At 63.7% G+C, this 56,870-nt stretch carries 52 protein-coding genes (2 of these 52 cut by a window edge); 19 read left to right on the top strand and 33 right to left on the bottom strand.

Annotation, left to right across the window (positions count from 1 at the left end; genetic code table 11):
• Together trxA and PQR32_RS15255 are read right to left on the bottom strand one after the other, a co-directional pair.
• On the bottom strand, window positions 1–13 hold the beginning of the coding sequence (gene trxA / locus PQR32_RS15260) for a thioredoxin (RefSeq protein WP_408228010.1). 836 nt of this gene lie to the left of the window's left edge; 13 of the gene's 849 nt are visible here — the first part of the coding sequence; it begins with the start codon at window positions 11–13; the stop codon falls past the left edge of the window.
• 81 nt (window positions 14–94) lie between these two features.
• Window positions 95–970, bottom strand: a complete 876-nt coding sequence (locus PQR32_RS15255) for a pirin family protein (protein ID WP_408228007.1) — start codon at window positions 968–970, stop codon at window positions 95–97.
• 178 nt (window positions 971–1,148) lie between these two features.
• Between PQR32_RS15255 and PQR32_RS15250 the strand changes: the two genes are divergently transcribed.
• The gene (locus PQR32_RS15250) at window positions 1,149–2,030 is read left to right on the top strand and encodes an EamA family transporter (RefSeq protein WP_408228004.1); all 882 of its coding nucleotides are present in this window, start codon (window positions 1,149–1,151) and stop codon (window positions 2,028–2,030) included.
• A 104-nt stretch (window positions 2,031–2,134) separates the two neighbouring features.
• Here the strand turns inward: PQR32_RS15250 and PQR32_RS15245 are convergent, their stop codons facing one another.
• Window positions 2,135–3,715 carry an N-acetylmuramoyl-L-alanine amidase gene (locus tag PQR32_RS15245; RefSeq protein WP_408228001.1) on the bottom strand — a complete coding sequence of 527 codons (1,581 nt, stop codon included), beginning with the start codon at window positions 3,713–3,715 and terminating at the stop codon, window positions 2,135–2,137.
• Window positions 3,697–4,275: a tRNA (adenosine(37)-N6)-threonylcarbamoyltransferase complex ATPase subunit type 1 TsaE gene (gene tsaE / locus PQR32_RS15240; protein ID WP_408227998.1), complete on the bottom strand. Its 579-nt coding sequence runs from the start codon at window positions 4,273–4,275 to the stop codon at window positions 3,697–3,699. The genes PQR32_RS15245 and tsaE overlap by 19 nt, the downstream gene beginning before the upstream one ends.
• A gap of 17 nt (window positions 4,276–4,292) precedes the next feature.
• Here tsaE and queG point away from each other — a divergent pair, with 17 nt between their 5' ends.
• Genes queG through xerD form a run of 3 tightly spaced genes read left to right on the top strand, consistent with a single transcriptional unit; the run spans window position 4,293 to window position 6,991 of the window.
• Window positions 4,293–5,531, top strand: a complete 1,239-nt coding sequence (queG, locus tag PQR32_RS15235; RefSeq protein WP_408227995.1) for a tRNA epoxyqueuosine(34) reductase QueG — start codon at window positions 4,293–4,295, stop codon at window positions 5,529–5,531.
• Between the two features lie 57 nt (window positions 5,532–5,588).
• Window positions 5,589–6,059, top strand: coding sequence for a methylated-DNA--[protein]-cysteine S-methyltransferase (locus PQR32_RS15230; RefSeq protein WP_408227992.1), 471 nt, complete (start codon window positions 5,589–5,591; stop codon window positions 6,057–6,059).
• Entirely contained in the window at window positions 6,056–6,991 is a 936-nt protein-coding gene (xerD, locus tag PQR32_RS15225) for a site-specific tyrosine recombinase XerD (protein WP_408227989.1), read from the top strand. Before PQR32_RS15230 ends, xerD begins: the two co-directional genes overlap by 4 nt.
• A gap of 26 nt (window positions 6,992–7,017) precedes the next feature.
• Here xerD and PQR32_RS15220 read toward each other — a convergent pair whose 3' ends face one another.
• Window positions 7,018–8,580, bottom strand: a complete 1,563-nt coding sequence (locus PQR32_RS15220) for a class I adenylate-forming enzyme family protein (RefSeq protein WP_408227986.1) — start codon at window positions 8,578–8,580, stop codon at window positions 7,018–7,020.
• 194 nt (window positions 8,581–8,774) lie between these two features.
• On the opposite strand from PQR32_RS15220, the gene ybaK reads away from it, so the two are divergent.
• On the top strand, window positions 8,775–9,266 hold the full coding sequence (ybaK, locus tag PQR32_RS15215; protein ID WP_408227983.1) for a Cys-tRNA(Pro) deacylase: 492 nt from the start codon (window positions 8,775–8,777) through the stop codon (window positions 9,264–9,266).
• Window positions 9,267–9,391: 125 nt separating this feature from the next.
• On the top strand, window positions 9,392–10,036 hold the full coding sequence (plsY, locus tag PQR32_RS15210; RefSeq protein ID WP_408227980.1) for a glycerol-3-phosphate 1-O-acyltransferase PlsY: 645 nt from the start codon (window positions 9,392–9,394) through the stop codon (window positions 10,034–10,036).
• Between the two features lie 320 nt (window positions 10,037–10,356).
• Here the strand turns inward: plsY and PQR32_RS15205 are convergent, their stop codons facing one another.
• A complete protein-coding gene (locus tag PQR32_RS15205; RefSeq protein WP_007180572.1) occupies window positions 10,357–10,842 on the bottom strand; it encodes a YajQ family cyclic di-GMP-binding protein in 486 nt (161 codons plus the stop codon).
• Between the two features lie 197 nt (window positions 10,843–11,039).
• Between PQR32_RS15205 and murB the strand changes: the two genes are divergently transcribed.
• On the top strand, window positions 11,040–12,080 hold the full coding sequence (gene murB, locus PQR32_RS15200) for a UDP-N-acetylmuramate dehydrogenase (protein ID WP_408227977.1): 1,041 nt from the start codon (window positions 11,040–11,042) through the stop codon (window positions 12,078–12,080).
• A gap of 129 nt (window positions 12,081–12,209) precedes the next feature.
• Here the strand turns inward: murB and PQR32_RS15195 are convergent, their stop codons facing one another.
• A complete protein-coding gene (locus tag PQR32_RS15195) occupies window positions 12,210–13,436 on the bottom strand; it encodes an argininosuccinate synthase (protein ID WP_408227974.1) in 1,227 nt (408 codons plus the stop codon).
• A 249-nt stretch (window positions 13,437–13,685) separates the two neighbouring features.
• Complete coding sequence (gene argF, locus PQR32_RS15190; protein ID WP_007180575.1) at window positions 13,686–14,615, bottom strand: ornithine carbamoyltransferase; 930 nt, start codon at window positions 14,613–14,615, stop codon at window positions 13,686–13,688.
• Between the two features lie 438 nt (window positions 14,616–15,053).
• On the opposite strand from argF, the gene PQR32_RS15185 reads away from it, so the two are divergent.
• Window positions 15,054–15,398: a DUF3579 domain-containing protein gene (locus PQR32_RS15185; protein ID WP_408220670.1), complete on the top strand. Its 345-nt coding sequence runs from the start codon at window positions 15,054–15,056 to the stop codon at window positions 15,396–15,398.
• Between the two features lie 200 nt (window positions 15,399–15,598).
• On the opposite strand, the gene rpsT is transcribed toward PQR32_RS15185, so the two are convergent.
• Window positions 15,599–15,877, bottom strand: coding sequence for a 30S ribosomal protein S20 (rpsT, locus tag PQR32_RS15180; protein WP_012434165.1), 279 nt, complete (start codon window positions 15,875–15,877; stop codon window positions 15,599–15,601).
• A gap of 512 nt (window positions 15,878–16,389) precedes the next feature.
• Between rpsT and murJ the strand changes: the two genes are divergently transcribed.
• Together murJ and PQR32_RS15170 are read left to right on the top strand one after the other, a co-directional pair.
• Window positions 16,390–17,940 (top strand): murein biosynthesis integral membrane protein MurJ, encoded by a 1,551-nt coding sequence (gene murJ, locus PQR32_RS15175; protein WP_408220672.1) that lies wholly within the window; start codon window positions 16,390–16,392, stop codon window positions 17,938–17,940.
• Between the two features lie 5 nt (window positions 17,941–17,945).
• Window positions 17,946–18,788: a SirB1 family protein gene (locus tag PQR32_RS15170; protein ID WP_408227969.1), complete on the top strand. Its 843-nt coding sequence runs from the start codon at window positions 17,946–17,948 to the stop codon at window positions 18,786–18,788.
• Window positions 18,789–18,907: 119 nt separating this feature from the next.
• Here PQR32_RS15170 and PQR32_RS15165 read toward each other — a convergent pair whose 3' ends face one another.
• The 5 genes from PQR32_RS15165 to lpxK form a co-directional block, all read right to left on the bottom strand.
• A complete protein-coding gene (locus PQR32_RS15165) occupies window positions 18,908–19,666 on the bottom strand; it encodes a 3-hydroxyacyl-CoA dehydrogenase (protein ID WP_408227966.1) in 759 nt (252 codons plus the stop codon).
• A 273-nt stretch (window positions 19,667–19,939) separates the two neighbouring features.
• Complete coding sequence (gene adk / locus PQR32_RS15160) at window positions 19,940–20,605, bottom strand: adenylate kinase (RefSeq protein WP_408227963.1); 666 nt, start codon at window positions 20,603–20,605, stop codon at window positions 19,940–19,942.
• Between the two features lie 214 nt (window positions 20,606–20,819).
• On the bottom strand, window positions 20,820–21,620 hold the full coding sequence (kdsB, locus tag PQR32_RS15155; protein ID WP_408227960.1) for a 3-deoxy-manno-octulosonate cytidylyltransferase: 801 nt from the start codon (window positions 21,618–21,620) through the stop codon (window positions 20,820–20,822).
• 148 nt (window positions 21,621–21,768) lie between these two features.
• On the bottom strand, window positions 21,769–21,972 hold the full coding sequence (locus PQR32_RS15150; protein ID WP_007180583.1) for a Trm112 family protein: 204 nt from the start codon (window positions 21,970–21,972) through the stop codon (window positions 21,769–21,771).
• On the bottom strand, window positions 21,953–22,969 hold the full coding sequence (gene lpxK, locus PQR32_RS15145; protein WP_408227957.1) for a tetraacyldisaccharide 4'-kinase: 1,017 nt from the start codon (window positions 22,967–22,969) through the stop codon (window positions 21,953–21,955). Before lpxK ends, PQR32_RS15150 begins: the two co-directional genes overlap by 20 nt.
• A gap of 567 nt (window positions 22,970–23,536) precedes the next feature.
• On the opposite strand from lpxK, the gene xseA reads away from it, so the two are divergent.
• The 4 genes from xseA (at window position 23,537) to PQR32_RS15125 (ending at window position 28,695) form a co-directional block, all read left to right on the top strand.
• Window positions 23,537–24,916: an exodeoxyribonuclease VII large subunit gene (xseA, locus tag PQR32_RS15140; RefSeq protein WP_408227954.1), complete on the top strand. Its 1,380-nt coding sequence runs from the start codon at window positions 23,537–23,539 to the stop codon at window positions 24,914–24,916.
• Between the two features lie 219 nt (window positions 24,917–25,135).
• Entirely contained in the window at window positions 25,136–25,714 is a 579-nt protein-coding gene (sodB, locus tag PQR32_RS15135) for a superoxide dismutase [Fe] (RefSeq protein WP_106314205.1), read from the top strand.
• A gap of 375 nt (window positions 25,715–26,089) precedes the next feature.
• Window positions 26,090–26,665: a glycine zipper family protein gene (locus tag PQR32_RS15130; protein ID WP_408227950.1), complete on the top strand. Its 576-nt coding sequence runs from the start codon at window positions 26,090–26,092 to the stop codon at window positions 26,663–26,665.
• Between the two features lie 260 nt (window positions 26,666–26,925).
• Window positions 26,926–28,695, top strand: coding sequence for a pyrrolo-quinoline quinone (locus PQR32_RS15125; RefSeq protein ID WP_408227947.1), 1,770 nt, complete (start codon window positions 26,926–26,928; stop codon window positions 28,693–28,695).
• Between the two features lie 199 nt (window positions 28,696–28,894).
• On the opposite strand, the gene PQR32_RS15120 is transcribed toward PQR32_RS15125, so the two are convergent.
• Window positions 28,895–30,337 (bottom strand): NYN domain-containing protein, encoded by a 1,443-nt coding sequence (locus PQR32_RS15120; protein ID WP_408227944.1) that lies wholly within the window; start codon window positions 30,335–30,337, stop codon window positions 28,895–28,897.
• 246 nt (window positions 30,338–30,583) lie between these two features.
• A complete protein-coding gene (gene clpP, locus PQR32_RS15115) occupies window positions 30,584–31,231 on the bottom strand; it encodes an ATP-dependent Clp endopeptidase proteolytic subunit ClpP (protein WP_408227941.1) in 648 nt (215 codons plus the stop codon).
• A gap of 300 nt (window positions 31,232–31,531) precedes the next feature.
• On the opposite strand from clpP, the gene PQR32_RS15110 reads away from it, so the two are divergent.
• Window positions 31,532–32,518: a sigma-70 family RNA polymerase sigma factor gene (locus PQR32_RS15110; RefSeq protein ID WP_408227938.1), complete on the top strand. Its 987-nt coding sequence runs from the start codon at window positions 31,532–31,534 to the stop codon at window positions 32,516–32,518.
• Here the strand turns inward: PQR32_RS15110 and PQR32_RS15105 are convergent.
• The 3 genes from PQR32_RS15105 to PQR32_RS15095 form a co-directional block, all read right to left on the bottom strand.
• Window positions 32,474–33,748: an EAL domain-containing protein gene (locus tag PQR32_RS15105; RefSeq protein WP_408228243.1), complete on the bottom strand. Its 1,275-nt coding sequence runs from the start codon at window positions 33,746–33,748 to the stop codon at window positions 32,474–32,476. The genes PQR32_RS15110 and PQR32_RS15105 overlap by 45 nt on opposite strands.
• Window positions 33,749–34,000: 252 nt before the next feature.
• Complete coding sequence (mdtD, locus tag PQR32_RS15100; protein ID WP_132373367.1) at window positions 34,001–35,458, bottom strand: multidrug transporter subunit MdtD; 1,458 nt, start codon at window positions 35,456–35,458, stop codon at window positions 34,001–34,003.
• Window positions 35,459–35,769: 311 nt separating this feature from the next.
• A complete protein-coding gene (locus tag PQR32_RS15095; RefSeq protein WP_408227935.1) occupies window positions 35,770–37,188 on the bottom strand; it encodes an aminotransferase-like domain-containing protein in 1,419 nt (472 codons plus the stop codon).
• Between the two features lie 189 nt (window positions 37,189–37,377).
• On the opposite strand from PQR32_RS15095, the gene PQR32_RS15090 reads away from it, so the two are divergent.
• Entirely contained in the window at window positions 37,378–37,683 is a 306-nt protein-coding gene (locus PQR32_RS15090) for a DUF2917 domain-containing protein (protein ID WP_408227933.1), read from the top strand.
• A gap of 36 nt (window positions 37,684–37,719) precedes the next feature.
• On the opposite strand, the gene PQR32_RS15085 is transcribed toward PQR32_RS15090, so the two are convergent.
• Complete coding sequence (locus PQR32_RS15085; protein WP_408227930.1) at window positions 37,720–38,961, bottom strand: citrate/2-methylcitrate synthase; 1,242 nt, start codon at window positions 38,959–38,961, stop codon at window positions 37,720–37,722.
• Between the two features lie 116 nt (window positions 38,962–39,077).
• On the opposite strand from PQR32_RS15085, the gene PQR32_RS15080 reads away from it, so the two are divergent.
• Entirely contained in the window at window positions 39,078–40,469 is a 1,392-nt protein-coding gene (locus PQR32_RS15080; RefSeq protein WP_408227927.1) for a CoA transferase, read from the top strand.
• A gap of 84 nt (window positions 40,470–40,553) precedes the next feature.
• Here PQR32_RS15080 and PQR32_RS15075 read toward each other — a convergent pair whose 3' ends face one another.
• The gene (locus PQR32_RS15075; RefSeq protein ID WP_012434145.1) at window positions 40,554–41,300 is read right to left on the bottom strand and encodes a GntR family transcriptional regulator; all 747 of its coding nucleotides are present in this window, start codon (window positions 41,298–41,300) and stop codon (window positions 40,554–40,556) included.
• 190 nt (window positions 41,301–41,490) lie between these two features.
• Between PQR32_RS15075 and PQR32_RS15070 the strand changes: the two genes are divergently transcribed.
• Window positions 41,491–42,336, top strand: coding sequence for an aldo/keto reductase (locus PQR32_RS15070; protein WP_408227924.1), 846 nt, complete (start codon window positions 41,491–41,493; stop codon window positions 42,334–42,336).
• Between the two features lie 27 nt (window positions 42,337–42,363).
• On the opposite strand, the gene PQR32_RS15065 is transcribed toward PQR32_RS15070, so the two are convergent.
• The 12 genes from PQR32_RS15065 to PQR32_RS15010 form a co-directional block, all read right to left on the bottom strand.
• Window positions 42,364–42,855 carry a hypothetical protein gene (locus tag PQR32_RS15065; protein WP_408227921.1) on the bottom strand — a complete coding sequence of 164 codons (492 nt, stop codon included), beginning with the start codon at window positions 42,853–42,855 and terminating at the stop codon, window positions 42,364–42,366.
• A 334-nt stretch (window positions 42,856–43,189) separates the two neighbouring features.
• Complete coding sequence (locus PQR32_RS15060) at window positions 43,190–43,804, bottom strand: hypothetical protein (protein ID WP_408227918.1); 615 nt, start codon at window positions 43,802–43,804, stop codon at window positions 43,190–43,192.
• Window positions 43,805–44,163: 359 nt separating this feature from the next.
• The gene (locus PQR32_RS15055; protein WP_408227915.1) at window positions 44,164–46,347 is read right to left on the bottom strand and encodes an ABC transporter ATP-binding protein; all 2,184 of its coding nucleotides are present in this window, start codon (window positions 46,345–46,347) and stop codon (window positions 44,164–44,166) included.
• Window positions 46,344–47,210 (bottom strand): ABC transporter permease, encoded by an 867-nt coding sequence (locus PQR32_RS15050; protein ID WP_408227913.1) that lies wholly within the window; start codon window positions 47,208–47,210, stop codon window positions 46,344–46,346. Before PQR32_RS15050 ends, PQR32_RS15055 begins: the two co-directional genes overlap by 4 nt.
• Window positions 47,207–48,217, bottom strand: a complete 1,011-nt coding sequence (locus PQR32_RS15045) for an ABC transporter permease (protein ID WP_408227910.1) — start codon at window positions 48,215–48,217, stop codon at window positions 47,207–47,209. The genes PQR32_RS15050 and PQR32_RS15045 overlap by 4 nt, the downstream gene beginning before the upstream one ends.
• Before the next feature lie 41 nt (window positions 48,218–48,258).
• Window positions 48,259–49,923, bottom strand: coding sequence for an ABC transporter substrate-binding protein (locus PQR32_RS15040; RefSeq protein ID WP_408227907.1), 1,665 nt, complete (start codon window positions 49,921–49,923; stop codon window positions 48,259–48,261).
• A 314-nt stretch (window positions 49,924–50,237) separates the two neighbouring features.
• A complete protein-coding gene (locus PQR32_RS15035; RefSeq protein ID WP_408227904.1) occupies window positions 50,238–51,260 on the bottom strand; it encodes a HoxN/HupN/NixA family nickel/cobalt transporter in 1,023 nt (340 codons plus the stop codon).
• Window positions 51,261–51,282: 22 nt separating this feature from the next.
• The gene (locus PQR32_RS15030) at window positions 51,283–51,798 is read right to left on the bottom strand and encodes a cupin domain-containing protein (RefSeq protein WP_408227901.1); all 516 of its coding nucleotides are present in this window, start codon (window positions 51,796–51,798) and stop codon (window positions 51,283–51,285) included.
• Between the two features lie 177 nt (window positions 51,799–51,975).
• Complete coding sequence (gene fusA / locus PQR32_RS15025; protein WP_408227898.1) at window positions 51,976–54,081, bottom strand: elongation factor G; 2,106 nt, start codon at window positions 54,079–54,081, stop codon at window positions 51,976–51,978.
• A gap of 324 nt (window positions 54,082–54,405) precedes the next feature.
• The gene (locus PQR32_RS15020) at window positions 54,406–54,912 is read right to left on the bottom strand and encodes a DUF192 domain-containing protein (protein ID WP_408227895.1); all 507 of its coding nucleotides are present in this window, start codon (window positions 54,910–54,912) and stop codon (window positions 54,406–54,408) included.
• A gap of 145 nt (window positions 54,913–55,057) precedes the next feature.
• On the bottom strand, window positions 55,058–55,252 hold the full coding sequence (locus tag PQR32_RS15015) for a hypothetical protein (protein WP_011489640.1): 195 nt from the start codon (window positions 55,250–55,252) through the stop codon (window positions 55,058–55,060).
• A 457-nt stretch (window positions 55,253–55,709) separates the two neighbouring features.
• Window positions 55,710–56,279, bottom strand: a complete 570-nt coding sequence (locus PQR32_RS15010) for a pseudouridine synthase (RefSeq protein WP_408227892.1) — start codon at window positions 56,277–56,279, stop codon at window positions 55,710–55,712.
• A gap of 332 nt (window positions 56,280–56,611) precedes the next feature.
• Between PQR32_RS15010 and icd the strand changes: the two genes are divergently transcribed.
• A protein-coding gene (gene icd / locus PQR32_RS15005; RefSeq protein ID WP_012434132.1) for an NADP-dependent isocitrate dehydrogenase crosses the window boundary here: on the top strand, window positions 56,612–56,870 show its beginning. Its footprint extends 998 nt past the window's final position; the window shows 259 of its 1,257 coding nt (coding positions 1–259); it begins with the start codon at window positions 56,612–56,614; its stop codon lies beyond the right edge, outside the window.

Here is a 56,870-nt window from a genome sequence, read left to right as displayed (position 1 = left end):
GAGTGGTGTCCATTGCGTCCTCGTCGATAAAACGGTCTGTTGACTATTTGGGGCCGAACGCCGCGGGTTCAATGCTGCCCGATCCGACTTGCGCCTATTTGCGCTGGGGCAGCGGAATCCATTCGGTTTCGCCCGGCACCTTGCCCATTTCCTGATTGGTCCACGCGAGTTTCGCGGCTTCGATCTTCTCGCGCGAACTGGCGACGAAATTCCACTCGATAAAGCGCTCGCCGTCCAGTTTTTCGCCGCCGAGCAGCATGACGCGCGCGCCGTGGGTGCTCGCCAGCGTCACGGTTTCGTCGAGCGCGAGCACGGCCATCTGGCCGACTTCGAGCGGCGTGCCGTCGATCTCCAGATCGCCGTCCACCAGATAGACGCCGCGTTCCTCGTGCTCCGGTTCGAGCGCGAAGGCGCCGCCCGGCGCGAATTCGCCGGCCACGTACAGCGTGCCGGAAAACGTCGCGACCGGCGAGGTTTCGCCGAACGCCGTGCCCGCGATCACCCGCAGCGTGACGCCGTTGCGCTCGACCACCGGCAGCGTCTCGGCGGCGTGATGCGCGAACGACGGCTCGATCTCTTCGTCGTCGAGCGGAAGCGCGACCCACGTTTGAATGCCGTGCATGGCCTGGCCGCTCGCGCGGTCCTCGTCCGGCGTGCGTTCGGAGTGGACGATGCCGCGCCCGGCCGTCATCCAGTTGACGTCGCCGGGGACGATTTTCTGCGCCGAGCCGAGGCTGTCGCGATGCATGATCGCGCCTTCGAACAGATAGGTCACCGTGGCGAGGCCGATATGCGGATGCGGCCGCACGTCGAGGCCGACGCCGGGTTCGAGGGTGGCCGGGCCCATGTGATCGAAGAAGATGAACGGGCCGATCAGGCGCGCCGCCATGGCCGGCAGCACACGCCGCACGGTCAGGCTGCCGACGTCGCGCAGGTGCGGTTTGAGGACGGCTTTGATCGAGGAGGACATGGGCAGGCTCGGCTGGAAAGGTGGGGGGATTTTTGCTTAATGGACGATTCTACTGCGGTGGGCGCAATGACGACGGCTGGGCGACAGGTCAACGCTCCGGGAATCCGTAGAGCGAGCCATCACCGCGCGAGACTGGCTCCGCTAAACTGCCGGATCGAATAATCGATTGGAGACTCGGATGTCGCCCAGGGATTTGCTGCTCGCGCTGGTCGTCGTCGTGGCGTGGGGCGTCAACTTCGTCGTGATCAAGGTGGGCCTGCACGGCGTGCCGCCGATGCTGCTCGGCGCGCTGCGCTTCGCGCTCGCCGCCGTGCCGGCGGTGTTTTTCATCAAACGGCCCAACCTGCCGTGGCGCTGGCTGATCGCGTACGGCGCGACGATTTCGTTCGGGCAGTTCGCGTTTCTGTTCTCAGCCATGTATGTCGGCATGCCGGCCGGACTCGCGTCGCTGGTGTTGCAGGCGCAGGCGTTTTTCACGCTGATCTTCGCGGCCGCGTTCCTGCATGAGCGCTTCCGCTTGCCGAATGTCGTCGGCTTGCTGATCGCGGCGGGCGGTCTTGCCGTGATCGGCATGCAGGGCGGCCACGCCATGACGCTGGCCGGTTTCGTGCTGACCTTGTGCGCCGCGTGTTCGTGGGCGCTCGGCAACATCGTCACGAAGAAAGTGGGCAAGGTTGATCTCGTCGGACTGGTGGTGTGGGGCAGCCTGATCCCGCCGCTGCCGTTTTTCGCGCTGTCGTACGCGTTCGAGGGGCCGCAGCGAATCGTCGCTGCGCTCTCCGGCATCAGCGCGACGTCGATCTTCGCCATCGTGTATCTCGCGTTTATCGCCACGCTGATCGGCTATGGGTTGTGGAGCCGCCTGCTGTCGCGCTATCCGGCGAGCCAGGTCGCGCCGTTTTCGCTGCTGGTGCCGATCGTCGGCCTTGCGTCGGCGTCGCTGTTTCTCGACGAGCAATTGTCCGCGGCGCAGATCGCGGGCGCTTTGCTGGTGATGGCGGGCTTGGCCGTGAATGTGTTCGGTGGCCGGGTCGTGGGGCGATTTTCACCCGCGCGCTGAGCGGCTGGCACGTCTGCACGAAGACGAAAACGAGCGCAAAAAAACGGCCGCATCGTCATTCGAGCGGCCGTTTCCATCGCATCATTGCGTTGCATACGCGAGCATCACGTCATGCGATTCTTCGCGAGCGGTGGATTCGCCGCGAAATAGCGCTTGATGCCGGTCATGATCGCATCGGCCATCTTCTCGCGATACGCGTCGTCGTTCAGGCGGCGCTCTTCGTCCGGGTTGCTGATGAAGGCGGTTTCCACGAGGATCGATGGAATATCCGGCGCCTTCAGCACTGCGAACCCCGCCTGTTCGACCGAGCCCTTGTGCAGCTTGTTGATGCCGCCGATTTCCTTCAGCACGAAGTTGCCATAACGCATCGAGTCGCGAATCTGCGCGGTGGTTGACATATCGAACAGCGCGCGGTTTACGGTAGCGTCGGCGGACTTGATGTTGATGCCGCCGATCTGATCCGACGAGTTCTCCTTGTTCGCCATCCAGCGCGCCGCGGCGCTCGTGGCACCATGCTCCGACAGCGCGAACACCGAGGAGCCCTTCGCGTCGGGCGTGGTGAACGCATCCGCATGGATCGACACGAACAGGTCCGCGCCGACGCGCCGCGCCTTTTGCACGCGCACGTTCAGCGGCACGAAGAAGTCGGCGTCGCGCGTCATCATGGCGCGCATGTTCGGTTGCGCGTCGATCTTCGCGCGCAGCTTCTTCGCGATGTCGAGCGCAACGTGCTTCTCGTACGTGCCCGAGCCGCCAATCGCGCCCGGATCTTCGCCGCCGTGGCCCGGATCGATCGCGACGGTCAACAGACGCACCGTGTTGCTCTTGCCGGACTTGGGATTGGTGAAGGCGTAGGTATCGTCGCTGTCGGCGTCGTCAGCGCCCAGCGTGCTGGCGCCGCTGCCCTTGTTGCGGGCGATGGCGGTGGGCGGCGCCACCGGCGCGGCAGGCGCGGCGGGCTTGCCGAGGATCGGCGGAACAGGCGTCGGTGCAACATGCACCGGCGGACGCGGCACGCTCGGCGCGGACCCGCTGCCGCCGTTTTGCGCGTAGCGCTCGAAGAACGCCTCGCTGTTGTCGGCGGTGGGCGGCGTGGTGCCGGGACCGCTCAGCGTGGCGGGCGGCGGCGCGGCGTTCTCTTCGTTCAGCGTCTGCTGCTTGTGTTCCGTCTGCGCGAGCAGATCCATCAGCGGATCAGGCGCGACGGCGGGATACAGGTCGAACACCAGCCGGTACTTGTACGCGCCGACCGGCGGCAGCGTGAACACCTGTGGCTTCACCGAGCCCTTCAGGTCGAACACCATGCGCACCACATGCGGCTGATATTGCCCGACGCGCACCGACTGGATCTGCGGATCGTTCGGCGTGATCTTCGACACGAGGTCCTTCAACGCCTGATCCAGATCGAGGCCGCTCAGATCGACCACCAGCCGGTCCGGTCCCTGCAGCAGCTGCTGGGCGTTCTGCAGCGGCTGATCGGATTCGATCGTCACGCGCGTGTAGTCGCGCGCCGGCCAGACCCGCACGCCGAGCACCGAGCTCGCCCACGCGAGCCGCGGCGCGACGAGGCCGAGCACGAGCGTGGACGCACCCGCGCGCAGAATCTGCCGGCGCCGCCAGTTATGCGTTGCGGTAGCCGCCGATTCGATCGAGCGGAACGGTTTGATCAACATCTTTCGAGACATGCCTTTCCTGATTCGCTGTATGCCCGTGCGACGAGGACACGGCCGTCGCCTTCGTTCTCATTATCGAGGTCGAGCGAGAAGACAAGATCCGGCACGCCTAAGAGACGCCCCGCGCGTTGCGGCCATTCGACGAGGCAGATGGCGCCACTGTCGAAGTACTCGCGAAAGCCCGCGTCGGCCCATTCGGCCGGATCGGTGAATCTATACAGATCGAAGTGATAGAGCGCGAGTTCCCCGGCGGGCCGCTCGAGCACGTAGGGTTCGACGAGTGTGTAAGTGGGACTGCGCACCCGGCCGGTGTGGCCGAGGCCGCGCAAGGTCGCGCGCACGAGGGTGGTTTTGCCGGCGCCGAGGTCGCCAACGAGTTGGACCTGCAGTCCGTAGAACGCCTTGTCGCTGTCTGCGCCAGGCGCGTGTTGCGCGGCTTCGCGCACGCTCTCGATCGCCTGCGCGAAGCGCTCGCCGAATGCCATGGTGGCGGCTTCGTCCGCGAGCGCGAAGGTGCGTTCGAGCAGGACGTTGGCGGGCGGTTGGATCGCGAGATCAGGATTGACAGGCATTCTCGTAAAATGGCGTGATGAACCGAAGTCCGGAGTCCCCTGTTTCCTGCACGCCTGCGTCTACCGACGATGCGCGTGCCGAGCGTCATTTCGATGAAGCGGCGCTGAAGGCGCTCGCGCTGAACATCAAAACGTGGGGCCGTGAACTGGGTTTCGGAGCGGTCGGCATTAGCGACACCGATCTCTCCGCCGCCGAAGCGCCGCTTGCAGCCTGGCTGGAAGCGGGTTGCCACGGCGAGATGGATTATATGGCGAAACACGGCATGAAACGCGCGCGGCCCGCTGAGCTTGTGGCCGGCACGCGACGTGTGATTACGGCGCGCATCGCTTATTTGCCCGCGCGGACATTGAGCGGAAAGGCGTACGAAAGCGCTTTGCAGGACGGCCCGCTCTCGCAGGACTGGCGCGCAGCCGAGCATGCGCGGCTCGCGGACCCGTCGGCGGCGGTCGTGTCGATCTATGCGCGCGGCCGCGATTATCACAAGGTGATGCGTAACCGTTTGCAACATCTGGCCGAGAAAATCGAGGCCGAGATCGGTGCCTTCGGCTACCGCGTATTTACCGATTCGGCGCCGGTGCTGGAAGTAGAACTTGCGCAGAAGGCCGGCATCGGCTGGCGCGGCAAGCATACGCTGCTGCTGCAACGTGACGCGGGCTCGTTGTTTTTCCTCGGCGAGATTTATGTCGATGTGCCGTTGCCGACCGACGCCGAGACTTTGCCCGAAGTCGCGCCTGAAACGCCGGGCTCGCATTGCGGGAGTTGCACGCGCTGTATCGGCGCCTGTCCGACCGGTGCGATCGTCGCGCCTTACAAGGTCGATGCGCGCCTCTGTATTTCCTATCTCACGATCGAATTGAAGGGCAGTATTCCCCTGGAAATGCGGCCGCTAATCGGCAATCGTGTGTATGGCTGCGACGATTGCCAGCTCGTGTGTCCATGGAACAAGTTTGCGCAGGCCGCGCCGGTCGCCGACTTCGACGTGCGGCACGGGCTCGATCGCGCGTCGCTCGTCGAGCTCTTTGCGTGGAGCGCGGACGAGTTCGATACGCGGATGCAGGGCAGTGCGATTCGGCGCATCGGCTACGAGAGCTGGCTGCGCAATCTCGCGGTGGGCATGGGCAACGCGCTGCGTGCGTCGTCCGACAGTTTGAGCGCGCCGGTGCGCGAGGCGATCGTGCAGGCGCTGAGAATGCGTGTCGATGACGCTTCCGCCGTCGTGCGCGAGCATGTGGAATGGGCGTTGGAAGCGGCGTAGAGTAGCGGCAAACCGGGCGGTGCGTTGCAACGCGGCGCCAGTGAGGAGCAGGCAAGCATGTTCAATGCAGTGATCGATGCGCCGTTCGGCAAGGTCGGCATTCGCCTCGAAGGCGAGGCCGTGCGCGAAATCGTCTATCTGCCGGATTCGATGCAAAACGTCGCGCCCGACACGCCTTTGGCAAAGCAGGCGGCCGAACAGATCGAACGATATTTCGAGCGTGCGTCGGCGAAATTCGAGTTGCCGCTGGCCTCGGTCGGCACCGCGTTTCAGAAGCGCGTGTGGCAGGCCATCAGCGACATTCCGCCGGGCGTCGTGCTGACCTACGGTCAACTGGCAAGGCAACTCGGCAGCGCGCCGCGCGCGGTCGGTCAGGCGTGCGGCGCCAATTACTTTCCGATTGTGATTCCCTGTCATCGGGTGGTGAGTTCGAGCGGCATCGGCGGTTTCGCGAATCACGCCGAAGACGGTTTCTTCCGCAACATCAAGCGCTGGCTGCTGGCGCATGAAGGCATTCCCTACGCATGAGCGATACGTTGATCGACGACGCGGCCGCCGCGTCACCTCTGTTCGTCGCCAGCTCGGCGTCGATCGATGCATTCTGCGACGCGCTGTGGCTCGAACACGGCCTGTCGCGCAACACGCTCGACGCGTACCGCCGCGATCTGCGGCTCTTTTGCGAATGGCTCGCGCAGAGCCGCAACGCTTCACTGGACACCGCGAACGAAGCCGATCTGAACGCGTATAGCGCGGCACGCCAGAAAGACAAATCGACTTCGGCGAACCGGCGGCTCTCGGTGTTTCGCCGCTATTACGGCTGGGCGGTGCGCGAGCATCGCGCGAAGGTCGATCCGACGGTGCGCATCCGCTCGGCAAAACAGCCGCCGCGTTTTCCGTCGACGCTCAGCGAGGCGCAAGTCGAAGCGCTGCTCGGCGCGCCGGACGTGGCGACGTCTTTGGGCCTGCGTGATCGCACGATGCTGGAGTTGATGTACGCGAGCGGTTTGCGCGTGACCGAACTCGTCACGTTGAAGACAGTGGAAGTGGGCCTGAACGAAGGCGTGGTGCGTGTCATGGGCAAGGGCTCGAAGGAGCGGCTGATTCCGTTCGGCGAGGAAGCGCACGGCTGGATCGAGCGCTATCTGCGCGAGGCGCGGCCCGCGTTGCTCGGCGCGCGCGCGACCGACGCGCTGTTCGTGACGAGCCGCGCCGAAGGCATGACGCGCCAGCAGTTCTGGAACATCATCAAGCGTCACGCGGCGGCGGCCGGCGTGCATGCGCCGCTCTCGCCGCATACCTTGCGGCATGCGTTCGCGACGCATCTACTGAATCACGGCGCCGACCTGCGTGTCGTGCAACTGCTGCTCGGCCACACGGATATTTCGACCACGCAGATCTACACGCACGTGGCGCGCGAACGGTTGAAGTCGCTGCATGCGCAGCATCATCCGCGAGGTTGATGCCGGGTTCGCGGTAGCGCTTCGTTTTAAAGAAATTCGCGCAGCCGATGCTTGAGAATCTTGCCGGTCGATGCAGCCGGCAACGCGGCGAGCACTTTGACTTCGGCTGGCCGCTTGTACGGCGCGAGACGCTCGCCGCACCAGTCGATCAATTCGGCGGGCGTCACCGTCGCACCTGCAGTCAACTCGACGAACGCGACCACTTCCTCGTTGCCTTCCACCGCGCGTCCGATCACCGCCGATTGCACGACTTGCGGATGCGCATTCAACACATGCTCGACCTCGGCCGGATACACGTTGAAGCCCGAGCGGATGATCAACTCCTTACTGCGGCCGACGATATGCAACGCGCCGTCCTCGTCCTGTCGCGCAAGGTCGCCGGTTTTGAGCCAGCCGTCTTCGGTCACGACCGTGCGTGTCTGTTCCGGGCTGCGGTAGTAGCCGAGCATCACGTTAGGCCCGCGCACCCATAGCTCGCCGATCTCGCCCTTCGCCGCGTCGACGCCGTCGAGTCCGACGAAACGCACTTCGACGCCCGGAATGACCTCGCCGACGGAACAGTCGCTGCGCGGCGCATCGAGCATGGTGTGCGACACGGTCGGGCTGCTCTCGGTCATGCCGTAGCCGTTGTGCAGCGGCAGACCGTAGACGCTTTCCACCTGCGCTTTCAAGGCGGCGTCGAGCGGCGAGCCGCCTGAATACGCGAAGCGCAATTGCGGCGCGGACCACGGGTGAGCGTGCGTTTGCAGATGTTCGAGCAGTTTGGCGTGCATGGCCGGCACGCCCTGGAAAATCGACACGCGCTCTTCGGCGAGGGCGCGGCGCACGGCTTCTGGCGCGAAGCGCGGCACGAGCCGCAAGGTCGCGCCCGCGTGGAGGCTGCCCAGGCACACCGACGCAAAGCCGTACACGTGCGAGATCGGCAGCACGGCATAGACGACGTCGTCCGGGCCGACTTTGCGCAAGCGGCTCGACGTCGCGGCGATGAAGAGCAGATTGCGATGCGACAGCATCACGCCCTTCGGTGCGCCGGTCGTGCCGGTGGTGTAAATCAACGCCGCGCATTGGCGGTCGCTTGCGGCTTCGACTGGCTCGGCGATCGCCGCGTTGTCCACAGCGTACGACCAGGCGCCGATGTCCGGCGTGATAGTTGGTGCTTTGACCGCTTGATGGCGCTGTGCGTGCTTTTCGGCATCGGCCGAGCTTTCCGTGGCATAGGCGACCAGGCGAGGCCGCGCGTGCGTGCGGATCGAGTCGAGTTCGCCCGCGGACAGGCGCGCGTTCGACACCAGCGCCCACGCGTCGAGTCGGGCGGTCGCGAACAGCAGGACGATCTGCACGATGCTGTTCTCCGCGACGATCATCACGCGATCGCCGCCGCGCACGCCGAATTCGCGCAGCAGGGCGGTGGCGGCGTAGACGGCCTCGAGCAGTTGCGCGCTGGTCAGGCGGCGCGCATCCTCGATCAAGGCGACGTGCTGCGGATCGCGCGCGGCTGCAAGCGCCGGGATGTCGGCGATGCGCGTGGGCAGCGCGGCCAGCAGCGCGGGGATGTCGATCGTGGGACGGGTAGATGAATGAAAGCTCAACGCTGTCTCCTTTGTCGACCGGAGTTGACGCTTTAGCGTCCTACTCCGGTCCCATGCAAGTTTGCAAAAACAATACGGTGCCCGGCGTACGTTGCGCCGGAATATTTTCGAACGATCGTGCCACAACCGCCGGACCCGCACAATTGGCCATTCGGCAAATAGCCGTTGTGCAAAGTCGCCATTACAATGCGCCGATGAGCAAATCCAGACACGTCTCCGAAACGCCGGCCACGCAGTTTCTGCGCCGCCACGGCGTCACTTTCGGCGAACATCCTTATGATTATGTCGAGCACGGCGGCACCGGCGAATCGGCGCGCCAGCTCGGTGTGGACGAACATCACGTCGTGAAGACGCTGGTGATGGAAGACGAGCACGCCAAGCCGCTGATCGTGCTGATGCACGGCGACCGTACCGTCAGCACCAAGAACCTCGCGCGGCAGATCGGCGCGAAGCGCGTCGAGCCGTGCAAGCCCGAAGTGGCGAACCGGCACTCCGGCTACCTGATCGGCGGCACCTCGCCGTTCGGCACGAAGAAGCCGATGCCGGTGTACGTCGAGTCGAGCATTCTCGAGATGGACAAGATCTGGCTGAATGGCGGAAGGCGCGGTTTTCTGGTCAGCATCGACCCCAAGGTGCTGACTGAGTTGCTGGCGGCGAAGGCGGTTCAGTGCGCGAGCGTCGATTGACGTTTGCCTGAATGTTTTCCGGGCGCGCGGGTTCGGTAGAATGTGCGCCGCTTCGTTCCGAGTTGCGCACCCTGTTGCGGTTGGGGTATCGAGTTTCAGACCGCCGATCTTTATAAGAGTCCCAGATGCAAAACCTGATCGTTGCTGTCGTTGCCTACCTGATCGGTTCGGTGTCGTTCGCCGTGATCGTGAGCGCCGCGATGGGCCTCGACGACCCGCGCTCGTACGGCTCCGGCAACCCGGGCGCCACCAACGTGCTGCGCAGCGGCAGCAAGAAGGCCGCGATTCTCACGCTGATCGGCGACGCATTCAAGGGCTGGCTGCCGGTGTGGTTCGTCGTGCACTACGGCGCGCGCTATGGGCTCGACGAGACGTCGGTGGCGATTGCGTCGGTGGCCGTGTTTCTCGGCCACCTGTATCCGGTTTTCTTCCGCTTCAAGGGTGGCAAGGGCGTGGCGACCGCGGCCGGCGTGCTGCTCGCGATCAATCCGATACTGGGCGTCGCGACTTTGCTGACCTGGCTGATCGTGGCGTTCTTCACACGCTATTCGTCGCTGGCGGCGCTGGCCGCGGCGGTGTTCGCGCCGATCTTCGATGGCTTCCTGTTCGGGCCGCATGTCATTGCGCTGGCGATTGTCGTGATGAGTTCGCTGCTGGTGTGGCGGCATCGCGGCAACATCGCCAAGCTGATGCGCGGGCAGGAAAGCCGCATCGGCGACAAGAAGAAAGCGGATGCGGCGGCGAGGGCTGCGGGTGGTAACGACGTTTGATGGACGGTGCTTTCACGCTTGAACGCGTCGATGCTTCTTGCGCGGTGCGTGGGCCAGTCATGCTCGTCACGGCGCGCGTGTCGGGTGGTTGCACTGCGGGGCATGACGAGACGGGCGCGCGTGCTTGGGCGTCGGCAGGCCTGTGCCTGAAGCCTGAGGTCTGAGGCCAGAAGCCAGAAGCCAGAAGCCAGAAGCCAGAAGCCAGAAGCCAGAAGCCGGAAGCCGGAAGCCAGAAGCTCAGTGCCCAGCGCGCCTGCCACGCGCGGCGCGGCACGCCGAAATTGCCGCGCGTGCGTTAGACGCGCTCGCGCCTCGGCAGATCAATCGCGGAAGTTGTTGAAGTCGAGCGGGGTATCGGTTACATCCTTGCGCAGCATGGCGATCACGCTTTGCAAATCGTCGCGCTTGCCGCCGGTGATGCGCACCGCGTCGCCCTGAATGCTGGCCTGAACCTTGATCTTGCTGTCCTTCACGAGCCTCACGATTTTCTTCGACAGATCGCCCGACACGCCTTTCTTGATCTTGATGACCTGCTTGACCTTGTCGCCGCCGATCTTCTCGATCTTGCCGTAGTCGAGGAAGCGCACGTCCACGTTGCGCTTGGCCATCTTCGACAGCAGCACGTCTTTCACCTGGCCGAGTTTAAAATCATCGTCCGCGTAGGCCGTGATCTCGTTTTCCTTGTGTTCCACACGTGCGTCCGACCCTTTGAAGTCGAAGCGCGTTGAAATTTCCTTGTTGGACTGCTCGATCGCGTTCTTGACTTCGATCATGTTCGCTTCGCAGACGACGTCAAACGATGGCATTTTTTTCTCCCAATAGTGCTGCGGTGCGTGACGCAACCGGGCGGCTGCTCACGGGGCACTCGCTATAATCACGGACCGGACGTCATTTTACCGACGCCTTTCCCTTTTGCCCAAGGCCGGCGCGCATTGTCGCCCGGCCGGGGCCCGAAGCCGGTTGCCTCGGCCGTTTCATTCGTCGTTTCACTGTTCTCATTCCGATGTCCCAAACCGACTCCGCCGCGTTCATGGCCGGCTATCCGCTGAAGGCGCACAACACCTTCGGCTTCGATGTGCGCGCGCAGTTTGCGTGCCGAATCGAGCGTGAAGAGCAATTGATGGCCGCCGTGCTCGATCCGCGCGCAGCCGGCCTGCCGCGCCTCGTGCTGGGCGGCGGCAGCAATGTCGTGCTGACCGGCGACTTTGGCGGCCTGGTGCTGCTGATCGCGCTGCAAGGCCGCCGCGTCGTGCGCGAGGACGATGATGCATGGTACGTCGAAGCGGCCGGCGGCGAGCCGTGGCATGAGTTCGTCGGCTGGACTTTGTCGCAAGGTTTGCCTGGTCTGGAAAACCTCGCGTTGATTCCGGGGACGGTGGGTGCGGCTCCGATTCAGAACATCGGCGCGTACGGGTTGGAGATGTGCGAGCGCTTCGCGTCGCTGCGGGCCGTGGAGCTGGCTACCGGTAACGTGATCGAGATGGATGCGCAGGCGTGCCGCTTCGGCTATCGCGACAGCTTTTTCAAGCGGGAAGGGCGCGACCGTTTCGTGATTACGTCGGTGACGTTCCGTTTGCCGAAGGTGTGGCAGTCGCGCGCCGGGTACGCGGATCTGGCTCGCGAATTGGCCGCCAACGGCCATGCCGACACGCCGCCGACCGCGCAGGCCATTTTCGATGCGGTGGTGGCGGTGCGGCGCGCTAAACTGCCCGATCCATTGGAACTCGGCAATGCCGGCAGCTTCTTCAAGAATCCGGTGATCGAAGCGGCGCAGTTCGAGGCGCTGAAGGCCACGGAACCGGACGTTGTGTCGTACGCTCAGCCGAATGGGCGGGTGAAACTTGCCGCGGGCTGGCTGATCGATCGATGCGGCTGGAAAGGCCGCGCGATGGGCGCAGCTGCCGTGCATGAACGGCAGGCGCTGGTGCTGGTGAATCGCGGCGGCGCGAGCGGGGCGCAGGTGCTGGCGCTTGCGAAAGCGATTCAGCGCGATGTGCTGGAGCGGTTCGGTGTGGAGTTGGAAGCGGAGCCGGTTTGTTTGTGATGATTGGCGGATGATAAAAAAGGCGCCGGGAGTTTTCCTCCCGGCGCCTTTTTGCGTTTTTGGCTCTGGCCGCGCCTTGCGGCGCTTAACTCGCGTGCGCGAAGTTAGCCTTCACCGGAACGCTCGCCATCAGTCGCGCTGACGACGCGCATTCTCCGCAATCCGCATACGCAGCGCATTCAGCTTGATGAACCCGCCAGCGTCGGCCTGGTTGTAAGCGCCACCGTCATCATCGAACGTTGCAATCGTCTTGTCGAACAACGTTTCCTTCGAATCGCGCGCAACCACCGACACGCTGCCCTTGTACAGCTTCACACGCACCCAGCCGTTGACCTTCTCTTGCGTATGGTCGATCAGCACCTGGATCGCGCGGCGCTCCGGGCTCCACCAGTAGCCGTTATAAATCAGCGACGCGTAACGAGCCATCAGATCGTCTTTCAGGTGAGCCACTTCGCGGTCGAGCGTGATCGACTCGATGCCGCGGTGCGCTTTCAGCATGATCGTGCCGCCCGGCGTTTCATAGCAGCCGCGCGACTTCATGCCGACGTAACGGTTTTCAACCAGATCCAGGCGACCGATGCCATGCTTGCCGCCCAGACGGTTCAACTCGGTGAGCATTTCCGCAGCCGACAGACGCTTGCCGTTGATCGCAACCGGATCGCCGTGCTCGTATTCGATGTCGATGTATTCAGCCTGGTCCGGCGCCTGTTCCGGCGACACGGTCCAACGCCACATATCGGCCTCGGCTTCCGCCTTCGGGTCTTCCAGGTGACGGCCTTCGAACGAGATGTGCAGCAGGTTCGCGTCCATCGAATACGGCGCGCCGCCTTGCTTGTGTTTCATTTCGATCGGAATGCCGGCCTTTTCGGCGTACGCGAGCAGCTTTTCACGCGACAGCAAGTCCCATTCACGCCACGGCGCGATCACCTTGATGCCCGGTTCCAGCGCGTAGTAACCGAGCTCGAAGCGAACCTGGTCGTTGCCCTTGCCGGTGGCGCCGTGCGAGACCGCCTGCGCGCCGCTGGCGCGGGCGATCTCGATCTGACGCTTGGCGATCAGCGGACGCGCGATCGACGTACCCAGCAGGTACTCGCCTTCATAGATCGTGTTGGCGCGGAACATCGGGAACACGAAGTCACGCACGAATTCTTCGCGCAGGTCTTCAATAAAGATGTTGTCCTGCTTGATGCCGAGTTGCAGGGCTTTCTTGCGCGCCGGTTCCAGCTCTTCGCCCTGGCCGATATCGGCCGTGAACGTGACGACTTCGGCGTCGTAATTGTCCTGCAACCACTTCAGGATGACGGAGGTGTCGAGGCCGCCCGAATAGGCGAGCACGACTTTCTTGATATCGCTCATGGTGAACTCGTAGCTGGAGAAAGCGGGAAAACAAGGCGCGCCGGCGGTCCCGGAGCGCGGAAAACCACTATTTTGACACTAAACCGCAGGCTGCCCGCGTTTTTGGGACGGTGCGCTGTTGAAGCCGGGTCCGCTACTGTCATGGACGCCGGCTCAATGCGTGGCGCTAAACGTGGATGCCTTGCCTCGTATTCAAGGCCCCGTCGCGCTTCACGCAGATGCTGCTTGAGTTGCTGAAGAGCGGCCCGCTCAGTGATTCAGCTTGCCGAGCAGCAGATATTCCATCAAGGCCTTTTGCACGTGCAGACGATTTTCTGCCTCGTCCCACACCACGCTTTGCGGGCCGTCGATCACTTCCGCGCTGACTTCCTCGCCGCGGTGGGCGGGCAGGCAGTGCATGAAGAGCGCATCCGCATTGGCGCGCGCCATCATGTCGGCGTCGACGCACCAGTCGGCGAAGGCTTTCTTGCGCGCTTCGTTTTCGGCTTCGAAGCCCATGCTGGTCCAGACGTCCGTGGTCACGAGATCGGCGCCGGCGCAGGCCTCGTTCGGATCGTCGAATTCTTCGTAGAACGGCGCGCTTTCGGCGGCGACCATTGCGCGGTCGAGCTTGTAGCCCGGCGGCGTGGACAGGCGCAACTTGAAGCCGAGAATCTGCGCGGCTTCGATCCACGTGTACAGCATGTTGTTGGCGTCGCCGACCCACGCGACCGTCTTGCCGCGAATCGGGCCGCGATGCTCGAAGTACGTGAAGATGTCCGCCAGCACCTGGCACGGGTGATATTCGTTGGTCAGCCCGTTAATCACCGGCACGCGCGAATTCTCGGAGAAGCGCTGGAGAATGTCCTGGCCAAACGTGCGGATCATGATGATGTCGACCATGCGCGAGATCACCTGCGCTGCGTCTTCGATCGGTTCGCCGCGGCCGAGCTGCGTGTCGCGCGTGCTCATGAAAACGGCGTGGCCGCCCAACTGGAAAATGCCGGCTTCGAACGACAGGCGCGTGCGTGTCGAATTTTTTTCGAAGATCATCGCCAGCGTGCGATCGTGCAGCGGATGGTAAGTCTCGTAGTTCTTGAATTTGCGTTTCAGAATGCGTGCGCGTTCCAGCACGTACTCGTAGTCTTCCAGCGAGAAATCCTTGAACTGCAGGTAGTGGCGAATTTTCTTGGCGGTCATGAAACAAATACGGCGGTCTCACCCGGCAGGATTGCCGGACGGCGCCGCCGTCGTTTGTGGTAACTCAAAGCAGCATAAAGGATTTCGCCGGGTTTGACGAGTCGGCCAAATGGCCAGGCAAGCTGTCTGAAAGCCTTGAGGAAGCGTCAGACATATCTTGTGTGCGCTGCGGAAAAAGGTCCGCTGCGCTATAATCTACGGGTTATCCCAAAGCCCAGCAGGCCGGTATTCCGCTTGTGGGACACGGCTCGCGCGATTCGCAACGACCTGCTTGCAGTGCGCCGTCACGACAAGTGCCAAGGCGGCTTAGCCGGCTCTTCACGGTTTCTGGTGGTGCCGCTCGCCATCGCGGCACAGTCGGCGAGTCCCGGCAATTCAGAGCCGTTTCGCCGTCCGCTTTGCTGTCATCCCGCTGGGCAGTCACACAGGTATTCCTACATGGCCGAAGCAGCTCCAACCGAATATTTCATTCAGGGCATCACGTCGACGGGAAAAAAGTTTCGGCCGAGCGACTGGTCGGAGCGGCTCGCAGGCGTCATGGCGTGTTTCGGGCCCGGCGCAAGGAAGGGGCCGAACGCCTATATGCAGTACTCGGTGTATGTCCGACCGACCATGATCGGCGACCTCAAGTGCGTGATTCTCGATTCGCGGTTGCGCGACATCGAACCTATGGCTTTCGACTTCGTCCTCAACTTTGCGAAAGACAATGACCTGGTCGTGACGGAGGCGTGCGAGCTGCAACTCGAGCACGCCACGCCGCAAGAGAAAAGGCACGTGATATAGCGCGAGCCCGCCGGATCGGCAAACGCAAAAGCAAAAACCCGCTGGCAGCGGGTTTTTTTGTGGGCAGTCCGTCAATCATATGCGCGACGAACTGCGCGACGCAGTGTGGATCTGTCGATCCGAAGCAAAAAAGCCCGCCGAGGCGGGCCTTTCTGTGCAGCGGAAACAGGAGGTAGCCCACCGAAGCGGGCTGACCGGAATTACTGCGCTGCGGACGCTTGCAGACCCTTAATGGCTGCAGCGAGGCGGCTCTTATGGCGAGCAGCCTTGTTCTTGTGAACGATGTTCTTGTCGGCAATGATGTCGATGGTCTTCGACGATGCCTGGAAGATTTCAGCGGCCTTAGCCTTGTCGCCGGCGTCGATCGCCTTGCGGACAGCCTTGATAGCCGTGCGGAACTTCGAGCGCAGTGCCGAGTTGTGCGAGTTTGCCTTGGCGGCCTGGCGGGCGCGCTTGCGTGCTTGTGCGGAGTTAGCCATGACGGTTCCTTATCCTGTTCCTGTTTCCAGTACCTGACCTTCAAGTGGTGAGGTGCTGCTTTTAGATCGAACTCTTGGAAGCGATTGCCCAAGAGCGCAAAAGTGTCGAAAAAAATCGATCGGACTACGCGAAGGCAGGCCTGTGTTTTCGGGTTGTTCGAGGGTTTGGCAGTCGGCGTGGCGCCGATCTGAACCCCGTCCGAAAATTGATCGAGCTTCGAAACCGGCGATTATAGCAACAAAATCAGGCACGTGGCAACGGGAAAGCGCTATGTCACCGAGGCGCCATGCTGCAGAAAGTCCGGCGTCCGGCCGGCGGTCGTATGGCGCAAGCGTGTTGGAGCGCGCGCAGAAGGCGGGCGCGGGTGCGTCCAAGGCCGACAACACGCTGCGGCGAAGCCATAAAAAACGCGCCGATCCACCCATCGGATCGAACGTCCGCGCGGCAAAACGGTCCGAATCGCGTTCCGGCTCATCGTCCGCACTCGCGGCACCCGTATAATAAGCGCCCCATGAATCTATTCCGAGCCCTGCTGACGGTCAGCGGCTTCACGCTGCTGTCGCGCGTGACCGGACTGGCCCGCGAAACGCTGATCGCACGCGCGTTCGGTGCCAGTCAATACACTGACGCGTTTTACGTCGCCTTCCGCATTCCGAACCTGCTGCGCCGCATCTCCGCCGAAGGCGCGTTCTCGCAGGCCTTCGTGCCGATCCTCGCCGAGTTCAAGAACCAGCAAGGCCACGACGCCACCAAAGCGCTGGTCGACGCCACGTCGACGGTGCTCGCCTGGGCGCTCGCGGTCCTTTCGCTGATCGGCGTCGTGGGCGCGTCGGGCGTGGTGTTCATCGTCGCCTCGGGCCTCGCGCACGAAGGGCAGGCGTACGCCCTCGCGGTCACCATGACGCGCATCATGTTCCCGTACATCATTTTCATTTCGCTGACGTCGCTGGCGTCGGGCGTGCTGAATACGTACAAGAACTTCTCGCTGCCCGCGTTCGCACCGGTTCTGCTGAACGTCGCGTTCATCGTCGCCGCGGTGTTCGTCGCGCCGCGTCTGCAAACGCCGGTCTACGCGCTCGCGTGGGCGGTGATCGCCGGCGGCGTGCTGCAGTTCATCGTGCAACTGCCGGGGCTGAAGAAGATCGACATGATTCCGCGCATCGGCCTGAACCCGGTGAAGGCGCTCGCGCATCGCGGCGTCAAGCGCGTGCTGTCGAAGATGGTGCCCGCGATGTTCGCCGTCTCGGTCGCGCAAATCAGCCTGATCATCAACACGAATATCGCGTCGCGCATCGGCCCGGGCGCCGTGTCGTGGATCAACTACGCCGACCGGCTGATGGAGTTTCCGACCGCGCTGCTGGGCGTCGCGCTCGGCACGATCCTGTTGCCGAGCCTCTCCAAGGCACACGTCGATGCCGACCCGCACGAATATTCGTCGCTGCTCGACTGGGGCTTGCGCGTCACCTTCCTGCTGGCCGCGCCGAGCGCCGTCGCGCTGTTTTTCTTCGCGCAGCCGCTGACCGCCACGCTGTTTCATTACGGCAAGTTCGACGGCAATTCGGTGGTGATGGTCGCCCGCGCGCTGTCGGCGTATGGCGTCGGCCTGATCGGCCTGATTCTCATCAAGATTCTCGCGCCGGGTTTTTACGCGAAGCAGGACATCAAGACGCCGGTGAAGATCGGTGTCGGCGTGCTGATCCTCACGCAGTTGAGCAACTATCTGTTCGTGCCGATCTTCGCGCATGCGGGTTTGACGCTGAGCGTCGGGCTCGGCGCTTGCGGTAATGCGCTGCTGCTGTTCCTCGGCTTGCGCAAGCGCGGCATCTATACGCCGTCGAGCGGCTGGCTCAAATTCTTCGTGCAGTTGTTCGGCGCCTGTCTGGTGCTGGCCGGCACGATGCACTGGCTGGCCATCAGCTTCGACTGGATCGGCATGCACAGCCGTCCGGTCGATCGCATGGTGTTGCTCGCAGCGTGCCTCGTACTGTTCGCCGCGCTATATTTCGGTATGCTTTGGCTGATGGGCTTCAAGTACGCGTATTTCAAAAGGCGAGTGAAGTGATCACGATGACGCGAGTTCTCGACTATTTCAGCACGCTCGTCGCCGAAGACGACAGTCTTCCGCTGACCGAGGCGGCGCTCTCGCTCGCGCAGGACGCCTATCCCGATCTCGATCTGCAAGGCACGCTCGCCGAGATCGACGAACTGGTGGTGCGCCTGCAGCGGCGCATGCCGGACGACGCCGACATCAAGCAGAAGGTCGGCATTCTGAACCGGTTCTTCTTTCGGGAGTTGGGTTTCGCCAGCAATCTCAACGATTATTACGACCCCGACAACAGCCATCTGAATGCGGTGCTCAAGCGCCGCCGTGGCATTCCGATTTCGCTGGCGGTGCTGTATCTGGAAATGGCCGAACAGATTGGCGTTCCGGCGCGCGGCGTGTCGTTTCCCGGCCACTTTCTTTTACGCGTGACGACACCGGACGGCGACGTCATGCTCGATCCGACCAGCGGACACTCGCTGTCCGAATCGGAGATGGTGGAGATGCTGGAGCCGTATGTGGCGTCGGCGGGAGAATCGGTGAGCAGGGCGCTACGCATGCTGCTGCAACCGACCACGCGGCGCGAGATCATCGCGCGTATGCTGCGCAATCTGAAGTCCACGTATCTTCAGACGGAACGTTGGCAGCGTTTGCTGGCGGTGCAGCAGCGTCTCGTGATTCTGCTGCCGGAAAGTATCGAGGAAGTGCGCGATCGCGGCTTCGCTTATGCGCGGCTCGATTATCTGCGGCCCGCGCTCGAAGACTTGGAGCGCTATCTCGGCGACCGGCCCGATGCCGAGGACGCGACCGTGGTGGAGTCACAATTGCACGAACTGCGTCAGCGCACTCAGCACGACGACCGCGAGTAGGCACGCGGCAAGGCCGCGCCCATTAGAACCACTCAAAACAAAACGCCTGCACATGAATAAACGTGTGCAGGCGTTTTTCATTGGCGCGGGCTATACGAAACCGCCCGCCGCATGCAGGCTTACTTCGGCTGCATCCGAATCGCGCCGTCCAGACGAATCACTTCGCCGTTGAGCATCGGATTGTCGAAGATCTGCTTGGCGAGCATCGCGTACTCGGCCGGTTTGCCGAGACGCGGCGGGAACGGCACCATCGCGCCGAGGGCGTCCTGCACTTCCTGCGGCATGCCGAGCAGCATGGGCGTTTCGAAAATGCCCGGTGCGATCGTCATCACGCGGATCGCGTTGCGCGACAGGTCGCGTGCGATAGGCAGCGTCATGCCGACCACGCCGGCCTTGGACGCCGCATAAGCCGCCTGGCCGATCTGGCCGTCATACGCGGCCACCGACGCCGTGTTGATGATCACGCCGCGCTCGCCATTCGCGTTCGGTTCATTCTTCGACATGGCCGCGGCGGCCAGCCGCACCATGTTGAAGGTGCCGATCAGATTGATCGAGATGGTGCGCGCGAACGAGTCGAGCGGATGGGGGCCGTCCTTGCCGACCGTTTTAACGGCAGGCGCGACGCCCGCGCAATTGACGAGGCCGCGCAGCGTGCCGAGCTTGGTGGCGGCTTCGACGGCTTGGGTGGCGTCGTCTTCGCGGCTCACATCGCATTTGACGAAGACGCCACCGAGCTCCTTCGCGAGCGCCTCGCCGGCATCTACATTCAGGTCGGCGAGCACGACCTTGCCGCCGTTTTCGACGAACAGGCGCGCCGTGGCTGCGCCCAGCCCCGATGCACCACCGGTGATCAGGAAAACGTTGTCACGAATCTCCATGTCTTCTCCTTTGCTACGGTTCAGTAATGTCTGGATCGAATATCTTTTCGATGATCGATTGTAACGGCTATGCTGCAATGCGGAAAGCGAAGCGGGCAGGAGCGTGATTCTTACGCATTGGGAGGGCTTAGGCAGAGCAAACCGTTACGGATGGCTAATTAATATTGAGCGCGGATAAACAGGAAAACCGCTCGGCACTCAAGCCGCGCATTGCATAAAAAAACCCGCCGGCAAAGGCGGGTTTTCGTGAGGCGAACACAAGCGCAAACGAGCTTACTTCAACGCCTCGAAGGCGCGGTCGCGAATTTCGTCGACGCTGCCGAGGCCCGAAATGCGCCGATACTGCGGCGCTTTCAACGGCGTCGACGAATCGCCGTTCTTCGCCCAGGTGTTGTAGTACTCGATCAGCGGCTTGGTTTGCGCCTCGTACACTTCGAGACGCTTCTTGACGGTTTCTTCCTTGTCGTCGTCGCGCTGGATCAGCGGTTCGCCGGTCACGTCGTCCACACCTTCGACCTTCGGCGGATTGAACTTGACGTGATACGTACGGCCCGACGCGGCGTGCGAGCGGCGGCCGCTCATACGCACGATGATCTCGTCGAACGGCACGTCGATTTCCAGCACGTAGTCGATCGGGACGCCGGCCTGCTTCATGGCTTCAGCTTGAGGAATGGTGCGCGGAAAACCGTCGAACAGATAGCCGTTCGCGCAGTCCGGCTGCTGCAGACGCTCTTTCACCAGGTTGATGATCAGCTCGTCCGTGACCAGTTCGCCGGCATCCATGAAACGCTTGGCTTCGAGGCCGAGGGGCGTGCCTGCCTTGACGGCCGCACGCAGCATGTCACCGGTGGAAATTTGCGGAATGCCGAACTTTTCCTTGATGAAGGTCGCCTGAGTGCCCTTGCCCGCGCCGGGCGCACCCAAAAGGATCAAACGCATGTGATATCTCCAGATCTGTGTGAATTCTTTGGTGGCGCTGCGGACATCCCACGATGCGTCGAGGGGACCCGCATTGGCTGCCGTTCCTTGTCTCGCGCTGCACGTCGAACACGACGGCGCTGCAAGAGGGCAACGGCGCAACCGGGCAAACCCTGACTCTCGTTTGTATCGGGAGGCGCGCACAACCGTCCGATTATGCCATGGGTTTTTCCGCTCAAGACCCGAATAAAGCCTGCACGCGCGCGAGATCGGCGGGCGTGTCGACGCCGGGCAGCGGCACGTCATGAGTCACGAGCACCGCGATCCGCTCGCCGTGCCACATCGCTCGCAATTGTTCGAGCGCTTCGACCTGTTCGATCGGCGAGATCGCGAGGCTCGGGTAAGTGCGCAGGAATTGCGCGCGATACGCGTACAGCCCGATATGCCGATGCACCACCGCGGGCGCGGGCGGCGCGGGCATCGACGCGACATTGGGCCAGTGCGGCTGATAGGCGTCGCGTGCCCACGGAATCGGCGCGCGCGAGAAGTACAGCGCGACGCCGCGTGCGTCGAGCACGACCTTGACGACGTTTGGGTTGAAGATTTCGGCGGGGTCGGTGATCGGGTGCGCGGCGGTGGCGATCGCGCAGCCATGGCTTGCCGCAAGGTGCGACGCAACGCCGCACACGAGCGCCGGATCGATCAGCGGTTCGTCGCCCTGCACGTTGACCACGATCGTATCGTCGCTCCAACCGAACTGCGCCGCGACTTCCGCGAGACGGTCCGTGCCGGACGGATGGTCCGCGCGCGTCAACACCGCTTCAAAGCCGTGGTCGCGGGCGGCGTCGAGCACCGCTTGCGCGTCCGAGGCGACCAGCACCTGCTGCGCGCCCGATTCGCGCGCGCGTTCGGCGACCCGCACCACCATCGGCTTGCCGCCGATGTCGGCGAGCGGCTTGTTGGGCAGACGCGTCGAGGCCAGCCGGGCCGGCACGACGGCGATGAACGGGGGAGTGATGGTATTGGCGTGGGTCATCGGCAAGGCAAGCGCAAAGACGGGCGGCGATGAGGCCGGAAGAAAGCGGCCGCGCATGCAGCGCGGCCGCGGACGGGCAAGACGACGGATACGGACCGCAACACGCGGGACACCGCTACGGCGGCTGTCCCGTGCGAACCAGGCTGGCTCAGGCCACGGAGCCCGGATTCAGATCGACCGGCGTGCCTTCCACAGTCTGCCGCGCTTCGTCGACCAGCATGACGGGAATGCCGTCGCGAATCGGATAGGCCAGCTTGTCCGCGTTGCAGATCAGCTCCTGTGCTGCGCGGTCGTAGCTGAGCGGGCCCTTGCAGATCGGGCAGACGAGAATTTCAAGCAGGCGAGCGTCCACGAACTTTCTCCACAACTAATGCAATGAGGCGATGATCGAGCGCGGCTTCGACTGGGACAACCCAGATCCGCGCGTCGTGCCAGGACCCTAATTTTACCGCATCCTTTTCCGTTATCAGGATGGCGTCGGCGTCCACATCGGTAAACGGATTGCGCTCGAACGCGTAGTGATCCGGCAGCGCGCGGGTGGCCGGCGTGAGACCGGCGGCGCGCAGTGTAGCGAAAAAGCGCTCCGGCGCGCCGATACCGGCTGCGGCCAGCACGCGATCGCCGCTGAATTGCGCAAGCGGCCGGCGCAACGCGGGATTGTCCAGATGCCACGCGTCCGCGGGCGCTAGCTGTAGCGCGAAGGTGTTCGGCCACGCCGGCAGCGTGCGCGCGTAAGGATCGTTGACAAGCGTCGCGTCGCGGCGGCGCGACAGCGGCTCGCGCAACGGGCCGGCCGGCAGCAGGAAGCCGTTGCCGCCGAGCCGGTGATCGAATACCACCAGTTCGGCGTCGCGCTTAAGCCGGTAATGTTGCAAGCCATCGTCGCTCACAATCACGTCAACTTCTCGGTGCGCGGTGCACAGCGCCTGCGCGGCCGCCACGCGATCCGGACAGACCCACACCGGCGCACCGGTGCGGCGCGCGATCAGCAACGGCTCGTCGCCGCCGACGCTCGCCGCCGAGGTGGAAGTGACCCGCGTCGGCGTCTTCACGCGCGCGCCGTAGCCGCGCGACACCACGCCGGGTTTGAAGCCCGCGGCGCGCAACGCCTCGACCAGCGCGATCACGGTCGGTGTCTTGCCGGTGCCACCGACGGTCACATTGCCGACCACCACCACGGGCACGCCGATACGTACCGATTTCAACCAGCCGAACGAAAAGGCGGCGCGGCGCGCGGCGGCCATCGCGCCGAACACGCAGGCGAGCGGCGACAGCGCCCAGGCGAACGGACCGCGCTGTTGCCATTCGCGCGCGAGGCGTGCTTCGAGACGGTTGCTGACTTCGCTCATGAGCATGTCGCAGAGACGAGTGACGCGCCGCTCGCTAAAAGGCGCCGGGACGGCGGCGTGAAGGAGCTAGGCGCAATACGCGGGGCAAGCATCAACGCGGTTCTCCGGACTATCGAAAGTGAGGCGAAAAATGAAGCAGGGCAGCAGCCGGCGCACTTGCGCAGTGTGCCGCAATGCTGGACGCCGCGGGGCGTTCTGCATGCCGTCGAACCCGCCACTCTAGCGCGCGGGCGTCCCGCCCGGCAAGTCGCTCGCCATGCAGCGCGCGACGAAACGGCGCTTGCAGCGTTGCCCACAGCCTGTGGATAACTTTGTGGAGAACCTGCCGTCCGACAGGCCGAGAAGGCCGTTGCGCGCGCCCGGTATCGGCAATCATTCTCTTTAACGAGATGTAAACACCATATAAATCAACGACATGCCTAGAATTCATGCGGCCGCGCGGGCGATCTGGCGGGATCTGTCTGGCAGGTCCCGCCATGTGGACACTTTTAACAATTCGAGCGCCGCGCTGGACGCGGATGGCCGGTCGGTCTATCGTCTGTCCGGCCAGCCACCTATATTCCTCGCATGAATCCCGAAAGCCCTTTTTCTTCGTCGGCGACGCCCAGCGGTGAAGTCGCCGTTCCCGTTTCGGCGCTCAATCGCGCGATCGGCACGATGCTCGAACGTTCGTTTCCGCTCGTCTGGGTCTCTGGCGAAGTGTCGAACTTCACGCGCGCCGCGAGCGGCCATTGGTATTTCTCGATCAAGGATGCGCAAGCGCAGATGCGTTGCGTGATGTTCCGCGGGCGGGCGCAATACGCCGAATTCACGCCGCGCGAGGGCGACCGCATCGAAGTGCGCGCGCTGGTGACGATGTACGAGCCGCGCGGCGAACTGCAACTGAATGTGGAAGCGGTTCGGCGCACCGGGCAAGGGCGTCTCTACGAAGCGTTCCTCCGGCTGAAAGCGCAGCTCGAAGCGGAAGGGCTCTTTGCCGCTGAACGAAAACGCGCGTTGCCGTCGCATCCGCGCGCGATCGGCATTGTGACGTCGTTGCAGGCCGCGGCGTTGCGCGACGTCCTGACCACGCTGTCGCGCCGCGCGCCGCACATTCCGGTGGTCATCTATCCGGCGCCGGTGCAGGGCGTGGGCGTGAGCGGCAAGCTTGCCGCGATGGTCGACGCCGCCAACGCGCGGCGCGAAGTCGACGTGCTGATCGTGTGCCGCGGCGGCGGCTCGATTGAAGACTTGTGGGCGTTCAACGAAGAAGTGCTGGCGCGCGCGATCGCGGAAAGCTCGATTCCCGTGGTCAGCGGCGTGGGCCACGAAACCGATTTCACGATCGCCGATTTTGCCGCGGACGTGCGCGCGCCGACGCCGACCGGCGCCGCCGAACTCGTCAGTCCGCAGCGCGTGCTGTTATTGCGCGAGTTGGATCACCGTCACGCGACGCTCGCGCGCGGCTTCGGCCGTATGATGGAACGGCGCGCCCAGCAACTCGACTGGCTCGCGCGCCGTCTGGTGTCGCCGGCCGAGCGGCTCGCGCGGCAACGCACGCATCTGCAGCAATTGAGCGTGCGGCTGGCATCCGCGGGCGCGCGTCCGGTGCGCGACGCGCGCGCGCGGTTTTCGCTGCTGCAGATGCGCTGGCAGCGCTGGCGCCCGGATCTCGCCGGGCATCAGGCGAAGCTCGGCAATCTTTCGCAACGTCTGGACGCCGCTTTGTCACGCCAGCATGAACGTCAGACCGCGCGCATCGGCACGCTCGCCGCGCGTCTCGAAGTGCTGAGTCCGCAGCGCACGCTGGAGCGTGGTTATGCCGCCGTGCTCGACGCCCAGAGCGGACGTGCGGTGCGCGCGCCGTCGTCGTTGAAGCCGGGACGGCGCCTCACGGTGCATCTCGCGGAAGGCGCCGCGGACATCGCGCTGGCTGATGTGCAGCCCCGCCTGACCGACGGTTTCTGACACTTCGCCGACGGCCTCGGCACCTGTCCTTTTGACTGTTGCGAGGGCCGGGTACACAGAGTGCGGAAGCACTAATTACGCTGTGTGCGCGGCGTGTTCGCCAATGCCGGGCATAAAGTCCGTTGGTTTGCGGGGTTATTCCAAGTCGCCTACAATCGAGTGCTCAAAAGCGTTATCCGCAGACTCCCCCACAACAGATACAGACAGAAGGAAAGCACCATGGAACATACGCTCCCGCCGCTGCCGTTCGCGAAAAACGCACTCGTCCCGCACATGTCGGAAGAGACGCTCGAATATCACTACGGCAAGCATCATCAGACCTATGTGACTAACCTGAACAATCTGATCAAGGGCACGGAATTCGAGAACCTGTCGCTCGAAGAAATCGTCAAGAAGGCATCGGGCGGCGTGTTCAACAACGCAGCTCAGGTGTGGAACCACACATTCTTCTGGAACAGCCTGTCGCCGCAAGGTGGCGGTGCGCCCACCGGCGCGCTCGCTGACGCGATCAACGCCAAGTGGGGTTCCTTCGACAAGTTCAAGGAAGAGTTCGCCAAGACCGCGGTCGGCACGTTCGGCTCTGGCTGGGCATGGCTGGTGAAAAAGGCCGACGGTTCGCTCGACCTCGTGTCGACGAGCAACGCCGCTACCCCGCTGACCACGGACGCCAAGGCACTGCTGACCATCGACGTGTGGGAACACGCTTACTACATCGACTACCGCAATGCGCGTCCGAAGTTCGTCGAAGCGTACTGGAACATCGCCAACTGGGAATTCGCGTCGAAGAACTTCGCGTGAGATTGCCGGTGAGTTTGAAGGCGGCACTGCTGGCTGGGTGATCCGGTAGCAGCGCTACTCATCAGACTCCTTCGCAGCAACCGCAGGAAAGAAGCCCTCGCACGCGAGGGCTTTTGTTTTTCGCGGCGTCGTTTGCTGTCGTGCGTTACTGCATCAAGAAGATTCCGCGTCCGAGTTGCATAGGATTGCTTTTCACCCGACGGATCACATGAATCTTTGTCACAGTTGGTAACGGCTCTCTGCATTCCAATTCGCATTCAGCCTGCCGACAGCGCGTCCAGACGCAGGCGGAAAAAATACGGTAACTATCTCGTAAACAAAGCGTTCGCAAATTGGCCTAACGTATGTTTCCCCTATGAAGAAACGTGCGCCACCATGATCTCAAGTCCTAAATCGATACGCGTCGCACTGCCTGTGGCTGCGGTCGCACTGGCGCTCCTCGGCGGTTGCGCGGTGGTGCCGCCGAGCGGTCCTTCCATCGTCGCGCTGCCGCGCAGCGGCGAGCCGCTCAATCAGTTCCAGCAGGACGACTACAGTTGCCGCGACTACGCTTATCGCTCGACCAACGCGAACGGCGCCTCGCAGGCCGCGACCGCGAACGGCGTCAATAGCGCCGCTATCGGCACGCTGGGCGGCGCCGCTGTCGGTGCGCTCATTGGCGCAGCGGCGGGCAATCCCGGCGCGGGCGCGGCCATCGGCGCCGGCAGCGGCTTGCTGGTCGGCGGCGCGGCCGGCGCGAACGGTACACAGTATGCGGCTGGCAGCCTCCAGGCGCAGTACGACGCGGCGTACGCGCAGTGCATGACGTCCAAGGGCAATACGATTTCGCAGCCGCAAATGCCCGTCTATGCGCCGCAGCCGGTGTACGCGCCGCAACCGGTATATGTTGCTCCGCCGCCCCGCTATTACGGGCCGCCGCCGGTAATGTATGCCCCCTATCCGTACTACTGATCGACTTCCATCGAGCGTCCGCATCGAATGAATTCCGTCGCCGACACGTATTGCCTCGTATGGCGGAGAGAGGCGACACGATGGCGATAAACGCCTTTGCAAACGGCGTACGGTTAATCAGCCGCAAGGGCGATGAATGTGTTCAGCGAGCGGGAGACGCGCGTGGCGGACTCCTCTCTTACGGCACGCGACGTGAGTCACGGCGCGCACCGTTCGTTGTGCGGAGCTGACCGTCGCATCGTTCAAGAGACGAGGCGAAAATGCGAATCTCGCAAGCTGGCGCTGAGACATCCGGGCTGGGCGCATGGACCCGTCGGGGCACGGTAGTGGCGCTGATCGCCGTCGCCTCCTGTTTCGCGTCGTGTGGCGGAGGTGGTTCGGGCGGCACGTCCGGCGTGGCGTCGGGTTCGGCGAGCGGAAGCGGAAGTGGCACCGGGGGCAGTGGCACCGGCTCGGGCACCGGCAGCGGCTCGACCACTGGCACTGGAACGACCGGTTCGGGCAACACACCGGCAGCGGTGACGGCCTACGCCACCGACGTCCTCATGCATCACAACGATCTCGGCCGCACCGGTCAGATGCTCGCCGAGACTACGCTCACGCCGGCGAACGTCAACTTGGCAAGCTTCGGCAAGGTCGCGTTTCTTGCCGCGGACGGCAAGGTCGACGGACAGCCGCTCTTTGTCACCAGCCTGTCGATCGGCGGCACGGCGCACGACGTGGTGTACGTGGTCACCGAACACGATAGCGTCTACGCCTACGACGCCACATCTTTCGCGCAACTATGGAAAGTCTCGCTGGTCGGCAGCGGCGAAACGCCCAGCGACGACCACGGATGCCAGGACATCACCCCCGAGATCGGCATTACGTCGACGCCGGTCATCGACCGCAGTCGCGGCACGAATGGCGTGCTGTATGCCGTCGCGATGACGAAGGACAGTGGCGGCGGCTACCATCACCGGCTGCACGCGCTCGATCTGGCGACCGGCGCCGAAGTGCTCGGCGGCCCGACGGAAATCGCGGCGACTTATCCGGGCAACGGCGCGGGCAGCGTCAACGGGGTGATTACCTTCAACCCGTCGCTGCATACGGAGCGCGCGGCACTCACGCTGGTCGGCGGCAACATCTATATGGGTTGGACCGCGCACTGCATGGGAGGCTCTTACACCGGCTGGCTGATGGCCTATAGCGCCGACACGCTGAAACAGACTAGCGTGCTCAACATCACGCCGAACGGCAGCCAGGGCTCGATCTGGATGGCCGGTTCGGGCATGGCGTCGGACGGCACGTCGCTCTATGTCGTGGACGGCAACGGCACGTTCGGCACCACGCTGAATGCGGCGGGCTTTCCCGCGGATGGCGACTACGGCGACTCGATGATGAAGCTGTCGTTGGGCAACCTGCAGGTCACCGACTATTTCGCGATGTCGGATGTGGTCACGCAAGCGGCCACCGACAACGATTTCGGCTCGGGCGGCGCCATGGTGTTGCCGGATCAGACCACGGCAGGCGGCGTGGTCAAGCATCTGGCGGTGGCGGCCGGCAAGGACAACCACATCTACGTCGTCGATCGCGATTCGATGGGCAAATTCAACCCGACGGCCAACAATATCTGGCAGGAGTTGATCGGCACGCTGGCGGGTGGCATCTGGGGATCGCCCGCTTACTACAATGGCGTGGTCTATTACGGCGGCCTGAACGACAACCTGAAGGCGTTGCCGGTCTCGGGGGCGTTGCTCGCGACGACGGCTGCATCGAGGAGTCCGACTACCTTCGCGTATCCGGGCGCGACGCCGGCGGTGTCGGCGAACGGCGCGAGCAACGGGATTGTCTGGGCGGCGGAAAACGGCACGACCGGCGCTTTGCATGCGTACAACGCGGGCAATCTCGCCGTCGAGCTGTACAACAGCAACCAGGCCGGCGCGCGCGATCAATGGGGTGCGGGCAACAAATTCATCACGCCGATGATCGCGCGCGGCAAGGTGTATGTCGGCGCTACTAATGGCGTGGCGGTGTTTGGGTTGTTGTGAGCGGAAGGGGGATGGTTTCGCGCTGGGTGGGATGCGGCTGTAGTTGAGTGTGCTCGTGGGTGTCGGTGGTTAGCTTGCGGTTATCTGGATCGCGGAATGAAAAAGCCCTTGTTCCTTTTTTTCGGAGCAAGGGCTTTCTGTTTGGCGCCAGTGCAGCGGCAGCCACATCGACACCGCTACACCGCGCCAAATATCACGCTCACTCCGCGTCGCTCGTCGCGGCCGTCTTACGCGGACGGCGACTGCGCGGCGCAGTCTTGCGTGCGGCCTTTTTTGCCGGCGCGGGCGCTTCTTCCGCTGTGGCAGACGCGGCCGGCGCTTCAGCAGGCGCTGCGATCTCCGGAATATCGTCGATGCCTCGTGGCGCAGCTTTCTTTGCTCGCTTCGCAGCCGTCTTGCGCGGCGCGCGGTCACTGCGGCGCTTGGGTTGCTTGCTGCTTGTATCTCGCTCGTCTGCTTCTGCCGGGCTCTCCGAGCCACCGGATTCTTCAGCGATCGCGGTTTCAGGCTCCGCGAAAGGCGCTTGCGGCACTTCAAAAACGAACTCGGCATTGTCCGGCGCTTGCGCGCGCACGTCGTCCGTTTGAACCTGCGCGCCGCCGCCATGCTCGACGGCCGTACGCTCTTCGTGAACGGTCTCCTGTTGGCCGCGTCCTGCTTTGCGATTGCCTCGTCCTCGACGGCGAGACTCGTGTTTGCCGCCCGACTCGGCGATCACCGTTTCGGCGACCTGCGCCTCATACAACTGTTCCGCCGGCTCCACGACTTCGACAGACTCGCCTGCGTTGTCGCCGGCCACATTCGCGGCCGTGCTTCGATACACATATGCACCTGACTTCTCGTCGCGGCCGAACTCGAGCAGCCCGCGAGCATGCGCTTCTTCGAGCAGATTGCCGAAAGCGCGAAAGCCGTAGTACGTCTCGTTGAAATCCGGCTTGCGGCGCTTGATCGCGTTCTTCAGCACCGACGCCCAGATCTTGCCGCTGTCGCCGCGTTCGGACGCGAGCGCGTCGAACGTTTGCACCGCGATCTCGACCGCCTTGGTGCGGCGCTTTTCGAGGTCTTCCTTGTTGCGGGTCTTTTCCTCGTCGGGCGCGCGTTTGGCCGCCGGCTGGGCAGACTGTTGCGGGCGCGACGACTCGCGCTTGGCGACCGTGCGCTGACTCTCCCGCACGAGGTCGTCGTAAAAGAAGAACTCGTCGCAGTTCGCGATCAGCAGATCGGACGTGGATTGCTGCACGCCGACGCCGATCACCTGCTTGGCATTCTCACGCAGCTTCGACACCAGCGGCGAAAAATCCGAGTCGCCGCTGATGATCACGAACGTGTTGACGTGCGATTTCGTATAGCAAAGGTCGAGCGCGTCGACCACGAGCCGGATGTCGGCGGAATTCTTGCCCGATTGGCGCACGTGGGGAATCTCGATCAACTCGAAATTGGCCTCGTGCATCGCGCCTTTGAAACTCTTGTAGCGGTCCCAGTCGCAATACGCTTTCTTCACGACGATGCTGCCCTTGAGCAGCAGACGTTCGAGCACCAGCTTGATATCGAACTTGTCGTACTTCGCGTCACGCACGCCGAGCGCGACATTTTCGAAGTCGCAGAATAGCGCCATGCTGACGGTTTCGTTGGATGACGCCATGAATATCTCCATTGAAGCGATCGTCGAATTCGACGAATCGCGACCATGATAGCGATTCCAGCGGAGGTGATCAGCTTTTGTGTTCCGGGCGCACCGATACGGGCGGCGCGAACCCGCGACGGCGCGCGCTTTTTGTGACGTTCTCCAAGGTTTCGCAGGTTCGTCGACGCGGTGCCTCAACAGTCTCAGGGTCACGACCTTACGGCGTTGGTTCGCAGTGGATCGACCACGCGGGCCGCCACCGTGCTACCTGTCCTGGTGATACGACGCGACATTCAGCGCCGCGCGTGTTTCCAGCACCTCATCGACGAGACCGTACGTCTTCGCGGCCTGTGCTGACATGAAGTTGTCGCGGTCGGTGTCGCGGGCGATTTCCTCGATGCTGCGCCCGGTGCGCTCGGCCGTTATGGCATTCAGGCGCTCTCGCAGATAGAGCACTTCCTTCGCCTGAATCTCGACATCCGCCGCCGTGCCCTGGCTGCCGCCTGACGGCTGATGAATCATGATGCGTGCGTTCGGCAAGGCATACCGTTTGCCGCGCTGGCCGGCTGTCAGCAGAAAGGTGCCCATGCTCGCGGCGAAGCCGGTGCACAAGGTCGATACCTCCGGTTTGATGAATTGCATGGTGTCGTAGATCGCGAGGCCGTCGTACACCGAACCGCCCGGCGAATTGATGTAAAAAGAAATATCCTTGTCGGGATTCTCGGACTCCAGAAACAGCAACTGCGCGACAATCACGCTGGCCGATTGCTCGTTCACAGGCCCGACCAGAAACACGATGCGTTCGCGCAGCAAGCGCGAATAGATGTCGTAGGCGCGCTCGCCGCGGCCGGACTGTTCGATCACGGTGGGCACGAGGCCAAGGCCGGTGATGTCTGGATTGCTCGAATGCATGTTGACCTCGTGTATGCGGTCTGGGTGACCGTGATTTGTGCGGAGCGCGTGGCCTCGTGGCACGAAGCGCCCTTGCTGTGCCCTGGCCGATCCGGAACCCGCGCGTTCATTGCGCCGGTTGTTGTCCCTATGACGACGCGACACAGGACGCCGTGACAGAAATATTTTTTGGCGGGGCTGTCACATCGTTCGATGCCCAGCCGTCAAGACGAAAAGAAACAGGATGTCGGCGCGCGCCCGGATCATTTCGCAGGCGGGGCGCCGCGCGCTTTTCACCACGCACGATCTGGAGGTCTACGTATGACGGAACAAGGAATCGACAAGGCATCCAGCTTCGAGGCCGTGCGCGCCCGCCTGCTCGCGCTGGCGTACCGGATGCTCGGCAGCCGCGCCGAAGCGGAAGACGTGGTGCAGGACGTCGGATTGAAATGGCACCTCGCGGACACGCAGGAGGTTCAGATACCTGTCGCCTGGCTCACCACGATCACCACGCGCGTCGCGATCGACCGGCTGCGGCGTGTGCAGCGCGAACGCGCGTCGCAGGCCGCCGGCTGGTTGCCGGAGCCGTGGCTCGACGAGGTGGCGCCGTCGGCGGAAGAACTCGCCTTGCGCGCGGCGGAAATGTCCTATGGCGTCATGCTGCTGCTCGAGCGCCTGAAACCGGACGAACGGGCGGCGTTCGTTCTGCACGAAGCCTTTGATTGTGACTACGCGGAGATCGCGGCCATTCTCGAGCGAACGCCGGCGGCCTGCCGGCAGATCGTCCATCGGGCCAAGGCGCGCCTGCAACGCGCGGGTGCGCCCGCGGAGCCCGCCGATCCCGCAGCGCATGCGCGGATCGTGGAACGCTTGCGCACGGCGTTGGAGGCGCAGGATCGAGTCGGCTTATTGCGGCTCTTTAGTGATGCGCCGGAAGTCGTCAGCGACGCGCCTGCGTGCGCGCGAGTGAGCATGTCGGAACCGGCGGCGGCGGGGTGGATGGATACGGTAACGTCGCTCGTCGAGCACGCGAGCAACGCAGAGACAGTGTCGGTGGCGGGCACATTGTGTATCGCCTTGCTCTTCGAGGGCGACGTCGTCGGCGTGCTCGACGTGTCCACGAACAGTCTGGCGGATGGTTCCACGAAGATCGTCGCAATGCGCGTAGTGACCAGCGCGGCGCGTTTGCGGGCCACCAACCGCATGCTGGGCCGCACGGCAGTTACGCAACTGCTCGCACGGATCCAGCAGAGCGCCACGAACTCAGTTGCGGTGAGCTGCGACTTCCCAGTTGATGTCCACGCATAGCACCTGCGTGCCCGTCGGCGTGTGCGCGGCGATCGAGGCGGTCACGCACAGATGCGCTTCGTTGATCGACAGATAAGGCGGGGTGAGATGCACATGGCCGGGCGTGCGCATCGCCTGGATAAAGTACGGTCGGCGCTCCCAGCTTGCGCCTTCCGAATGCAGCAGCGGGCGGAAACGCTTCGCGCGTTGCGAGGCGCGCCCCGGTGGGAGCACGTTGTCGCCGATCTGCCGGCCCGACCCGTCGAGCACGAAGCAGCGTGCCGTCTCGCCGAGCATCAGAAGCGGCGCAGTGGCTTGCGCGACCGACTCGCCGGCCACCAGTTGCGCGGCGGCCGTCTCGAGCGCCGTGACATACGGGGCGAGCCGTGCCGATTGTGCATGTTCACGCGCGGTGACCCGTTCGCGCAGCGCCGCGGAAAGCGAGTCCATCAAACCGGCCGCCGCTTGTGGCTTGACTGGTTCGACGCTCGGGCCCGCGAAGAACGCGCCTTGCACGAAGTCCACGTTGCATTCGAGCGCGATCAGCGCGTCGCGTTCGGTGCTCAGGCCGCCCATCAGCACCAGTTGGCCGGATTCGTGCAGCAGCGAGACGAGGCCCGGCAGCACGCGTTCAATGTGCGAATGTTCGCTGGCTTGCGCGAGAATGCAGCGGTCGAGCGTGACGATGTCCGGCCGTAGATTCCACACGCGGTCAATGTTCGAATGCTTCGCACCGAAGCCGTCGAGCGCAATCAGGAAGCCGGATTTACGCAGCGCGTCGACGATCTCGGCAAAGCGCGTGGTTTCGCCGCCCGCCTGTTCGGATACTTCGAGCACCACGCGCTGCGGCGGCAAGCCGAGCGCCTTGAGGCCGGCGAGCAGTGCGTCGCCGTAACTGGTGTCCATCAGCGCAGCGGGGTGCAGGCTCAGGAAGAGCCATTCGTCATGACTGTCGAACGCGTTGAAGTTGCCCAGATGCAGCGATTCGGCAAGCCGCCCGAGTTCGAGCAGGTCGCCGCGTCGCGCGGCTTGCGTGAAAACCTCGTGCGACGGCACCTGCACCGCGTGTTCGTCATGGGCGCGCAGCGACGCGTGATAACCGATCGCGCGCCGGTGCGACACGGAGAAAACCGGCTGGAACACGCTGAAAACAGTGTAGCCGCCGTACAGAACGGTGCGCCGGGAGCCTTCGTCGCCGGCCATCGGGCGCGGTGGCTGGAAGCCGGGAGGATCGAGTTCGATCATGCTCATCATGTCAGTCGTGTGGAGGTGGCTGCGCGCCTGCATGCTCGACACAAGTTCGCACGCGCAAAATGTGAGTTTACAGGATAGGCGAGCAAGAACTATGCGCGTGCGGAAACACAGCACGAATGCCCGGTTGTCACACTCAGATAAGACGATTGTGCGCCAGCACGGGTGCGAGGGCGACGATTCGCACTTCGCTGGTGCGGCCCGCGCCCCTTTGCGGGTCGGTCGCGGGGCGCGCGGCTGGGTAGACCTGCATCAGGTCCGTTCGGAAGGATCGGTCTTTTTCGCGGGCGTGCGGATGTCCGGCGACAGTTGCGCAAAGATCCACGACGAGCCTGCCGTGATGATGCCGACACACAGGAACGTCGCGTGGAACGCGGGCAGCGAATTGGCGGCCGTCACGCGCGGCAGCAGGCCGGTGAAGGTTGCAAGCAGGGCGCCGGCCACTGTCACGCCGAGACTCATCGACAGCATCTGGACCAGCGAAAACAGGCTGTTGCCGCTGCTCGCGCCGCCGGTGCCCAGGTCCTTGAGCGTCAAGGTGTTCATCGCGGTGAACTGGATCGAGTTGACGCCGCCGAAGAACGCCAGTTGCACGAGTCGCAGCCACAGCGGCTGGTTCGCGGTGGTAAGCGCGAAGCTTGCCATGGTCAAGCCGACCAGCACCGTGTTGATGATCAGCACGCGTCGATAGCTGTGCTTGATGATCAGGCTCGTCACGAGACGTTTGGACGCCATGCCCGCAGCCGCCACCGGCAGCATCATCATGCCGGCTTCAAACGCGCTGTAGCCGAGGCTTACCTGCAACAGCAGAGGAATCAGATAAGGCATCGCGCCGCTGCCGATGCGCGCGAACAGATTGCCGAGCAGGCCGACGCTGAAGGTGTGGATCTTGAAGAGGTCGAGCGAGAAAATCGGCGTCGGTTCGCGCACGGCGTGCAAACCGTAGGCGACAAAGCAGGCGAGGCTCAGGATCAGCAGCACGAGCACCGTGGCGTGCTGAATGCCGAACTCGGTACGGCCGTCGAGCGCGAACGAAATCGCCACCATGCCGACGATCAGCAGCAGATAGCCTTTCATGTCGAACTTGCCGACATGTTCATTCCGGCTATCCGGCATGTAGATGAACGTCGCGATGCAACCGACGATCCCCACCGGCACGTTGATCAGAAAGATCCAGTGCCACGAGGCGATCTTCACGAGCCAGCCGCCGAGCGTAGGGCCGATTAGCGGGCCGATCAAGCCCGGGATCGCCACGAATGAGAGCGCCGGCAAATAGCGTTCGGCCGGAAAGGTACGCAGCACCGCGAGCCGTCCGACCGGCAGCAGCATCGCGCCGCCCACGCCCTGCATGATGCGGAAGGCCACGAGCTGATTCAAGGTATGCGCGTTCGCGCATAGCAACGAGGCGACTGCGAACACGAGGATCGCGCTGAAGAACACGCGGCGCGTGCCGAGCTTGTCGGCGAGCCAGCCGGACACCGGGATCATCACGGCCATCGTCAGCGAATAGGCGATCACCACCGATTGCATGCGCAGCGGCAACTCGCCGAGGCTCGTCGCCATCGCGGGGAGCGCGGTGTTGACAATGGTCGAGTCGAGCGTCTGCATGAAGAAGCCGGTGGCGACGACCCACAGCATCACGGTGAGCGAGCGGGGCGAAGGTGTACTGGACGTACCGGGCGTGGTGGCGGGCGGAGTCGGCGTGGACATGGAGGGCGGCTAGGCGCGCAGGGACGGGCTGGGACTCGCTATTCTAGGGAAAAGCGCGGGCCGGCGCAGCGGGTGTGATGGTCAGGCGGCGGCTCGAGCGCGGCTTGCGGCGGCCAATGGCGCGGCCCGCTCAGAGCAGGCAACTCAAAGCAGGCAAGTCAGGCAGGCAAGTCAGGCAGGCAAGTCAGGCAGGCAACCCAGCCAGCCAACCCAGCCAGCCAACCCAGCCAACTCAGCCAGACCGCTCAACCATGCGCCTCACGTAGCCAACGCAACCCAACAGCCAAGCGACAACCGCAATCATCCCGAACTCACTCCGACGCCGGCAACGCCGCCGCCGCGCGAAAGAACGCTTGCGCACGCGGATCGTTACCGAATGCGATGTGAATCCTGGTCCAAGGGCTCACTTCCATATTCGGCCGGAAGTAGTTGCCCGGCGCGACGGTCACGCCCAACGGCACGCCGCACTCCACCAGCCGTTCCGCATTGGCGACATGCGGCACGCGAGCCCACACGAATTTCCCGCCCACGGGCTTGTCGAAAATTTCCCAGCCGGCGTCCTCGAGCGTCTGAATGGTCGAACCGAGCGCATCGCGCATACGCCGGCGCAGGCGCTCCAGATACTTGCGATACGCGCCGCGCTCCAGCATCGCCACGGCGACCGCTTCCGCAAAACGCGAGCCGCCGATGCTCGTCAGCATCTTGATGTCGACCAGATCCTTGATGATTGCGTGGCTCGCGACCACACAGCCGATCCTCAGCGACGACGACAGCGTCTTCGACAGGCCGCCCACATAGATCACGTGTTCGAGCTGGTCGAGGGTGGCGAGGCGATCGGTGAGGTCGGTCTGAAAATCGGCGTAGATGTCGTCTTCGATGATCGAGAAGCCGTGCTCGCGGGCCAGCTGCAACAGCCGGAAAGCCACCGGCGGCGCTACGTTGGTGCCCGTCGGATTGTGGAACACAGTGTTGATGAACAGCAACTTGGGCCGGTGTGTCTTCAACTGCTCCTGCATCACATCCAGATCGGGACCGTTGCGCGTGCGCGGAATGCCGATCAGTTTCACGCCGTGCAGCTTCAGCAGACCGTAGAGGTTGTAGTAACCGGGGTCTTCGACAAAGATCGTGTCGCCTGCCTTGAGCATGTAGCGCAACAGCAGATCGAATGCCTGGCTGGCGCCGTTGGTGATGAGGATCTGCGACGTGTCAGCCTGAATCCCCAACTGGCCGATGCGGCTTTGCAGATGCTCGCGCAAAGTCAGGTTGCCGAGCGGGGTAGCGTAATCGACCATGCTCGCCGCATCGGTGCGCGACACGTGACGGATGGCCTGCGCGATGCTGTCCGTGTCGCGCCACCCTTCAGGAATGAAGCCGCTGCCGAGCTTGAGCGTTTCGCCCGGATGGTTGAACTGCTGCAGGAGATGGTCCGACTCGCCCTCGGCGCGGCGAGGGTCCGAGGTGCCCTGAGATTGCGTGCTCGCCGGCTGGCGGTCGGCGACATAGAAGCCGGAGCCGTGGCGCGAGTCGACGTAGCCGAGCGACACCAGCCGGTCGTAAGCCTCGATCACCGGAAAGCGGCTCACGCCGTAGTCGGCGGCGAACTGGCGAATCGACGGCAGCTTCGCACCGGGGTGGGCGATGCGCGAGCGGATCCACGTCGTGACGCCGGTGACAATCTGCTCGGTCAGCGGCACGCCATTGTCTCGATCGAGCTGGATTTCGAGTTTCATGAGGATCCTCCTTCACCGAACGCAGGCCGGATGCGCCCGAGCTCTGCGCCAAAAAAACCCGCTGCCCGCGCCAACTGTCCGGTTTTTCAACTGAACAGTTCCGATGGAAGTGTTCGGAACTGTGCATGGGTATTCGATCATCGCACGTCAATAATCGGTACAACAGAAAGTTCTTTGAAGGAGAGAGCGATGCGTGAAGTCCGGATTTTCGAATTGGAACATGGCGAGCCCGCGGCAGCCTGGCGTGTCGCGCGTCCGTCGATCTTCAAGGTGATCTCAGGCGAGATCTGGCTGACTATCGAAGGCGACAGCGAAGATCACTGGCTCGCTACCGGCGAGTCGATCGAACTGCCGCGTCGGGCGGTGGCATGGATCAGCGCAGGGCAGGCCGGCGCGCGCTTTGCGCTGGCGAGCGGCTCCGAGCGCACGGCAACGAAGCCGATGCTGGGCTCGCCGGTCTTGAACTGGCTGCCGCGCTGGCTCGGCGCGGCCTGACAATTCGTCGAGCGAATCAGCCGGGTTCGCGGCGCCTCAGTCCGGCCCGGCAGCCTCATACTCCCCGATGTAACGCGCGCGCGGCCGGATCAAGCGGCCGTCGCGCGTCTGTTCCATGGCGTGCGCAATCCAGCCGACCACGCGGCCGACCGCGAACAGCGTGAAGGCGGCGCCAGCCGGCAACGCCAGCACTCGCTCGATGGCGGCGAGCGCGAAGTCCACGGTCGGCTCCGCGCCGGTCGTGTCGCGCACCGTGCGCACCAATCCCAGCACTTCAGGCAACGGCGAACGCGCCGGCGCGCAGTCGGCGAGCATGGCCAACAACAGCCGCGCCCGCGGGTCGCCGTCCGGATAAAGCGGATGACCGAAGCCCGACAGCACCGGCCCGTGCGCGCCGTGTTCGACGCGGGCAAGGCGGTTCGCCAGATAACGGTCGAGATCGGGCGCGCGCGACGCTTCTTCGAGCAGCGCGGCGATGCGCACCGTTTCACCGCCATGCCGCGGGCCTGACAAGGCGGCGAGACCACCCGCCACCGCGCCGAACAGGTGCGTCCCCGTCGACGTGATGCAGCGCACCGTGAAGGTCGACGCATTCAACTCATGATCCGCGCAGGCCACCAGCGCCGCGCGCAGCAAGCCGGCCTGCTGGCGATTACGCACGTGCCACGCTAAAGCCAGTTGCCGATGCAGCGGCTCGTTCGACGGCGCCGCCGAGATCATCGCGGCGGCCAGCAGGCGCATGACGGCGCAGGCCGTGTCGAGTTGCGCATCGCGGCCGAGCGCCCACACCCGCGGCATTTGTGCCGCGGCGGCCGGCAACAGCACGAGCGCGCGATCGAGCGGCGTGCTGTCGCCCCAGAGCTTGAGCCACGCGGCCCATTGTGCGGTGGCGAACGGCACGGCCGGGGCATCGGCAATGCGCCTCGCGCTGCATTCCCACAGCAGCGCCGCGATGTCCTCGAGCGACGCGCCTTGCGCCAGTTCCATCGCATCGTGTCCGCGATACAGCAGACGCCCATCGGCGACCAGCGTGATGGACGATTCGAGCACGGGCACGCCCCAGTCCAGCACCTTCTGCGCAACCTTGCCAGCGCGCTTGCCGTCTTCCTTGCGGCGCGCGAGGCGTCGCACTTCGCCGGCGTCGTAGAGACGATGCTTGCCCTGCGCATCCGGCGACGAGCTCAACATGCCGCGGCTCACATACGCGTAGAGCGTGGGCAAGCTGATGCCGAGTGTCGCGGCGGCTTCAGCGGCGGTCAGGGAGTTCGAGGTTGGCATGGAAAAGTGCGGAAACCGAAGAAATCAATATATATTGATTATCATAATCAAGATTGATTGCGACGGGGTGGAATTCTAGACTCGTTTCACCTTCTTCCTGCTTCGTTACGGACGACATGACACCTGAACTCGCTCTCAAACATATCTGGACGCTCGCCGGGTGCGATCCGACGGCGCTGCATTCCGTCACGCTGACCGGCGCCGATCCGGGCTTGCCGTCGGTCTACCGGGTCGGCAGCCTGGCCTCGGCGAGCATCGCCGCGACCGGCCTTGCGGCGGCCGAATACCAGCGTTTGCGCACAGGACGGAGGCAGCACGTGACCGTCGAGTTGCGGCGCGCCCTCGCGTCGTTTCGCAGCGAGCGCTATTTGCGTGTCGACGACGGGCCGCCGCCCGCCTTGCGCGATCCAGTGACGGGTTTCTACGAGACGCGCGACGGCCACTGGATTCAACTGCACACGAACTTCGCGCATCACCTTCAGGGTGTCTTGCAGGTGCTCGGCTGCGAGAGCGATCCTGCTGCTGTGGCCGCCGCGATTCGCAATTGGGATGGCGCGACGCTCGACCAGACGCTCGCCGACGCCGGCCTCTGCGCGGCGCTGATTCGCACGCCCGACGAGTGGGCCGCGCTCGATCAGGCGCAAGCAATTGCGGGCTTGCCGCTCTTCGAGATCGAGCGCATCGGCGACGCGCCGGCCGAGCCGCCACGCGCGGGCGGCGCGGCTCGGCCGCTGGCGGGCGTGCGGGTGCTGGATCTGTCGCGCATCATTGCCGGGCCGGTGGCCGGGCGGGCGCTCGCGCAGCATGGCGCGGACGTGTTGATGATCAACGGGCCGCATCTGCCGAATATCGCGCCGCTGGTGATCGACAACGGGCGCGGCAAGCGTTCGGCTCTCGCCGATCTGCGCGACGCGGCGGGGCGCGAGGTTTTGCGCGGCCTCGCCGCCGACGCCGATGTATTTCTGCAGGCATATCGCCCGGGAGCGCTGGCCGCGCGCGGTTTCGGTCCCGAGGAACTGGCACGTGTGCGGCCAGGGATCGTCTACGTGTCGGTGTCCGCGTATGGGCACGGGGGGCCGTGGGCTCAACGACGCGGGTTCGATAGCCTGGTGCAGTCGGCAAGCGGGATTGCCTTTACTGAGCGGCAGGCGGCGGGGTGGAACGAGCCCAAGCATTTGCCGTGTCAGGCGCTGGATCATGCGACCGGTTATCTGGCGGCTTTCGGCGCGATGGCCGCGTTGGCGCGGCGGGCCACCGAAGGTGGAAGCTGGCATGTGCGCGTCTCGCTCGCGCAAACGGGTCGATGGCTGCAGTCGTTCGGGCAGATTCCCGAGGGCTGGAAGGCGCCCGACGTCACGCTCGACGATGTGCGTGATTGCCTCGCGACCGTGGAGTCGGAGTTTGGACGCGTGCTAGGCGTGCAGCCGGCTGAGGCTTTGGACGAGACGCCTGCGTATTTCGCGCTGCCACCGACTCGAGTAGGCGCGCATGAGGCTAAGTGGGAGTGAGGACTTTAAGTAAGCTGCCTGCGGCGACGCGTGTGCCGACACACAACCGGAGCATGCGCCGCACACAGCGCAATGACCCGACTACTACTTCCTCAACTCCGCGACAAAGTCGTAGTAATCATTGCGGCAGTACGTGTCGGTCAATTCGATCGCGCGCTGGTCGGCGGTGTAGCCCACACGCGTGATCAAAAGCAGGGCCTCGTTCGGCGCGATGCTCATCTGTTGCGCGATTTCCTCGCTCGCGTTCACCGCGCGGAAATGCTGCAACGCGCGGACAATCGTCAGTCCACGATTCTCCAGATACGTGTAGAGCGAATCGCCGATCGCTTGAGGATCGGGAATCACCGCGGCGGGAAAGGTGGAGTTCTCGACGGCCATCACAATGCCGTCGGCCATCCGCAAGCGCCGCAACCGCGTCACCGCCGCCGCCGGCGACAAACCGAGCTGAATTACCTCGTCGCGATTGGCCGGTAGGATTTCGCGCGACAGCCACTTCGAACTCGGCGTAAAGCCGCGTCGCCGCAGCATTTCGCTAAAGCTCGACAGACGCGATAGCGGATCTTCGTAGCGTGGTGTGATGAAACTGCCCGCGCCCTGAGTGCGCCGAATCAACCCCTGCTCGACCAGCAACGCAATTGCCTTGCGTGACGTGATCCGCGATACGCCCAGCGCCTCGGAGAGCACACGCTCCGAGGGCAGTGCCTCGCCCGCGTTCCAGCGGTTCTCGTGGATGGCGGCGCCGAGTTTGCGAGCCAGTTGCAGATATAGCGGTGTGTCGTTTTCCGGGTCCGGGCGCAGGTCGCGCCAGCGGTCTTCCGAGGCAGAGGTCATGGAGCTCACGCAAGAAGGGCAAGCGGCAATTCTATGACATCGGCGCGCTGTGTTATAGCGGGCTTTTGCCTGGTCCCCGGCCGAAGGCCGATTGAACCGCTAAACTCGTCGCTATGATTTTCGTGGCATGCGGCGCGCATTCGTCTGCGCAGCGGCATTGCCGACCATTGAGCCACTTCGAGGAGTCAGCATGACGAGCGACATCGCAAGCGTGAGCCTGCCCGACGGCGAGCGCATTCCGAAACTGGGGCAGGGCACCTGGGAGATGGGAGAAATGCCGGCGCGGCATGCCGCTGAAATCGACGCGCTGCGTTGCGGCGTCGAACTCGGCATGACGTTGATCGATACGGCGGAAATGTACGGCGACGGCGCGACTGAATCGCTGCTGGGCGAAGCGCTGGCAGGCTTGCGCGACAAGGTGTTTCTGGTCAGCAAGGTGTATCCGCACAACGCCAGCCGGCGCGGCGTGATCGCGGCCTGTGAGCAGAGTCTCAAGCGTTTGAAGACCGATCAGCTCGATCTGTATCTGCTGCATTGGCGCGGCTCGGTGCCGCTCGCGGAAACGGTCGAGGGCTTCGAGGCCCTGCGACGGGCCGGCAAGATCCGCCATTGGGGCGTCAGCAATTTCGACACCGAGGACATGGAAGAACTCGTCGCCACGCCGGGCGGCGATGCTTGCGCGACCAATCAGATTCTCTACAACGTGGCGCGCCGCGGGCCGGATTTCGATCTGCTGCCGTGGCTCGCCGCGTGCAAGATGCCGGCCATGGCGTACAGCCCGGTGGATCACGCGCGCCTGCCGAAGCGTTCGCCGCTCGACGATATCGCCGACGCGCGCGGCGTCTCGGTGTTCCAGGTGGCGCTCGCGTGGGTGCTGCGCCAGCCCGGCGTGTTTGCGATTCCCAAGGCGGCGCGCGTCGAGCACGTGCGCGACAACCATCGCGCGTCGCAACTGCAACTCGGCGCCGATGAACTGGCCGCTATCGACGCTTATTTCAAGCCGCCGCGCGGCAAGCGTCCGCTCGAAATGCTGTAAGCGCCGCGAGGCGCCGCGCGCGCCTCGTCAATTGCAGCCGTGGTGCATGTGTACGGAGCCGAGCACCGCGACTTCCGCGGGGGTGTGCTTGAGCGAATCTTCGTTGACCTGGGCGGCGTCCGCGACGAATTCGTCGACGATCGACGACACCTGCGTATTGCGCAGGCACAGCGACACGCGCTGCGTTTCATTGGCCGGCAACGCGGTGCGCTGGCCGAGGAACAGCACGCCGTACTGATAGCCGTGGATGATGCCGCGAATCGCGCCGACGCATTGGCCTTGCGCGACGTTGTCGTTCTTCTGCTTGCAGGTCTGCGCGAGCGAATAGGCGGAGAAGGTGGGATCGACCGGCGGTGCGGCTTGTGACAATGTCGGTGAGAGCGGCTGTGCCGCCGGCGCTGTTTGCGCAGGTGTTTGTGCTGCCGTTTGCGCCTGAGCGAGCGATGCGAGGCTGAGCGCGGCGGCCATCAACAGGCCGGTGACCGCGCGTGCCGCCGAGGGGGGGACGTTTCGTTGCATGTTGTGGTGCCCTCATATCGAACGTTGAATCTGATATGAGGCGATCGCTTCGGTTTGGTTCCGGTTACGCGCGCACGGGCGGCCGATTGTTCGAGTTATAGCCGCCTGCGAACGCGTCGGCGTGCGCGGTTTGAGTGTGCGGTCCGAATCCGCGTCGCCACGGGTTATCGCCCCGCTTACGTGGATCGCTCAAACCGACCGGCCTCGGGCGGTGACGCTCGACCGGGGGACCGAGACATCACCGCCGATGCCGGCGGACAGCGAACGGTAAACCGGAACGTGACACGAGTGAGGTTAGGGCGCGGGGGCACCCGAACCAGAGACCAGGCGATTGCTAGTGCCCGTTCCCTCCACCATTGCCACCACCGTTACCGCCGCCTGCTCCTGCGCCGGCGCCGGCGCCGCCGCTGGAGCCTCCGCAACCGCCGCCGCCGCTCCCGCCGCCGCTGCTTCCGCCGCCGCTGCTTCCGCCACCGCCGCTCCCGCCGCCGCTGCTTCCGCCACCACTCCCCTTGCCGCTTCCACTTGCACCGGAGTTGCCGCTGCCCGAGCCGCCTGCGCCGCTATTCGAACCCGCGCCACTATTGCCCGAACTCGCCGCACCGTTACTACCGCTGCCGCCGCGGTGAGGCGCGCATCCACTGACGTTGGCGCCGCTGCAGTCATGCGGTTGAAATACCAGAGCGGCGTCGTCGTCGGCGGCGGTGGGTTCGCCGGCTGCCGCGCCGGTTGCCAATCCACCGGGCGCCGCGCCGTCGCTCTGCGCGAGTTGCGCTGTGCCCTGCGCGGCGCTGGCCGGCAGCGGCGCGTCGGCGAGCACCATCCATTTGGGGATCACATCCGTCGAGGCCGGATACGCCGCCTGAGTCGTCAGAGCAACGACACCCGCTACGATCGCCGCACTCCGAATAACCCCGCAGTAGTACTGATTGAATCTTATGGTTTTCATCACGTCTCTCCCGAGGGAACGACGACACCTCGTTGCCGCCATCTCTCACGCTGAGTCAGCAGCAGCGGGCCTGTCGGTACGCCGGCCTCGTCGCCCCCCCGAGGTTGTCCTGCCGATGTCGGTCAACCACTCATCATTGTCTTCCCGGCTGCGGAGCCGGTGTGTGGGCAAGCGCTTTGCCCTCCGTTGCCATGCATTGCATCGCGATGTCTGGTCAGTACTTAGCGATATCCATGCCACTGGCCGGAAAGCCTTGCGCTAACAGGCGTGGGATAGGGATGTGCGATGCGCACGCTGAAAAAACACAGGAAAACGTTTCGGCGATGAAACGCGCGGCCTCGATGCCGCGCTATGCCGTGTTATTCGTTACGCCCGGCGTTCTCGGGCGCGCTTTCCGATCCGTTGCCAGAGACCTTGCCCGCGACTTTTCCCGCATCATCGCGTGACGCGGTTTGCAGCGCGCGCAATTCGTCGACGGGGATGTGGCAGCGGATTCGATGCGCGGACGGCGTTGTGGCGTTGCCTTCGCCGGCATCGACGAACGGTGGGTCCTGCTGTTCGCAGATCGCGCCGAGCTTGCGCGGGCAGCGCGTATGAAACACGCAGCCGGATGGTGGCGATGCCGCGCTCGGCAAATCGCCGGACAAGCGGATGCGGGTCGTGCCACCGTGACCATCGAGTGTCGGCACCGAGGACAGCAAGGCTTCCGTATAAGGATGATGCGGTCCTTCGAACACGGCGCAAGCCGGTCCGATTTCCAGCAGCCTGCCCAGATACAGCACCGCGATGCGATCCGACAGATAGCGAACCACATGCAGGTCGTGCGAGATGAAAACGTAACTGACGCCGCGCTCGCGTTGCAGATCGGCGAGCAGGTTCAGGATCGCGGCCTGCACGGAGACGTCGAGCGCGGAAGTCGGTTCGTCGCAGACCACCACGCGCGGCTCGCCGGCAAACGCGCGGGCAATCGCCACCCGCTGTTTGAGCCCGCCGGACAGTTGCCGCGTGCGAGAGCCGAGATAGCGCTCCGGCAAGCGCACGGCGGCCGTCAACGTGGCGAGCCGTTCGTCGATGGCCGGCCCACGCAGCGCGGTGAGTCGCGACAGCGCGCGTCCGATCAGCCGTTTCACCGAATGCGCCCGATTGAGCGCCGAGTCCGGATTCTGAAACACGATCTGCAGGGACTTGACCTGATCGTTGTTGCGCCGCGTGACGCGTGCGGCGAGCGGCGCGCCGTCGAGTTCGAGCACGCTGCCGGCATCCGGCGTGAGCAGGCCGAGCATCAGCTTGGCGAGCGTCGTCTTGCCACTGCCCGATTCGCCGACGAGGCCCAGCGTTTCTCCGCTAGCCAGGTCGATCGAGACATTGTCGACCGCGCGCAGCGGGGCACCGGAGACATGAAATGTCTTCGAGAGTTTTTCTGCCCGCAGCACGAGAGCAGGAGGCTTGCCGTCGAGCGACGCGCCGTTGTGCTCGGGCAAGGCTTCCGCGCTCGCACGGGGCAATTCGATCGCGCGTTCGTGGTAATGGCAGCGCGACATCTGATCGCCGCGCGTGGCGCTCACGCGATACGGCGGCGGCGCTTCACGGCGGCAGCGGTCGTCGGCGAGGCGGCAGCGGTCGGCGTAAATGCAGCCCTGCGTAACCGAACCCGGCAAAGGCAGACTGCCCGCGATCGTATCGAGCCGCTCGCTGTCCTTGCTGCGCCCGGCCGTGGGCAAACAGCGCAACAGTCCGACCGTATACGGATGACGCGGCCGCGAGAAGACATCTTGCGTCGCGCCTTCCTCGACCAGTTTGCCCGCGTAAAGCACGCCGACGCGTTCACACATCCGCCCGATCACCGCGAGGTTGTGGCTGATGAAGAGCACCGCGGTGCCAAGTTCCTTGCGCAACTGCGCGACGAGGTCGAGCACTTCCGCTTCGACGGTCGCATCGAGCCCGGTGGTCGGTTCGTCGAGAATCAGCAGCGCGGGATTCGAGGCGAGCGCCATGGCGATCACCACGCGCTGTTGCATGCCGCCCGACAGTTGATGCGGATAACTCTCCATCACCCGCTCGGGCGCGGCGATGCGAACACGTTGCAGCATCTCGTGCGTGCGCCGCAAGGCTTCGTCACGCGCGACGCCGGCGGCTTCGAACGCTTCGGAGACCTGGCGCGCGATCGTCAGCGACGGATTCAGCGCGCGCCCCGGATCCTGATAGACCATCGAGATCGCATTGGCGCGCATGTTGCGCAACGCGTCGGCGTTGAGCTTCTGCACGTCCTCGCCGGCGATGATGATCTTCCCGGCCTTCACTTTGCCGTTGCGCGGCAGATAGCGCAGCGCTGCCATCGCGACCGTCGACTTGCCGCAGCCGGATTCGCCGACCAGACCGTACGCTTCGCCGCGCCGCACGCGAAACGAAATGTCCTGCAGCACTTCGCGATCGCGTCCGCGCATGCGGTACGTGACTGTCAGTCCGACGACGGTCAGCGCGTCCGTGCGATCGCTCTTCGAGACGTCGAAGGCGGGGAACGAGGAGGGCGGCGGGCCGTTCATCGGTCGAGCACGCCTTGCACGCTGTCGGCGATCAGGTTCACGCCGACCACCAGGCTGGCGATCGCGCCGGCCGCGAACACGACGGTCCACCACGCGCCGCCCGCCATCAGCGTGTATGACTCGGACAGCGCGAGGCCCCAGTCGGCCGACGGCGGCTGAATGCCGAAACCGAGGAACGATAGCGTGGCGACCGCGAAGATCGCGTAACCGAGCCGCACCGTCGCTTCGACGATGATGGGCGGCAGCACGTTCGGCAGAATCTCGGCGAACATGATGTAGGGCGCACGTTCGCCGCGCAGTTGCGCCGCGGCGACGTAGTCGAGATGCCGCTCGGCGAACACGGCGGCGCGCACAGTGCGCGCGGTGATCGGCGTGAAGGTGATGCCGATCACGAGAATGACGGTGAAGTTCGACGCGCCGACCGCGGCGAGCGCGAGCAGCGCGACGATCACGAGCGGCAGCGCGAGCACGGCGTCGATCGCGCGCCCGACCACGTTGTCGACCCAGCCTTCGAAGTAGCCGACGATCAATCCCAGCGTGGTGCCCGCTATCGTGCCGAGCAAAGTCGCGAGCGGCGCGATGGTGAGAATGTCGCGCGCGCCGACGATCACGCGCGAGAACACGTCGCGCCCCAGTTGATCCGTGCCGAACCAATGCGTGCTGTCGGGTGGCGTTAGCGAATTGAGCGGATCGGACGCGTACGGATCGATGCGCACAATCCACTGCCCGGCAATGGCGCAGACGATCCACCACGCGACGATCACCAGGCCCACCACGAAGGTGGGCGAGCGCAGCAGCACGCGCAACTGGTCGAAGCGCGGCTCGGCAGCGACACGTGGAGTCGGCGGAACGATAGTGCTCATTCGGCGCTCCTCACCCGCAGCCGCGGATTGAGCAGGACATGCAGCGCATCGGCGACGAGATTGGCGACGGTGTAGACCACGCCGATCGTGAGCACGCCGGCTTCGAGCATCGGAAAATCCTTGGCCTTGGCGGCGTTGTAGATCAGCGAGCCGATGCCTTGATAATGGAATAGCGTCTCGACTACCACGAGGCCGCCGATCATATAACCGAGTTGCGTGGCGGCCACTGTGATGGTGGGCAGCAACGCATTGCGCAACACGTGCCGCCAGATCACGATATGACGCGGCAGGCCTTTGAGAATCGCGGTGCGCGTGTAGTCCGCATCGAGCGCCTCGACGGTGCCGGCGCGCGCCATTCTCGCGATATAGCCGAAGAACACCAGTACGAGCGGCAGCACCGGCAGCACCAGATGCCGCAGCTGCTCGAGTGCGCTCGCTTCGGGCGGATACGACGCTTCGATCGGCAGCCAGCGCAGCCACACGCCGAACACCAGGATCAGCACGATCGACGAAACGAATTCCGGCACGACGGTCGCTGATAGTCCAGCGATGCTGATGGTGCGATCGAGCCAGCGCCCAGCGTGCATGGCCGACCACACGCCGCCTGCAATGCCGAGCGGCACGACGACGATGAACGCGAGCAAGCCGAGCTTGGCGGAATGCGCGAGCGCCTCGGCGATAAACGGGCGGACCGGCTCGCGATAAGCGTAGGACAGCCCCATATCGCCGCGTACGAAATGCGAAATCCAGTCGACATATTGCGTCATCAGTGGACGGTCCGCGCCGAGCTGATGATTGAGGGCGGCGACCGCGCGCGCATCGGCGAGCGGCCCGAGCACCGCGCGGCCGATATCGCCGGGCAGAAGTTGTCCGCCAGCGAACACGATCACCGACAGCAGCCATAGCGTGATCAACGACAAGCCCACACGCGTCGCCAGGAAACGCACGACGCGGCCCGCGTTGCCTCTCGATACCTGGGAAGCGGAAGGGGTCACCGTGGTCGACATCGTGCTCTCCTGCGGAACCGTCTGCGCTTAGGCGTTCAACATCACGCGCTCAACACCGCGCGATCGAAATAGAGTTGCGCGAGCGCAGTGAAGCGCACGCCGTTCACACCCTTGCGCATGGCGATCAGTTGATCGTAGAAGAATGGAATGATGATGGGCGTTTCGTCGAGCAGGAGCGTCTGGATCTGCGCGGAGATTTTCTTCTGCGAGCCGAGATCGATGGCCGCGACGAATTGCGCGACCAGTTGATCGTATTGCGGATTCTTGAAATGCGCGGCGTTCCACGTGCCGGTGCTGGTGAGCGGCGCATTCAGGAACACGTTCGGCACGCCGCGATGACCGTAGTCGGTAATGCCGAGCGGCGAGTCCAGCCAATCCGATTTGCCCGGCGTGCCCGCGCCGTAATACAGCGACTGGCTCTCGACCTTCAGATTGATGCGCACGCCGATGGCCTTCGCCGCGTTCTGCACGACCACCGCGAGATCGGGAATCTCCATGTATTTTTCTGTGGTCAGCGTCACGTCGAAGCCGTTCGGCACGCCCGCTTGCGCAAGCAGTTCCTTGGCCTTCGCGACGTCGATCTTGCGTTGCGGAACGCCCGCATCCGACGACGGAAACACCGGCGCGAACGGACTGTCGTTGCCGAGTTGCGCGCGCCCTTTGAACAGACCACGCACCAGCACGTCGCGATCGAGCGACAACGCCAGCGCCTGGCGCACACGCTTGTCCTTGAACAACGGATTGTCGTTGCGCATGTGAATCTGCCGATGCGCGCTCGACTTCACGCCCACGGCCTTGTAGTCCGGATTGTTCAGAATGCCGGCGCCGCCCTGCACGGTGAAGGTGCCCATCACATCGGCCTGATGGCCTTGCAGCGCGAGCAATTGCGCTTGCTCGTCGGCGTAGAAGGAGAACTGTACGCGTTGCGGCAACGCTTTCTCGCCCCAGTAATCGGGATTGCGCACGAACGATGCGCCCACCTTCGCCTGATACTTTTCGAGCTTGAACGGGCCCGTGCCGATGAAGCTCTTTTCATACCCGCCAGCATAGTTCGCGGGCAGGATCACGGCGTTGTAATTGTCCGAGGAAACGTAATACGGGAAGTTGCCGTTCGGCGCATCCAGATGAAACGCGACCGTGTGGTCGTCGACCACTTTCGCGCCGCCTTTCGACAGCACGCCCTTGAGCACGGACAGCGCCGCCGAGCCGCTTGCCGGATCGGCGAGGCGGTCGAACGTGGCGACCACGTCTTTGGCGGTGAACGGCTGGCCGTCGTGGAACTTGACGTTGGGACGTAGCTTGAAGGTCCACACGTCGCCCTTGTCGTTCGGTTTCCACGACAAGGCGAGCGCCGGCTTCAGCACGAGCTTTTCGCCGTCGTCGTCGATCAGGAATTCGCCGGTCTGATTCAGCAGCGCAAGACTGGCGGCGTCCGTCACCGTGAGCGGATCGACGGCGCCAGCGGGCGTCAGGTGAGCCACACGGATCGTCTGATTCGACGCGGCAGCGGTGCCCTGCGCACGCGCTTGCGGCGCATTCAGCACGCCGCCGCCCACCAGCGACAAACCGATCACGCTGGCATAGCGCAACAGATCGCGGCGCGTGATGCGGCCGGCGAGGAATTCGTCGATGGCGTGGTTGCCGTAGGCGTCGGCGGTGAGGCGGGCTGCGTCGAGTGCGAGAAATCGGTCCGCGGGAGTCTTCATCGATGGAGTGTCCAGTCCGTTCTGTTGCCGGTTCTGAAGGGCCGCGCCGGATGCGCGCGACAGGGCGAGGTATTGCAATGACGAAAGCGACGAGGTGAAGCGGGTTCAGTGTAAGCGATTGCCCATGGATTCGGCGCGCTTGCGGCGCCGCCGGGTTCCCGTTTTGCGGATAAAGGGGCCGCCGTGTATCGTCACCACAACGCTTGGCGCGGCCACGGTTCGAGGCGTGCCTGGTGCGCGTGCCGTTGCGACCGCTTAATGGCCAATGCAGCGGCGGAAACCTTACCGATCGCAGCGCGCCAAAGGTGTTGGATTTACCGCGCGACCGCATCGTCCGGACGCCGCCAGCGATGGAACAGCACCGAGCCGATCCAGCACGCCATGAACACCGCGACGATGCCGTAACCCAGCACACCGAAGCGGTTGTTCACGCCGGCCACCAGTTCCCACACGCCGCCGTTCAGACCGAGCTTGTCCGACAGCAGTCCCCATGCCTCGACGCCGCCGATCACAATCGCCACCACCGCCGAGACGAATGTGATGCTCGCGTTGTAGTAGAGCTTGCGTTTCGGGTCGTCCATGGCCCAGCCGTAGGCGTGGACCATCAACACGTTGTCGGTCGAATCGACCAGCGTCATGCCGGCGGTGAAAAGCGCGGGGAACACGAGAATCGAATAGAGCGGGAGGCCTTTGCCGGCTTCCGATGCGGCAATGGCCAGCAAACCGATCTCGGTCGCGGTATCGAAGCCGAGCCCGAACAGCACGCCGACGGGGTACATGTGCCAGCTTTTCGTCACGAGCCTGAAGAGCGGCCGCAGCGCGCGCGACAGCAGACCGGCCGGCGCAATCGAGTCCGGCGTCTGAACAGGCAATTCGCCGCTGCGTTGGACGTGCCGGTAACGGCGCCACACGTCGCGCAGAATCACAAGGTTGACGGCGGCCAGCACCAACAGAAAGCTCGCGGAGACGAGCGTGCCGATCGTGCCGCCCACGGCCTTGAAGGTTTCGAAACGGTCGTGCAGCGAATGCGCGGTCCACGCGATGCCGATCGTCGCCAGAATGACAATCGTCGAATGCCCCAGCGAAAACGATAGCCCGACGCCGAGCGGACGCTTGCCGGTTTGCATGAGCTTGCGCGTGACGGCGTCGATTGCCGCGATGTGATCCGCGTCGACCGCATGACGCAGGCCGAAGCCATACGCGAGCAGCGCGGTGCCGAGCAGGAGTGGGTATTGGCGAAACGCGAGCAGCGCCCACGCCCACGCGCCGAGATTGGCGGCGATCAGCACGGCGTACAGTGTGATGAGGCGAGGGCGTAGGGAAGCGGTCGGCGTCATGAGTCGCGTGGACGGGAAAGAGTTAGTGATCGTGCGGATGCTTGTGAATCGGATCGACCCAGAACACCGTCTCCGGCTGTTCCACCGCGTCGATGTTCAGATTGACCACCACCGCTTCGTTGTCGCTGCGCACCAGCACGCATTCGAGCGGGTCGTCGGTGCTCGCGTTGATTTCCTGATGCGGCACATACGGCGGCACGAAGATGAAATCGCCGGGGCCGGCTTCGGCGGTGAACTCCAGATGCTCTCCCCAGCGCATGCGCGCCTGGCCGCGCACCACGTAGATCACGCTTTCGAGCGCGCCATGATGATGCGCGCCGGTCTTCGCGTTCGGATGGATCGTCACGGTGCCGGCCCAGATCTTCTGCGCGCCGACGCGCGCGGCGTTGATCGCGGCGGCGCGATTCATGCCCGGCGTCTGCACGGTGTTGCTATCGAGCTGATCGCCTTTGATGACCTTCACGCCGTGCTCGCGCCAATCGACCGGTCCGGCCGGCGGCACGTCCTTGTAATGCGGGTGTTCGTGATCCTGGCTCATGATGTGTCTCCTCGAGAGCGTGAGTCCCGGCGTTCGGCACGGCGCCGTCTGGCATTTTTGCATGTTCAAAAACGTGCGTGTGAAGAAGCCCTGTGTGCGGTGCAGCGGATGAAAAAAAAGCCCGTCCACAGGGACGGGCTTCGAGCCGTTGGGCATGTGCTGCTTACGGCGTTGTGCTTACTTGTGCTTTGCGTTGATCACGGCTTCAGCCACGTTGTTCGGCGTTTCCGCGTAATGCTTGAATTCCATCGTGTAGGTCGCGCGGCCTTGGGTCGCGGAGCGCAGCGACGTCGAATAGCCGAACATCTCCGCGAGCGGCACTTCGGCGCGCACCAGCTTGCCGCCGCCACCGGCGATGTCTTCCATACCTTGCACGAGCCCGCGACGGCTCGACAGGTCGCCCATCACGTTGCCCATGAAGTCTTCCGGTGTTTCCACCTCGACGGCCATCATCGGTTCGAGCAGCACGGGCCTGGCCTTGCGCATCGCATCCTTGAAGGCGATCGAGCCAGCCATGCGGAACGCGTTTTCGTTCGAGTCCACGTCGTGGTAGGAACCGAAGGTCAGCGTCACCTTCACGTCGACCACCGGATAGCCCGCCAGCACGCCGGCCTTCAGCGTTTCCTGAATGCCCTTGTCGACCGCCGGAATGTACTCGCGCGGAATCACGCCGCCCTTGATCGCGTCGACGAATTCGTAGCCCTTGCCTTGCGGCGCCGGCTCCAGCGTGATCACCGCGTGGCCGTACTGACCGCGGCCGCCCGACTGCTTGACGAACTTGCCTTCGACATCTTCGATCTTGTTGCGCACCGTCTCGCGATACGCGACCTGCGGCTTGCCGACGGTGGCTTCGACGCCGAACTCCCGCTTCATGCGGTCCACCAGAATTTCCAGGTGCAACTCGCCCATGCCGGAGATGATGGTCTGGCCGGATTCTTCATCTGTCTGCACGCGGAACGACGGATCTTCCTGGGCAAGACGGTTCAGCGCGATGCCCATCTTTTCCTGGTCGACCTTGGTCTTCGGCTCGACGGCCTGCGAGATCACCGGTTCCGGGAAGATCATCTTTTCGAGGATGATCACGTGGTTCGGATCGCACAGCGTGTCGCCCGTGGTCGCTTCCTTCAGGCCGACGGCCGCGGCGATGTCGCCCGCGTAGACTTCCTTGATTTCCTTGCGCTCGTTGGCGTGCATCTGCAAGATCCGGCCAAGGCGTTCCTTCTTTTCCTTGATCGCGTTGTAGACCGTGTCGCCCGAATTCACCACGCCCGAATAGACGCGGAAGAAAATCAGCTGGCCGACGAACGGGTCGGTCATGATCTTGAAGGCGAGTGCCGAGAACGGATCGCTGTCGTTCGGATGACGCTCGATTTCGTTGTCATGCTCGTCATGGCCGGTGATGGCGGGCACGTCGAGCGGCGAAGGCAGATAGTCGATCACCGCGTCGAGCATGGCCTGCACGCCCTTGTTCTTGAACGCGCTGCCGCACAGCATCGGCACGATTTCGTTGGCAATGCAGCGTACGCGAATGCCGTGCTTGATTTCCTCTTCGGTCAACGTTTCGCCGCCGAGGTATTTGTCGAGCAGTTCCTCATTCGCTTCGGCCGCGGCCTCGACCATCTTGTCGTGCCATTCCTTCGCGGTCGCCGCGAGTTCCGGCGGAATATCACGGTACTCGAATTTGATGCCCTGGTTCTCTTCGTCCCAGAAGATTGCCTTCATCTTGACCAGATCGACCACGCCCTGGAAGTGTTCTTCCGCACCGATCGGAATCTGGATCGGCACCGCGACGCCCTTCAGGCGATCGCCGATCTGCCGCTGCACGCGGAAGAAGTCCGCGCCCACGCGGTCCATCTTGTTGACGAACGCAATGCGCGGCACCTTGTACTTGTTCGCCTGGCGCCACACGGTTTCCGATTGCGGCTGCACGCCGCCGACCGAGTCGTACACCATGCACGCGCCATCGAGCACGCGCATGGAGCGCTCCACTTCGATCGTGAAGTCGACGTGTCCGGGGGTGTCGATGATGTTGATCCGGTGTTCCGGATAGTTGCCGGCCATGCCTTTCCAGAAAGCGGTAGTGGCCGCCGACGTGATGGTGATGCCGCGCTCCTGCTCCTGTTCCATCCAGTCCATCGTTGCCGCACCGTCGTGAACCTCGCCGATCTTGTGGGTCACGCCGGTGTAGAACAGGATGCGTTCAGTGGTGGTGGTTTTGCCGGCATCGATGTGAGCGCTGATGCCGATATTCCGGTAGCGCTCGATGGGAGTCTTGCGGGGCACGTGAACCTCCTTGGAATGGCGCGCCTGAAACGCTTGCCGGGCGGCAGTCTGTGCTGCCCGGGGAGCCTGGTGCTGCTTTACTAAGATTACTAGGATAGCGCGTCGGCCCGTCTTTTGCAGGAATCTTGCCAGGCGGACGCGAACGCCTGCTGGCAAGGCTTCGGCTACCGGCGCCGCGTGCTTCGATGCGGTACAACGCGAGGCGATATGGCGTCCGCCGATGCCGCGGCGCGGAAATGAAAAAAGCCGGTGCCTCGAAACAAGGCACCGGCTCTCGGAAAGCGGTGGGACGAAGCGGCGGCGCGTTGGCTCGGCCGACACGGCTTATTGCGCGGCCGGCAAGCCCTGGATCTTCATGCCCGGTTTGATGCCCTTCGACGTGAACCAGCCTTTGCTCATTTCCAACGCATACACGCCGTTGTTCTTCGGGCAGTGATTGTTGGTGGTCTCGGCCTGCATCTCGTCGATGTCGGTGACCGTGCCGTCGGCGCGTATGAACGCGATCGACAGTGGGATCAGCGTGTTCTTCATCCAGAAGCAATGCACGGCGTTTTCGCCGAAGACGAACAGCATGCCTTCATTCGGCGCGAGGCTTGTGCGATACATGAGGCCTTGCTCGCGGTCCGCATCGTTCGCGGCGACGGCAGCGTCGATCACGAACATGCCCGCGGTCAGCTTCGCGCGGGGAAATTCGCTGGGCTGTTTTGCGCCGGACGGCATCTGCTGCGCATGCGCAGGAGCGGCAGTGGTAGCAACGAACGACAATGCGGCGAGCGGCAGTGCAACGGCAACAGCGAAACGCGCAATCAACGAGCGCATGGGAAATCGCACGGCATGACTCCTTGCTGGAAATTAACCCGCGAATGTTACGCGAGCGCGTCAAAAACAAAAAGGCAGATCGCCTTGCGGTGATCTGCCTTTCAACGCCGTAAGAACGGCAGTGAAGCTAGTTCTTGACTGCGTTTTTACAACAAACTTACTCCGAAGCGCCCGAAGCTGCAGCTGCTGCTGCTGCCTTCTTGTGCGACTTCTTGTGAGCGTGCTTCGTGGTCTTCTTTGCCGACGAAGCTGCTGCTGCCGGAGCTGCCGAAGCTGCTGCCGGTGCCGAAGCTTGTGCGAATGCTGCCGTTGCGAAGAGACCAGCGACCAGAGCGGCGATCAGTTTGTTCATTTTGTGAATCCTCAGCTTTAGTTAATTAACCAAATGACCCGGTTATATATGGAGTCATGTCGGTAAACGTGCCATCCACCTTTCGGTTGACAGCCGCATCGACAAATTTTTCGACACGTCTGCTTTAGCGCTCAGACTCCCTGCACTTACCGCGAGAGCGGCTTGCACAAAGGCCCTTAAGGCTGAATGCCGGATAGCTTCGGGCGGCATCTACGTCGAATAACGCCTGAGCTTGCGCACCGGTTGACGTGAATTTTGTGGAAAGTTTATATGCGGCTGTGTTGATGCGAATGAGAGGCTGCGGCGTACACGCGCATGCAATTGTTTCACGCGGTTTTTGCCGTAGTTTCACGCACTTTTTTGTTTGCTGATACAACGAGTTAGCTTGTTTTTTTCGAAGCGTGAAGTGCGAGCGAGTTGCGGACTTCATCATCAGTCGACGTGTGCTTGCGAGTGATCAGGCGATGCCTTCCCACGGCGCCTTCGGTGGCAATTCGATGCTCTCTCCCGGTTGCAGCCCGAGCGAAAATATATCGAGCGCACCGACGCCCACGCGCACCAGTCGCAGCGTCGGAAATCCGACTGCGGCTGTCATGCGACGCACCTGGCGGTTCTTGCCTTCGGTGATCGATAGCTCGATCCATGTAGTCGGTATCGCGGCGCGACAGCGAATCGGTGGCGTGCGTGTCCACAGTGTGTCGGTCGGTTCCACGTATTCGGCGCGGCAGGGTCGCGTCACATAGTCGCCGAGATCGACGCCGCGTGCGAGCTTCTTTAGTGTGGCCGCGTCGACCGCGCCTTCCACTTGCGCCCAATAACGTTTGACAAGCTTGTGACGCGGCTCCGCGATGCGCGCTTGCAACGCGCCGTCGTCGGTGAGAAGCAGCAGGCCTTCGCTATCGGAATCGAGCCGGCCCGCCGGATACACATTGGGCACCTTGACCCAGTCGGCCAGCGACGCGCGCGTCTCGTGCGGCGAAAACTGACAGATGGTGCCGAACGGTTTGTTCAGAGCGAGAAGGCGCATTGGGAATCGATAAGAGTCGTGCGGCACCGGTTGCGGCGGCCAGCGTGGCCAGGCTCCAGGAGGCGCCGGACCGATAGTAAATGGCGGGATAATAAAGCATAATGCGCGGCTAGATGCTCCATGTCTTATATAAGACATAAGACTCGTGGCTCGTTGGCTCGCATTCGTCCATGTTGGAAAACCCCGAGCCGTTGCCGCCTCGGGGCAGCGGCCGTGTGGGCTAGAATAGCGGCCAGGCCGCTTGCAGTTGTCCGGCATTGCGCGTAGCGAGGAGCGCCCCATTTCGCAGTCTCCCCATCAGCTTTCAGCACAGCCTTCACTGGAGTCCGATCATGCCGTATCAGCACATCAAGGTTCCGACCGGTGGTGACAAGATCACCGTCAACGCCGATTTCTCGCTCAACGTGTCCGATCAGCCGATCATTCCGTATATCGAAGGCGACGGCACCGGTCTCGACATCACACCGGTCATGATCAAGGTCGTGGATGCCGCGGTTGAAAAAGCGTACGCGGGCAAGAAGAAGATCCACTGGATGGAAATCTACGCCGGCGAGAAGTCGACCAAGGTGTACGGCCCGGACGTGTGGCTGC

The sequence above is a fragment of the Paraburkholderia dipogonis genome, from assembly GCF_046027395.1.
GTDB lineage: Bacteria > Pseudomonadota > Gammaproteobacteria > Burkholderiales > Burkholderiaceae > Paraburkholderia > Paraburkholderia dipogonis_A.
The sequence above is the reverse complement of the archived record's forward strand: the minus strand, read 5'-3'. Positions and strand labels throughout refer to the sequence as shown.

Coding starts and splice junctions, on each gene's coding strand:
- rpsT (WP_012434165.1), bottom strand. CDS start 15,877: ATGGCTAACTCCGCACAAGCACGCAAGCGCGCCCGCCAGGCCGCCAAG.
- lpxK (WP_408227957.1), bottom strand. CDS start 22,969: ATGAGCGAAGTCAGCAACCGTCTCGAAGCACGCCTCGCGCGCGAATGG.
- PQR32_RS15165 (WP_408227966.1), bottom strand. CDS start 19,666: ATGGAGATTCGTGACAACGTTTTCCTGATCACCGGTGGTGCATCGGGG.
- PQR32_RS15065 (WP_408227921.1), bottom strand. CDS start 42,855: ATGCAACGAAACGTCCCCCCCTCGGCGGCACGCGCGGTCACCGGCCTG.
- sodB (WP_106314205.1), top strand. CDS start 25,136: ATGGAACATACGCTCCCGCCGCTGCCGTTCGCGAAAAACGCACTCGTC.
- PQR32_RS15030 (WP_408227901.1), bottom strand. CDS start 51,798: ATGAGCCAGGATCACGAACACCCGCATTACAAGGACGTGCCGCCGGCC.
- PQR32_RS15010 (WP_408227892.1), bottom strand. CDS start 56,279: ATGCGCCTTCTCGCTCTGAACAAACCGTTCGGCACCATCTGTCAGTTT.
- PQR32_RS15095 (WP_408227935.1), bottom strand. CDS start 37,188: ATGAAACTCGAAATCCAGCTCGATCGAGACAATGGCGTGCCGCTGACC.
- PQR32_RS15205 (WP_007180572.1), bottom strand. CDS start 10,842: ATGCCATCGTTTGACGTCGTCTGCGAAGCGAACATGATCGAAGTCAAG.
- PQR32_RS15060 (WP_408227918.1), bottom strand. CDS start 43,804: ATGAAAACCATAAGATTCAATCAGTACTACTGCGGGGTTATTCGGAGT.
- PQR32_RS15080 (WP_408227927.1), top strand. CDS start 39,078: ATGACACCTGAACTCGCTCTCAAACATATCTGGACGCTCGCCGGGTGC.
- kdsB (WP_408227960.1), bottom strand. CDS start 21,620: ATGACCCACGCCAATACCATCACTCCCCCGTTCATCGCCGTCGTGCCG.
- adk (WP_408227963.1), bottom strand. CDS start 20,605: ATGCGTTTGATCCTTTTGGGTGCGCCCGGCGCGGGCAAGGGCACTCAG.
- PQR32_RS15255 (WP_408228007.1), bottom strand. CDS start 970: ATGTCCTCCTCGATCAAAGCCGTCCTCAAACCGCACCTGCGCGACGTC.
- PQR32_RS15185 (WP_408220670.1), top strand. CDS start 15,054: ATGGCCGAAGCAGCTCCAACCGAATATTTCATTCAGGGCATCACGTCG.
- PQR32_RS15125 (WP_408227947.1), top strand. CDS start 26,926: ATGCGAATCTCGCAAGCTGGCGCTGAGACATCCGGGCTGGGCGCATGG.
- PQR32_RS15130 (WP_408227950.1), top strand. CDS start 26,090: ATGATCTCAAGTCCTAAATCGATACGCGTCGCACTGCCTGTGGCTGCG.
- PQR32_RS15230 (WP_408227992.1), top strand. CDS start 5,589: ATGTTCAATGCAGTGATCGATGCGCCGTTCGGCAAGGTCGGCATTCGC.
- PQR32_RS15090 (WP_408227933.1), top strand. CDS start 37,378: ATGCGTGAAGTCCGGATTTTCGAATTGGAACATGGCGAGCCCGCGGCA.
- PQR32_RS15070 (WP_408227924.1), top strand. CDS start 41,491: ATGACGAGCGACATCGCAAGCGTGAGCCTGCCCGACGGCGAGCGCATT.
- xerD (WP_408227989.1), top strand. CDS start 6,056: ATGAGCGATACGTTGATCGACGACGCGGCCGCCGCGTCACCTCTGTTC.
- argF (WP_007180575.1), bottom strand. CDS start 14,615: ATGACCGCCAAGAAAATTCGCCACTACCTGCAGTTCAAGGATTTCTCG.
- PQR32_RS15045 (WP_408227910.1), bottom strand. CDS start 48,217: ATGTCGACCACGGTGACCCCTTCCGCTTCCCAGGTATCGAGAGGCAAC.
- PQR32_RS15040 (WP_408227907.1), bottom strand. CDS start 49,923: ATGAAGACTCCCGCGGACCGATTTCTCGCACTCGACGCAGCCCGCCTC.
- mdtD (WP_132373367.1), bottom strand. CDS start 35,458: ATGTCCACGCCGACTCCGCCCGCCACCACGCCCGGTACGTCCAGTACA.
- PQR32_RS15085 (WP_408227930.1), bottom strand. CDS start 38,961: ATGCCAACCTCGAACTCCCTGACCGCCGCTGAAGCCGCCGCGACACTC.
- queG (WP_408227995.1), top strand. CDS start 4,293: ATGAACCGAAGTCCGGAGTCCCCTGTTTCCTGCACGCCTGCGTCTACC.
- PQR32_RS15055 (WP_408227915.1), bottom strand. CDS start 46,347: ATGAACGGCCCGCCGCCCTCCTCGTTCCCCGCCTTCGACGTCTCGAAG.
- clpP (WP_408227941.1), bottom strand. CDS start 31,231: ATGCATTCGAGCAATCCAGACATCACCGGCCTTGGCCTCGTGCCCACC.
- PQR32_RS15170 (WP_408227969.1), top strand. CDS start 17,946: ATGACGCGAGTTCTCGACTATTTCAGCACGCTCGTCGCCGAAGACGAC.
- ybaK (WP_408227983.1), top strand. CDS start 8,775: ATGAGCAAATCCAGACACGTCTCCGAAACGCCGGCCACGCAGTTTCTG.
- murJ (WP_408220672.1), top strand. CDS start 16,390: ATGAATCTATTCCGAGCCCTGCTGACGGTCAGCGGCTTCACGCTGCTG.
- xseA (WP_408227954.1), top strand. CDS start 23,537: ATGAATCCCGAAAGCCCTTTTTCTTCGTCGGCGACGCCCAGCGGTGAA.
- PQR32_RS15050 (WP_408227913.1), bottom strand. CDS start 47,210: ATGAGCACTATCGTTCCGCCGACTCCACGTGTCGCTGCCGAGCCGCGC.
- PQR32_RS15250 (WP_408228004.1), top strand. CDS start 1,149: ATGTCGCCCAGGGATTTGCTGCTCGCGCTGGTCGTCGTCGTGGCGTGG.
- plsY (WP_408227980.1), top strand. CDS start 9,392: ATGCAAAACCTGATCGTTGCTGTCGTTGCCTACCTGATCGGTTCGGTG.
- murB (WP_408227977.1), top strand. CDS start 11,040: ATGTCCCAAACCGACTCCGCCGCGTTCATGGCCGGCTATCCGCTGAAG.
- PQR32_RS15015 (WP_011489640.1), bottom strand. CDS start 55,252: ATGAACAAACTGATCGCCGCTCTGGTCGCTGGTCTCTTCGCAACGGCA.
- tsaE (WP_408227998.1), bottom strand. CDS start 4,275: ATGCCTGTCAATCCTGATCTCGCGATCCAACCGCCCGCCAACGTCCTG.
- PQR32_RS15120 (WP_408227944.1), bottom strand. CDS start 30,337: ATGGCGTCATCCAACGAAACCGTCAGCATGGCGCTATTCTGCGACTTC.
- PQR32_RS15110 (WP_408227938.1), top strand. CDS start 31,532: ATGACGGAACAAGGAATCGACAAGGCATCCAGCTTCGAGGCCGTGCGC.
- PQR32_RS15105 (WP_408228243.1), bottom strand. CDS start 33,748: ATGAGCATGATCGAACTCGATCCTCCCGGCTTCCAGCCACCGCGCCCG.
- PQR32_RS15075 (WP_012434145.1), bottom strand. CDS start 41,300: ATGACCTCTGCCTCGGAAGACCGCTGGCGCGACCTGCGCCCGGACCCG.
- PQR32_RS15035 (WP_408227904.1), bottom strand. CDS start 51,260: ATGACGCCGACCGCTTCCCTACGCCCTCGCCTCATCACACTGTACGCC.
- PQR32_RS15195 (WP_408227974.1), bottom strand. CDS start 13,436: ATGAGCGATATCAAGAAAGTCGTGCTCGCCTATTCGGGCGGCCTCGAC.
- PQR32_RS15245 (WP_408228001.1), bottom strand. CDS start 3,715: ATGTCTCGAAAGATGTTGATCAAACCGTTCCGCTCGATCGAATCGGCG.